Raw genomic sequence first — 56,607 nt, 5'->3', positions numbered from 1 at the left:
GCTTTCCGCTCCGTACGGCCGTGGTGCGCCCGCGGTACGGTGCTCGCCGCTGATCCGACAAGGGCTGGAGTGGTATGACACTGCGTCGTCGTACGGTGGAAGTGCTGGTCGCGGCAGGGCTGTTGGGGGGCGTCCTCGTGCCGCCCGCGACGGCGGCGGGCCAGGGGCACGGGCGCTCGGTGCCGCTGCGGGTGGCCACGTACAACATCCATGCGGGCGCCGGCATGGACAACGTCTTCGATCTCGACCGGCAGGCCGCCGAGCTGCGCTCGCTGGACGCCGATGTGATCGGACTCCAGGAGGTCGACGTCCACTGGGGTGATCGCAGTCAGTGGCGCGACCTGGCGGGCGAGCTGGCCGAGCGGCTGGGCATGGCGGTGTCGTTCGCCCCGGTCTACCGGCTCGATCCGGCGGCGCCGGGTGCGCCGATGCGGGAGTTCGGCGTCGCGGTGCTGTCCCGGTACCCGATCGTGAGCGCCGAGAACCACGACATCACCCGGCTCTCCACCCAGGTCCCGAACCCGGTACCGGCGCCCGCGCCCGGCTTCGGTGAGGTGGTGCTGCGGGTGAAGGGGCTGCCCGTGCACGTGTACGCGACGCACCTCGACTACCGCGGCGACCCGTCCGTCCGGATCGCCCAGGTGGCCGACACCCGCCGGATCATGGCCGAGGACCGGGCGGCGGGACGGAAGCCGGTGCGGCAGATCCTGCTCGGCGACCTCAACGCGGCACCGGCCGCACCGGAGTTGGCCCCGCTGTGGCAGGAGCTTGACGACGTGGAGCCCGGCGGTCCCACGTACCCGGCACAGGATCCGGTGCAGCGGATCGACTACGTGGCGGTGTCGAAGGACACGGTGCGGGTACGCGAAGCGGCGGTGGCCGAGACGCTTGCCTCGGACCACCGCCCCGTCGTCGCCGATCTGTCGCTGCGGCGCTGAGCCTCAGCTGTTCTCCTTCGGCCGGGTCAGGTCGTAGAAGGTGGCGCTGCCGGCCGTGACCTCCTTGAAGTTCTCCTCCACCCAGGAGGAGACCTGCGAGGAGGTGCCGTTGCCGCCGCCTCCCCCGCCCATGCCGCCCGCGATGAAGTTGCCGCTGTGCAGCGGGAGTTCGCAGACCAGGGTCACGGTCGCGGCGACCCGGCGCAGCGGACGCAGCGCGACACCGACGATGACGGCGCCCGCGATCAGGCCGGCGCCGGTTATGCAGACCTCGACGACGATCAGGGTGGTGAGCGCCGAGCCCACCTCGGTGGCGGGGATACCGACGAGGACGGTCGTCCCGTGCGGGTCCGCGACCGCCTCCACCCGGCCGGCGCGAGCCCCGGCAGGTCGACGGTGCGCGGGTCCTGTCCGACGGAGAGGTCCGCCGCCGCCAGTGCCTTGCTCTGGGCCGCGGTCATCGGCTGCCCGACATCCTCGGCCCCGGGCCAGGGGGTGCTGGTCTCCACGACCACGCGTGACGAGGTGACCGCGCCGTCCGCCACCACGGCCCCGAAGGCGCCGACGGGCAGCCCGCGCCCGTCCACGAAGGCCAGCGGGTCGAGGCTCCGCGGCACACCGCCGCCGGGCATCGGGCCCCCACCGGGCGGTTTCTCGGCCCGTACGGCGATGGCGGCCAACTGGTCGTCGAGCTTGCCGTACATGTAGCTGTGGTAGGCGATGGTGGTGACCGTCCCGATGACCGCGGCGACGACGGCGGTCAGCGTGACCGCCGAGACCACCAGCCGGGTCCGCAGCGTCCACGGCCCCCACCACCTGCGGGGACACCTACTCACCGGGCCTGATGAGGTACCCCGCCCCGCGCCGGGTGTGGATCATCGATGACCGTCCCGCGTCGATCTTCTTGCGCAGGTACGAGATGTACAGCTCGACGACGTTCGCCTGCCCGCCGAAGTCGTAGTTCCAGACCCGGTCGAGGATCTGCGCCTTGCTCAGCACCCGCCGCGGATTGCGCATCAGGAAGCGCAGCAGCTCGAACTCGGTCGCGGTGAGGTGGATGGACGTCCCGCCCCGGCTGACCTCGTGGCTGTCTTCGTCGAGCATCAGATCGCCGACGACGAGCGTCGACTCGCTGCGCACCGCCGCCGTGCCCGAGCGCCGGATCAGCCCGCGCAGCCGCGCCACGACCTCCTCCAGGCTGAACGGCTTGGTGACGTAGTCGTCGCCGCCCGCCGTGAGGCCGGCGATCCGGTCCTCCACCGCGTCGCGCGCGGTCAGGAACAGTACGGGGACCTCGGCGAGCTCCCGCCGCAGCCTGCCGAGCACGGCGAAGCCGTCCGTGTCGGGCAGCATCACGTCGAGGATCACCGCGTCGGGCCGGAAGTCGCGCGCCATCCGGACGGCTCCGGCACCGTCCCCGGCGCTGCGCACCTCCCAGCCCTCGTAACGCAGGGCCATGGACAGCAGCTCGGCAAGCGGAGCCTCGTCGTCCACCACCAGCACCCGGACCGGGGAGCGGTCCGCCCTGAGCAGTTCCGTGCGCCCCTGGGGCGAGGTCGTCGTCATGCCCCAAACCCTGTGGGGCTCCCCTGAAAGGGCTCTTACCCGAATCTGTGAATTCCCTGAGAAAGCGGCAGCACCGCCGCCGGACCGTCAGCCGATCCCGAACAAGGCGCTCGCGTTCCCGTGACAGACCGCCCGAAGCCAGTCGTCCCCCAGCTCCAGCCGTTCCAGCGCGTGCAGTTGGTGGGCGTACGGGTACGGGATGTTCGGGAAGTCCGTGCCCAGCAGAATCCGGTCCCCGAGCGCGGCGAGCCGCCCCCGCTCGGTGGGCGGGAACGGGCTGAAGTCCTCCGTGAAGTCCGTGAACGCCATCGTCGTGTCGAGCCGCACCCGCGGGTACGTCTCCGCCAGCGCCAGGAACTCCGCGTACTCCGGCATCCCCATGTGCGCCACGATCAACGGCAGCCGCGGATGCCGGGCCAGCAGCCTGCCGACCGGCTCCGGGCCGGTGTGCTTGCCGGGCGCCGGCCCCGAGCCGCAGTGCATCACCACCGGGATCCCGGCCTCCGCGAGCAGCCCCCAGACCGGATCGAGCAGCGGGTCGTTGGCGTCGTACGCGCCGACCTGGAGGTGCGACTTGAAGATCCGCGCCCCCGCATCGACGGCCTCGCGCACATACCGCTCCACGCCCTCCTCCGGGTAGAAGGTCGCGGTGTGCAGGCAGTCCGGCACCCGGCGGGCGAAGTCGGCCGCCCAGCCGTTCAGCCAGGCGGCCATCCCCGGCTTGTGCGGGTAGAGCATCGAGGTGAACCGGAGCACGCCGAACGAACGCAGCAGCGCGAGGCGTTCGTCCTCGTCGCGGCGGTACTCGATCGGCCACTCCATCCCGGTCAGCGGCCCTGCCGAGTCGAAGTACGCCCAGACCTTGGCCAGCACCCGCTCCGGCATGAAATGCGTATGGACATCGATGATCCCGGGCAGCTCCAGCCGCTCCAGGAACCGTACGACGTCGTCGGCGTCACCACTCATCCCGCGCCCCTCCCACCGTTCCCAACCGCCCGTAACGGTCCGTTCCTCACCGTCCGGACCCGACCGGACCGACGATCTCAGAACAGCCCGCCCTGCACGCCACCGCCCCCGATGTCCGCCACCGGCACCCCCACCCCGGACCGCGGGTCCGCCGCCACCAGCTCCCACCCGGTCATCAGCCGGGTGTCCAGCACCACGACCCCGTCCGCCGCCGTCGCCAGATGCAGATCGGGCCCGGCCGCCGCCACCAGCCGCCCCGCGACCGCGCCCCCGGCCACCAGCTCGGTGACGGCCCACGCCACCTCCACCGCGCCGTCGAGCCCGAACAGCCCGGCGTGGTCGACCGCCTCGAACGGCAGCCGCTCCAGTGAGTCCGGCCACCCGGCCCGCTCCAACGCCACGGCCCGCCCGTACAGCTCCGCCACCTCGGCCCGGCGCTCCGCCGCCCCCGGCAGCGCCCCGCGCACGGCCCGCTTCCTCGCGTACGGAATCCGGTCCGGCACTCCGAGCGCAGACCGCAGCAGCTCCTCGGTCCGCCGGCACGCCATCAACGGCCCCCGCCCCAGCCAGCTGAACACCACGGCCCCCTGCTCGCGCAGCCGCGCCGCCTCCCGCTGCTCGGCGGTGATCCCGACCTTCACCATCCCCGGCCCGAACCAGGCGAGATACACGCGGTACGTCCTCGGATCGTCGGCGATCGTGTCGGCGGCCACCGAATGCGCCCGGTCCAGCCGCGCGCACTCCGGGCACCGCGCCCCCGTGCTCCGCCCCGACACCACGGCCCCCACCGGACACGCGTTCCCGCGCGCCCCGACGCACCGCCGTTCCCCCTCGGCCCGGAACCCGAACTCCGCCCCGTACGCCTGCGCACTCCCCCGTACGGCCCCGCCCCGCCGCCAGCCCAGCACGGGCGGCCCCTGCGCGTCCGGCCACCGCAGCCCGGTGCACTGCCACGCCACAGCCATGAACGACCCCCGGAAAGACATTGAGCGACGTCAGGCGACGTTAATGGACGGCCGCGGCAACCCCGTCCCGGGACGGAAATCCGGAGGTCGCCACAGCGCCACGCCAAGTATTCTGATCAACTGCTTTTCAAACATGACCGGTTGGAGAATCCACGTGTCCGACTCCGGCGACACCCGCACCACCGGCGACCCGGCCGGAAGGACCGATCGCAGCCAGCGAACGGTGATCATCGCGGCTGTCATCACCGCCTCGGCCACCATCGTCGCCGCCGTGATCGCGACAACGGTGGCGGGCGGCCACTCCCCGAAGGCGCCCACCGCCATCACGGCGCCCCCGGCCCCGCAGGACACCTCGCCCACCCCGCGCCCCGTGCAGAGCCTTCCGTCCACACCACCGGCCCCGGCCCCTTCCCCCACGGCCGCCCGCATCATGGCCGCACCGGACTCGGCCGCCATAGGAGCCACCGTCACGATCACGGGCTCCGGTTTCGCGGCCGGGGAACAGGTGCGCATCACGTTCAACGGAACGTACGGCTCCACACTCGACCTACGCGACATCACGGCCGGACCGGACGGCGGCTTCGCCGCAGAGGTCACGGTCCCGCAGGACAGCGTCGATTCGGACCAGCAGCAGTCGTTCGAAGTCCGCGGCCTGGACAGCGACGAGCGCGCCGACACCCCGTTCCACATCACGGGCTAGGGTCTTTTGTACGAAATGTACCGTCTGGTCCGCGTAGGGGAGTACCGAAGTCACACCACACGTAACCTCTTACTGTGTCCTCCCGCCTGCATCGCGTCGCCGTCCTCGTACTCGAAGGCGCGAAGCCGCTCGATGTAGGAATTCCCGCGCAGGTCTTCGCGACCCGCGCGAGCATGCCGTACGAGGTGCGGGTGTGCGGGGCCACGCCCGGTCCCGTGGCCGGCGGCGAAGGCCTCGCGTACTACGTCGCCCACGGCCTCGACGCGCTCGCGTGGGCCGACATCGTCTTCGTCCCCGGCTACCGGTTCCCTGACCGCGAAGACCCGCCGCAGGCCGTCGTCGACGCACTGATCGCCGCCCACGACCGGGGCGCGCGGCTCGCCGCCATCTCGACGGGCGCCTTCGCGCTCGCCGCCACGGGCCTGCTCGACGGCAGGCGCGCCACGACCCACTGGCACTACACGCGGGCGCTCATGGCCAGGCATCCGCTCGTCCGGGTCGACGAGAACGTGCTGTTCGTCGACGAGGGCAGTGTGCTCACCTCGGCCGGCGCCGCCTCCGGCATCGACCTGTGCCTGCACATCCTGCGCGGCGACCTCGGAGTGGCCGCGTCCAACCACGCCGCCCGGCGTCTGGTCGCCGCCCCCTACCGCAGCGGCGGCCAGGCCCAGTACGTGCCGCGCAGCGTCCCCGAGCCACTCGGCGAGCGGTTCGCCGCCACCCGCGAGTGGGTGCTGCACCGGCTCGGCGAGCCCCTCACCCTGGACATACTGGCGCGGCAGGCCGAGGTCTCGCCGCGCACGTTCTCCCGGCGCTTCGTCGAGGAGACCGGCTACACGCCGATGCAGTGGGTGATGCGCGCCCGCATCGACCTGGCCCGCGAACTGCTGGAGCGCTCGCAGCGCAGCGTCGAACAGATCGCCGCCGACGCCGGGCTCGGCACCGGCGCGAACCTGCGCCTGCACTTCCAGCGCATCCTCGGCACCACACCGAGCGAGTACCGGCGCACCTTCACCCGGGGCGAGTGACCCGTCCGGCACACCGCGTGGCGGAATCCTTTTGAACCATGGCGATCCCGCCACTGTCAGCGGCGCGCGCCTCGGGCGAGCCTGGTGGCGAAGGAAAGGGACACCACTCATGACTCGCATCGCCATCAACGGATTCGGCCGCATCGGACGCAATGTGCTGCGCGCACTCCTGGAGCGCGACAGCGCCCTGGAGATCGTCGCCGTCAACGACCTGACGGAGCCCGCCACCCTCGCCCGGCTGCTCGCCTACGACAGCACGGCCGGCCGGCTCGGACGCCCGGTGTCCGTCGACGGGGACGTCCTCGTCGTGGACGGCCACCGGATCAAGGTGCTGGCCGAGCGCGAGCCGGCGCAGCTGCCTTGGGCCGAACTCGGCGTCGACATCGTCCTGGAGGCCACCGGCCGCTTCACCTCGGCCAAGGCCGCACGCGCCCACCTCGACGCGGGCGCGAAGAAGGTGCTCGTCAGCGCGCCGTCGGACGGCGCCGACGTCACGCTCGCGTTCGGGGTCAACACCGACGCCTACGACCCGGCCGTGCACACGATCGTCTCGAACGCCTCCTGCACCACCAATGCGCTCGCGCCGCTGGCCGCGGTCCTCGACGAACTCGCCGGTATCGAGCACGGGTTCATGACGACGGTGCACGCCTACACGCAGGAGCAGAACCTGCAGGACGGTCCGCACCGCGACGCCCGTCGCGCGCGGGCCGCCGGCGTCAACATCGTGCCGACCACGACCGGCGCCGCCAAGGCGATCGGCCTGGTCCTGCCGAACCTCGAAGGCAAGCTGTCGGGCGACTCGATCCGCGTACCGGTGCCGGTGGGCTCGATCGTGGAACTCAACACGACCGTCGCCCGCGACGTGACGCGCCACGACGTGCTGGCGGCGTACCGTGCCGCGGCCGAGGGACCGCTCGCCGGCGTCCTCGAATACTCGGACGACCCGCTCGTCTCCTCCGACATCACGGGCAACCCCGCCTCGTCGATCTTCGACTCGGCCCTCACCCGCGTCGAAGGCCGCCACATCAAGGTGGTCGCCTGGTACGACAACGAGTGGGGCTTCTCGAACCGCGTCATCGACACGCTGGAACTCCTCGCCACCCGCTGACCGGACGCCGGGGCGGCACGGCAACGAGCCGTGCCGCGCCGGCCGCCCGCTGCTGTACGGATAACACCGAAGGCCCTCAGGATTTCTCCTGAGGGCCTTCGACTTGCTGTGCACTCGGCAGGATTCGAACCTGCACCCTTCTGATCCGAGGATCGGGCAGGCATTGGGGGTTGCCTCCCGGCGTCCTCCCGGCTGATCGCTGATAGTCGTGATCAACGGTCTGTGTGTGCCGTCGTTGCCGTCGAGGCTGCCGTCAGCTCCACAGGTGACGCCGCAGCAACGAGCGGACTGCCCATCCTTCACAGCCGACACACACGACTCCTCGGCTGTCATCAGGAGACGAGGATGGAGATGCCGTCTCCGAGCAGCTTCAGCCCGAGGACGAAGAACAGGACGGCCATCACGGCGACATTGTGCTGAGCTGCCCACTCCTTCCAGCTGCCGAGCGTGATCTTGGCTCGCTCTCCCCCGAGGAGGAAGAGTGCCAACGGGGCCAGCAGGCCCAGAGTGGCGATCAGAACGAAGATTGCCAGTGATGCGATCTGCTGCCCGACCGGCAGTCCAGCAGAACCGATCGAGGCGCCCGCAGCGATGGCCAGGGGGGCGTTCTTGGCGTTGAGGGCGGCCAAGGCCAGTCCGAGTGCGAAGACCTTGACCGGTGTGAGACGGTCGATCGCGCCCATCCACTTCGGTAGTTGGGCTTGCGAGGGATCCTTCGGGCGCCGGTGCCATTGCCTGGCGCCAAAGAGGACGAGGAACAGGCCCAGGGCAAGCTTGAGGGCTCCCACCCAGGTGGCCGGATGATTGTGGGCAAAGGCACCTGCGGGGGAAGCGATCGCCAGCATCACCGCGCCCAGTGCCGAGAGTCCCAGGATCCAGCCGACGGTGAAGAGGACTCCGTTGAGACGTCCCCGAGGCGTGGCGAGTACGAGGATGATGGCGATGATCGGGAGCGGGCTGACCGCGACGGCGGCCGCGAAACCCAGCACATCACCGAGGACGTGGCCCATGGTTGCCTCCGGGTGGCGATCCAGTGGAGCAGGAGCGGCGGAAGCGGGTGACCTGGCCGCCTGGGCGGCGTAACGGCTTGGTGTGCGATGGGCTGCCACACTGGCTTCACGGCCGCGCGGACGTGGCAGCCCGACGGCGGTGACGACGACGTACTCGGTACGGGACACCGCATTCCATCTTCCTGCGCCTGGGCAGATCTGTCCTCGGGAGCTTCTCGGGACGCGAGGACCGCCGGCGTCGGCCTGCTACGCGGGGCAGGCGACCCCGCAATTGCCGGAGCTTCGAGCCACCGACCCAGGTGACCACAATGCCCCTGGCCCGAGATGCGAGGCAGCTCAGCCGCATGGAGGATCAAAGATGTGAGGGCGATCGCGCCTCATGTCCGGGCGCTGAGGACGCTCGCAACGATCCGTGGCAGGAGGACCTCGCAATGGCCGCAACGACAGGAGCAACCCCGTCGGCTCACCCTGAGCACCCCGGCAGGACGGACGGGGTCTCCAACGAGTTCACCGTTTTCACCAAGATCAAGCCGGGCGAGGCCGATGCATTGCGCGAGGATCTCACCTGGCTCGGCGACGCAGCGAATGACGAGAATGTCCATGCGGCGCTGCGCCAGATCGGCACGCTGCATGACGCACGGCACGTCATCTTCGACAACGACACCAGGTTCATGTTCGCCAGCGTCTTCGACGGCTCCTGGGACACCTACATCGACGACTTCGCCAAGACGGTGGTCGGGGAACGCTTCGACAAGGTCTTCAGGCACAGCGAAGGGTTCCCCGGCATCAAGGATCCAGGGGTCAAGGACTGGTTCCTCGCCCACCAGGAGCCCGCAAAGGTCTTCGTCAGCGCCTACCCCGAACTGACCGTCCAGCAGATCTACAAGGACCAGCGCGTGGACGAAGCGTTCCAGGAAGTGCTGGACACCACCGAGTTCCGGACGGCGCTGGAGAACCCGGCAAACGCAGAATTGGTGGCCACACCAGCCTTCCAGAAGCTGCTGGAGGAAGCCTCGGCATAGGAGCCGGGAGCCGGACACAACCGACCCGCCGACCCAACCCGATGCTGGACCGCGTCAGCCGGTCCAGGTCGGCCGCCGCAGGGCTGCCCAGGCAGAGACCGATGTGGAGGCACAAACGATCATGAACACTGCGGACAGCCAAGGCGCGGCCGGCGTGCGCATCGAGATCGACGACGTCCAGAGCGGGGCCCTACGTCCGCGGCCTGTGCCCTACGAGGGAAAGTACATCTTCCTGCGCGTCGATGACCGCCACGCCGGGCGCGCCCTGCTGCGGCGGCTGCTTCCGGTGACCTCGGGTGGTCTGCCCAGCGCGGACCGGAGCCAGGATGCCTGGGTGGCGGTGGCGTTCACCTATCAGGGGCTGCGGGCCCTGGGGGTGCCCCAGGAGTCGCTGGACAGCTTTCCGCAGGCCTTTCGTGAGGGCATGGCCGCTCGGGCGGAGCTGATCGGCGACGTGGGCGAGAGTGCGCCGGCCCACTGGGAGGCACCGTTCGGAACGGGCGATGTCCACATCGCGTTGAGCGCCCTCGCCTCCGATGCGGCACAGCTGAGCAAGAAGCTGGAGCAGGCGCGGGTCGCATTCAAGGCCACGCCCGGTGTCCAGGTGATCTGGCAGCAGGAGGTCCGCCAGCTCCCCACCGGGCGCACCACCTTCGGCTTCCGGGACGGCATCAGCCATCCGAACATCGAGGGCGTCGGGCTGCCCGGCTCCAACCCACAGGAAGCCCCCATCCAGGCCGGCGAGTTCATCCTCGGCTACCCCGACGAAACCGGCAGCCTGCCACCCATGCCCACCCCCGACGTGCTCGGCCGCAACGGGACCTACGCAGCCGTGCGTAAGGCCCACACCAACGTGGCGGCCTGGCGCCGGTTTCTGCGCGCGAACAGCTCCGACGCCGAGGAGGAGGCACTCCTGGCGGCCAAAATGGTGGGGCGGTGGCCCAGCGGGGCGCCGCTGGCACTGGCGCCGGAACACGACGACCCGGAGCTGGCCGCTGATCCTCACCGCGTCAACAACTTCCTGTACCGGGAGAACGACGATCGCGGCTATCGGTGCCCCGCCGGTGCCCACATCCGGCGCACCAACCCTCGCGACTCCACCATCATCGGCGACGCACGGATGCATCGCCTCATCCGCCGCGGCACCACCTACGGGCCGCCACTACCGGAGGGTGTGCTGGAGGACGACGGCGCCGACCGCGGACTGGTCGGAGTGTTCCTCGGCACCCATCTGGAAAGGCAGTTCGAGTTCATCAAGGCCCAGTGGATCAACGACGGCAACTTCATCGGCTACCCCGGCGAAAAGGACGCGGTGGCCGGGCATCACGGCGGGACCGGCACCCTCACCATCCCGGAGAAACCGATCCGGCGCCGTCTGCAAAACCTGCCCAGCTTCGTGATCACCCGGGGCGGCGAGTACTGCTTCGTACCGGGGCTGCGCGCCTTGCGCTGGCTCGCGGAGCTGGAGGACTGAGGGCAGTTCCCACCACAGTCTTCGAGGAGTGTTCGACACCATGGCAGCACAGTTCGTCCGCTACACACCTGACGTTGAAACCGACGATCCGAACTTCGACCGCAACCTGCAGACGGTGATCAGCAAGACCGAGAACTACATCGCCGACTCCGTCGAAGGCGGTGGCACCGGCCGGGCCCTGCGAGACGCCCATGCCAAGGGCTACGGGTTGGTCCGAGGAGAAGTGGAGATCCTGGACGGGCTACCCCCCGAGTACGCCCAAGGCATCTACGCGACCCCCGGAACCCACGACGTACTCATCCGCTTCTCCAACGGCTCACCCCACGCCGGAGCCGACGCACGACTGGGCGCCGCCACCGGACTGGCACTGAAGATCTTCGACATCCCCGGCCCGACCCTGCTGGAAGACGAACCGGACACAGGCACGTTCGACTACGCCAACATCAACGGACCGATCTTCTTCTGCAACACAGTCGAGCACTACCTGTTCATCCAGGAACTGTTCCTCAACGCGCCGGCCTACTTCTCCCAGGGCCGACCCGGCGCACATCGCTTCTTCACCGAGTTCGTGACCGGAAAGGGAACCCTGGACCAGGACAACTGGGCATGGGACGAGTTCCTGGCCTTCCTGCGCCTGTCAAAGACCCCTCCGGCAAACGTACTGCTGTCGAGCTACTGGACGATGGGCGCGGTCCGGCACGGCGACTACATCGCCAAGGTGCGCATCACCCCCGACCCGGACTGCGCCGCCGCGGTGGTCCGGCGCACCATCGATCCGACCTCGGCGGCGGAGGTCTTTCGACCGGCCCTGGAAGCCGAGCTGCAGGAGCGGCCCTACGCCTTCGACATCCAGGTCCAACTCTGCACCGACCTGGCGCGCATGCCGGTGGAGGACACGACCGTGGAGTGGCCCGAGCAGCTCTCACCGCCCGTCACCGTGGCGAAGCTGCGGCTGCCGCAGCAGGACATCTCCGGCCCGGAAAACCTGGAGAAGATGGACTCACTGTCCTTCACACCCTGGCGGGTCACCGCCGAGCACGCACCCCTCGGCAACATCATGCGGGCCCGCAAGGAGGTCTACCGGCACTCCTCCATCGCGCGCCACAAGCTCAACCAGCAGCCGCGCACAGAGCCCCGCAGCGCCGACGAGGTAGTCGGCCCAGCCCAATGAAGACGAGCGACATGGTGCGGAATCAGCCGAGGTACGGCCGCTCGTGATGTTCCAGAAAGCGCTGAAGCCGTAGCCGTTGTGTGCGGTGCATGGGCAGCTTGGCCAGCTCCTCCGCCGGAACGGATCGCAGCTCGGTGGATTCGTCGGAGACCGCGAACCGTCCACCGACCACTCGGGCGGTGAAACAGACATCGTTGAGTCTCGGGTACGCCTCGTGCAGGAAGACGGCGGAGTACACCAACACGTCGATGTGCTCGCGGGCTGGGCCAGCATGTCCACGAAGGTCGAACACGGGGATGTCCGCCCGTTGGTCGTGGAGGCCACAAGTTCCGGACTGACGGCGGGGGCAGGGCGTGCCTGCCGGAGCGCAGGCCATGGAGCGTGCACGTCTTCTCCTGGTATTTCCGCTGCCGGCATGGCCGTGGCCCGACGCGGTGTAAGCCCCAGATCGCCCATCGCTAAACGGACTTGGGATCGACTTCGACCTTGTCCGCAAGGGCGGCGTACGTCCAGCCGCCGACCGGCATGGCAGCACCCGACCTCGTCAGGGCCTCGTCTTCACCACAAAGAACGGGACCCCCATCGAGCCGCGCAACCCGAACCGGTCCTTCGAGGCCCTGTGCGCCCGCGCCGCCGTCCGTAAGGTCTGCTTCCACGATCTGCGCCACACTTGCGCATCCCTGCTCCACGAACAGGCGCTGACGCCCGAATGATCATGGAAGTCCTGGGCCACAGCTCGATCCCGTGACCATGGACATCTACACGTTCGTGCGGCTGGACTCCCAGCGCTCGGCTTTCGACCGCGTCGGAGATGCGCTGAGGGGTGACGGCAACGATCCGGATGATGACGACGGCGCGGCAGGTGTCCCCATAGCCGTCTGATCGGCCCGCACCGCCTTCTGAGGCGGTTGCCGTCAAACACTGCCGTCAAGGCAAAAGCCAGAGGCCCTGTGGATCACTCCACAGGGCCTCTGAACTGTTGTGCACTCGGCAGGATTCGAACCTGCAACCTTCTGATCCGTAGTCAGATGCTCTATCCGTTAAGCTACGAGTGCTTGTGCTTCCCGGTTTTTTCTCCCCGGTCGGCGTTGCGAGAACAACATTACATGACCTGCGCCGTGACGCGAAATCCTTTAGCTCCACCAGCCCTGACCTGCGAAAATGCCCTGCGCGACGGTGTCGCACAGATCCTCCCGGGGCTGTTCGGGACAGTGCGAGCGGAGCGTCCGGGTCCGGATACGACCGAAGCCCCGTGCCAGTGGCACGGGGCTTCGGTGATGAAGCGGAGGCGGAGGGATTTGAACCCTCGATGGGCTTTAAGACCCAAACCGCATTAGCAGTGCGGCGCCATAGACCGGACTAGGCGACGCCTCCAGCACACCCCGCGCGAGCGCGAGTGGTGCGTGCAGATGATGACACAGTCGAGCGGTGCGTCACCAATCGATGCCTACGGTACTAGGCAGTCGGCCGCGAGGGCAAAGCGTCTGCGGTTGCGCAACGCCGTGGCGTGCGGAGCGTTAGTGAAGAAGGGGGCATCGCCCTCCCGTCCTTCCGTCCGTTCCACCGGCACTTCCGCCGCAGTGCACGAGCACAGGAGCCCGCAATGTCGCGCCGCCTCGCCCTCACCGCCGTCCTCTCCCTCGCCGTGCTGTCCGCCGTCGCGCCGGCCGCGACCGCGGACAGCGGGACCCTGCCGCTGCCGCGGCCTCTGCCCCTGCCCGTACTCCAGGGCGAAGCCCCTGCCCGGCTGACGATCACCGTCTCGGGCGCGGGGAACGCCGCCGCCGACGGGACCGTCGAGCTTCGGTGCGCGCCGGCGGGCGGCAGCCACCCGGTGGCGGAGCAGGCCTGTGGCCGGCTGAACGAGCTGGCGGGCGAGGGGAAGGACCCGTTCGCCCCGGTACCCGGGGACGCGCTGTGCACCTTGCAGCACGGGGGTCCGGCCACCGCCCGGATCACCGGGACCTGGCAGGGGCGGCGCATCGACACGGCCCTCAGCCGGACCGACGGCTGCGAGATCTCCCGCTGGGACAACCTCGGACCGGTGCTCCCGAACGTCGGCTGACCGGGCCGGCCCGGACGGAGTCGTACACCGTATGCACAGAACCTTGGTGAGAGCTCCCCCTCATCCGCAGCCCCTCGCCCCTCCGCTGCCTTTAGACTCCTCCCGTGACAGCCCGCGGCCCGAGGGGCAAGATGGGGCCCGCTGTCGGCAAGGTGCGGTAACCAGGGAGGAAGCGTCGTCGTGAGCAGCAGGCCATCCCGAGGCGCTGCTCGCCTCGCAGCCATACTCGATGCACTCCCCGACGGGCTGCTGCTCGTCAACTGCAACGGCACGGTCGTCAACGCCAACACCATCGCGCTCGAAATGTTCGAGACGCCGGGCACCGCGCTGGTCGGGCGCGGGCTCCTGGACCTGCTGCCGGAGTTCGACTCCAAGCTGATCCCGGGGTCGATGCGCCGCACCGACACCGCCGACGACCGCGGCCGCACGAAGCCGACCCGGATGACCGCCCGGCGGACCGACGGCACCGAGTACCCGGTCGAGGTCACCAGCGCCAGCCTGGAGGACGGGCATGCCGCGTACAACGACTTCCAGAGCACTTACAGCGGCGGCTACACGGGCGACGAGCTGCTGATGCTCGTCGTGCGGGATCTGTCGGGCACCGTGGACACCGAGGCCGAACTGGCCCGTTCGCAGCGGCAGACGGAGATGATCCTGCGCGCCGCGGCCGAGGGCGTCGTCGGTACGGACACCGACGGCCGGGTCGTCCTGGTCAACCCCGCCGCCGCGCAGATCCTCGGCTTCCGCGCCAACGACCTGGGCGGCCAGGAGCTGCATCCGCTGATCCTGCACTCGCGGGCGGAGGGCGAGCCGTTCCCGTACGAGGAGTCGCCGCTCGCCGACACCCTCAGGTCCGGGCGCAAGCACCGGGTGCGCGGGCAGGTCCTGTGGTCCAAGAGCGGCGCGCAGGTGCCGGTCGACCTGACCACCGCGCCGGTCCGGGACGGTGATCAGCTGGTCGGCGCCGTCATGACGTTCACCGACCGCAGGCCGTACGAGGAGCTCGGCGAGCAGCACCGGGCCGAGCTCGCCGAACTGACCGGCAGCCACACCGCCGAGGTCGCCGAGCTGACGGAGCGGCACAGCACGGAGCTTGCCGACCGGACCGAGCGGTACGCGGCCGAGCTGGAGGCGCAGGCCGATCTGCTGGCGGCGCTGACCGCCCGGCACACCCAGCTCACCGCCGTACTCGGCGAATCGCTGCGCGGCCCGCTGGAGGAGCTGCGCGGCGAGCTCTCGACGCTCGCCGCCGACCCGGCCGGGCAGCTGTGGCCCGAGGCCAACCAGATCCTGCACCACCTGGCGGCGGGCTACGCCCGGATGACCACCCTCGTCGACAACGTCCTCGGCTACCAGCTCCTGGACGCCGGCGTCGAGAAGCTGGCCAAGACGAACGTGCTGCTCGACTCGGTCGTGACGGCCGGCATCGACGCGGCCGTCGAGCTGATCGGTCCCGGGCGCGCCCAGTTCGCCGTGCACGCGCCGCCGATCGAGGCCGAGGTGGACGCGGCCCGGCTGGTGACCGCGCTGGCCCATCTGGTCGCGGATGTCGCCGGGGTCGACTCGACCGGCAAGACCCGGGTGGTGCCGGGCGGCGGGTACGTCGACTCGACGGTCGTCGTCGCGGCGGCGCAGCGCGGTGAGGTCGTACGGATCGAGGTACGCGGACCGTTCGCCGGGGGAGACCCGGTGCACGAGCCGATCGTGCGCGGGATCGTGCGGGCGCACGGCGGTGTGCTCCAGACGCACGAGGTGCCTGGGATGAGCGGCCGCGCGTATGTGCTCGAAGTGCCGTTGGGTGCCGGTTCGGGGACGGTGACGGCGCCCGCGTCCGAGCCGGAGCCCGAGGCCGGTGCGCAGCCCGCTCCCGGTCCCGAGGCGGCACAGCAGCCGGGCGGCGGGCGGCGACGCGCGCGGCGGGCGTCCACGGAAGCGTTCCTGGAGAGCCCCGTGGGCGGTTCCGGGGCGGATTCCGGGGCCGACGGTGACACGGCGGCAGCCGAGCCGACGGGGCGGCGCCGGGCGCGTCGTGAGCCCGTGGCGCAGGACGCGCACGGCGCGGAGAGCGCGCGCACCGAGGGTTCGGGGCGCAGGCGGGGGCGGCCGAGCCCGGCCGAGACCGGTGCCCAGCACTCGCTGCCCGAGCTGCCCGGGGCGCCTGAGTCACCCGGGTCGCCGGAGACTCCGGAGCAGGGGCAGGGGGCCGGACAGGCGTTGGCGCTGCCCGCAGCCTCCGCGGCCTCGGTCCCAGCCGCGCCGTCCGCCCCGTCCGAAGGTTCCGTGGTGACGGCGGCCGAGGGTGCGCAGGGCGGCGGCAGCCGGCCTCAGCTCGGTCAGACCGTGCCGCCGCAGGGCGTACAGGCCGAGAATCAGGGGCAGGGACAGGGACAGGGACAGGGGCTGGGTCAGCTGGCTCTGCCTGCCTCCGCTTCGGGTTCGGACGCTGCTCCGGACTCGGCTGCCGTCCCCGCTTCGGCCGCGCCGTCGCGGGCGCCTCAGCCGGCCGGGCGGCGGGCCCGGCGGGCGCTGGCGGCCGCCCAGGAGCGGACCGCCCAGGCCGAGCCCGCAGGGCCCCGTACCGCGTTCGCGCTGCCGCCGGCGGATGCCGACCGGTCCCCGGCCACGGCCGCCGACGCGGACGCCTCGCTGCGGGAGCGCCATGACGCCGTACACATCGCGCCGGGCGACGACCACACCCCGCCCCAGCCGCATCCCGTACCGACCGGCCGTCGCCGGGCCCGCCCCTCCGAGGCCCCGCTCCAGGCCGAACAGGCCGATCAGGGTGACGGGGTGCCCGGCGAAGGCACGGAGCCGCCCGCAGCTGGGCAGACCACGCATGCCACGGGCACCACAGCCGTCACGGCTCCCGCGGAGGGCTCCGCTGAGGGCCCGCAGGGCGTCTCGCCCGTACCGGACGCGCGCAGGCAGCCGCTGCCCGCGGAGGCTCCGATGCCGGGCGGTTCGTCGGACTCGACGCAGGGGCGCGCGTTCAGCGTGCGGACCCTCGGGCAGGGCGTGCCCTTCGCCCAGCACATCGCACACCAGCAGAACCAGACGCTCGGCGGTGCCGGACGGCGCCGCAAGCTCGCCGCGCCGCCGGAGGGCGAACGCACCCCGCAGGCCGCCGCGCCGGCGCCGTCCCCGTCCGTCCCCGCACCGGGCTCGGGTCCGGGGCAGGGCCCGCTGCGCCCGGTCCCGGAGGCCGAGGGGCGCGCGTACGCGATAGGCGCCCCGGACGAGGGCGCCGAGGGGCCGGAGCCGCTGGACGGTCCGGGTGGCGCGGTCGAGGTCTCCAACCGCCCGTCGCCGCAGCCGGTCGACGACGAGCTGCCCCCGGAGCCGCTGGACAACCCGCGTCGGCTGCTCGTCTGGCCGGCGCCCGACGTCTCCACCCAGCAGGCGCTGAGCGACCGCGGCTACCGGCCGGTGATCGTGCACTCGCGCGAGGAGGTCGACGCCCAGATCGCGGCGTTCCCCGCCGCGCTCTTCGTCGATCCGCTGACCGGCCCCATCACCCGCAAGGCCCTCCAGTCGCTGCGTCAGGCGGCGGTGGCGGCCGAGGTTCCGGTGCTGGTGACGGCGGGCCTGGGACAGGCCTCGCGGGACGCGGCGTACGGTGCCGACCCCGCCGTGCTCCTCAAGGCGCTCGCCCCGCGCGACAGCGAACAGCATCCGCCCCGGGTGCTGTTGATCGAGGAGCACGAGGAGATCGCGCTGGCGCTGACGGAGACCCTGGAGCGCCGCGGCATGCAGGTGGCGCGGGCCTCCACCGACAGCGAGGCGGTGTCGCTCGCCACCCGGATGCGGCCCAACCTGGTGGTGATGGACCTGATGCAGGTGCGCCGCCGCCGGGCCGGCATCGTCGACTGGCTGCGCGCCAACGGCCAGTTGAACCGGACCCCGCTGGTCGTCTACACCTCCGCCGACATGACCGGTTCGGAGCTGCCGAAGCTCGGCTCGGGCGAGACCGTGCTCTTCCTGGCCGAGCGGTCCACGAGCGAAGAGGTCCAGGCACGCATCGTCGATCTGCTCGCGAAGATCGGTACGAACTGAGACGCGGGAAGTGAGACACGGCGAGGGCGGTACGGGAATCGTTCCCGTACCGCCCTCGGCGTTTCCGCGGCGCCCGGCTCAGAGGTGGGTGATGTCCAGCTCGCCCGCCGCGTACTGCCTGCGGATCACCTTCTTGTCGAACTTGCCGACGCTGGTCTTCGGCACCGCCGCGATGACCGTCCAGCGCTCCGGCAGCTGCCACTTGGCGATGCCGGACGTGGCGAGGAAGTCCTTCAGCACCTCGTAGCCGACGCTCGCGCCGTTCTTGAGGACCACGGTCGCCAGCGGGCGCTCGCCCCACCTCTCGTCCGGGACGGCGACGACCGCCGCCTCGGCCACATCGGGGTGCGCCATCAGAGCGTTCTCCAGTTCGACGCTGGAGATCCACTCACCGCCGGACTTGATGACGTCCTTGGCCCGGTCGGTGAGCGTGAGGAAGCCGTCCTCGCTGATCACTCCGACGTCACCGGTCTTCAGCCAGCCGTCCTCGCTGAACTTGTCCTCGGGGCGCAGCGGCTCACCGTCCGCACCTCCGTAGTAGGCCCCGGCGATCCAGGGGCCGCGCACCTCCAGCTCACCGGCCGACTCGTTGTCCCACGGCAGGTGCTCGCCGCCGGGACCGACCAGCCGTGCCTCCACCCCGGCCGGGAAGCGGCCCTGCGTTATGCGGTAGGGCCATTCCTCCTCCTCGGTCAGTCCGGCGGGCGGGTTGGCCATGGTGCCGAGCGGCGAGGTCTCCGTCATGCCCCAGGCGTGGCAGAGACGGACACCGAGCTTGTCGTACGCGGTCATGAGAGAGGGCGGACAGGCGGCGCCGCCGATGGTGACGCGGGCCATGGAGCTGAGGTCGCGCGGGTTGGCGGTGACCTCGGCGAGCAGGCCCTGCCAGATGGTGGGCACGGCGGCGGCGTGGGTCGGCCTCTCGCGCTCGATCATCTCGGCGAGCGGGGCGGGCTGCAGGAACCGGTCGGGCATGAGGACGTTGATGCCGGACATGAACGTCGCGTGCGGCAGTCCCCAGGCGTTCACATGGAACTGGGGGACGACCACCAGCGTGGTGTCCTTGTCGGTCAGGCCCATCGACTCGGCCATGTTGACCTGCATGGAGTGCAGGTAGACGGAGCGGTGGGAGTAGACGACGCCCTTGGGGTCGCCGGTGGTGCCGGAGGTGTAGCACATGGCGGCGGCCTGGCGTTCGTCCAGCTCGGGCCAGTCGTAGTGGATGGGGCGGCCGGCGATCAGCTCCTCGTACTCGTGCACCCGGGGCGTCGCCCCGTCGAGGAGCGAACGGTCGCCCGGACCGGTGACGATCACGTGCTCGACCGAGGTCAGCTGGGGGAGGAGCGGCGCGAGCAGCGGCAGCAGGGAGCCGTGGACGATGAGGACCCTGTCGTCGGCGTGCCCGACAATCCAGACCAGCTGTTCGGCCGGGAGCCGGAGGTTGAGCGTGTGGAGGACCGCGCCCATCGAGGGGATGGCGAGATACGCCTCCATGTGCTCGGCGTTGTTCCACATGAGGGTGGCCACCCGCTGGTCGCCCTCGATGCCGAGTTCGTCGCGCAGCGCGCCGGCGAGCTGCGTGGCCCGTCGGCCGATCTCGGCGAAGCTGCGCCGCTGCGGCTCGGGTTCGCCGGTCCAGGTCGTGACCTGCGACTTCCCGTGAATGGTCATCCCGTGGTTCAGGATGCGGGTGACAGTCAGCGGTACGTCCTGCATGGTGCTCAGCACGGCGTCCTCCCGGTGGGCGCTACGCGGCAGTAAGGTTGGCCTGATTCTGCCCACATACCGCGCGGTATGTCACTAGTCCCGAGAGTACGAATCGGTGTCGTTCGGCAAAATCCGGCGTGGCCGCCGGTGCACCGCCCCCGGGGTCACCGCACCGGAGCCAGTTCCGGATCCTGCCTGAGCTTGCCGAGCGCCCGCGACACCGCGCTCTTCACGGTGCCGACGGAGACCCCGAGCACCTCGGCCGTCTGGGCTTCGCTCAGGTCCTCGTAGTAGCGCAGGACCACCATCGCCCGCTGCCGGTCCGGCAGCTTCAGCACCGCACGCCACATGGCGTCGCGCAGCGTCTGCTGCTCGGCCGGGTCGGGGGCCGGGGCGGCCTCCTGCTCGGGCAGCTCGTCGCAGGCGAACTCGTCGACCTTGCGCTTGCGCCACTGCGAGGTCCGGGTGTTCAGCAGGGCCCGGCGGACGTAGCCGTCGAGCGCCCGGTGGTCCTCGATCCGCTCCCAGGCCACGTACGTCTTGGTGAGCGCGGTCTGCAGCAGGTCCTCGGCGTCGCTCGGGTTGGCGGTGAGCGAGCGCGCGGCCCGCAGCAGCACGGGCCCCCTCGCGCGGACGAAGGAGGAGAACGATGGGTACGGCGCGTTCGGGGTGTTCAAGATGTGCGGGGTGTACGGAGTCCGCGAGGGGTACGCGGGGCGTGCGGTGCGCGCTCCGTGCTGGCTGGGTGCGCCGTGTCCGGTGATGTGCGGGGTGTGCGACATGTGTCCCGGGTACGGCGCGTGTCCCGTGGCGGTGGCTCCCCCGGAGCTGCCCGTGCAGACTGGCGTGGTCATGGCTCCACGCTAGAAGCGGGCACCGTACCGGGGGATCGGCCCCAGGTCCCGAAAGCGCGTCCGCCTCAGGGTGGAGGGGTAGGGCCACCCCCACCTCCTGTAGGTGGAGTCGTCGTCCCCAGGGATCAGGGGCGCGCCCTGAGTCGGCCCCTGACGCCCGCCCGGCCGCGGGCTCCCGCCCCGGGCCGGGCGCGCTCAGTCGTCCGTGCCGAGGATCAGCCCCGAGGTGGGAACGCCGGTGCCTGCCGTGACCAGGGTCCTGGCCGCCCCGGAGACCTGGTTCACCGACGAGCCGCGGATCTGCCGGACCGCCTCCGCGATGCCGTTCATGCCGTGCAGATACGCCTCCCCCAGCTGGCCCCCGTGAGTGTTCAGGGGCAGCGCGTCCGCCTCGACGAAGCCGGCCGCCTCGCCCGGCGCGCAGAAGCCGAACTCCTCCAGCTGCATCAGGACGAAGGGGGTGAAGTGGTCGTAGAGGATGCCCACGTCGATGTCGGACGGGGAGAGACCGGAGCTGCGCCAGAGCTGCCGGGCGACCACTCCCATCTCCGGCAGGCCGGTCAGACCGTCGCGGTAGAAGCTCGTCATCTGCTCCTGCGCCCGCCCGGCGCCCTGTGCCGCGGCCACGATCACGGCGGGCGGCCGCCGCAGGTCCCGGGCCCGCTCGGCGCTGGTGACGACGATCGCCTGCCCGCCGTCGGTCTCCTGGCAGCAGTCGAGCAGCCGCAGCGGTTCGACGATCCACCGCGACGCCGCGTGGTCGGCCAGAGTGATCGGCTTCCCGTAGAAGTACGCCGCCGGGTTCCGGGCGGCATGGCGGCGGTCGGTCACCGCGACATGGCCGAAGGCGTCCGGCGTCAGCCCGTAGGCGTGCAGATAGCGCTGGGCGGCCATGGCGACCCAGGAGGCCGGGGTGAGCAGCCCGAAGGGCAGGTTCCAGCCGAGCGCCGTGCCTTCTGCGGTGGGCTCCCGCTGCTGCACGCCGGAGCCGAATCTGCGCCCCGAGCGCTCGTTGAACGCGCGGTAGCAGACCACCACGTCGGCCACCCCGGTCGCCACCGCCATCGCCGCCTGCTGGACGGTGGCGCAGGCCGCCCCGCCGCCGTAGTGGATGCGGGAGAAGAACGACAGCTCACCGATCCCGGCCGCCTGGGCGACGGTGATCTCGGGGCTGGTGTCCATGGTGAAGGTGACCAGCCCGTCCACGTCGTCGGGGCTCAGCCCGGCGTCGTCGAGGGCGGCCCGCACCGCCTCGACGGCCAGCTTCAGCTCGCTGCGCCCGGAGTCCTTGGAGAACTCGGTCGCGCCGATCCCCACGACCGCCGCCCTGCCGCCGAGCGAATCGGCCCCGCGCACGCTCATGCCGCCCCCCGCGGTACTCCGACGGTCACCGTGCCGGTGACGTGTCTGCCGAGACCGTTGGAGCCGATGATCTTCACCTCGGCCGTTCCGTCGTCAGCCACCGAGGTGACCGTGCCGCTCAGGACCATGGTGTCCCCGGGGTAGTTGGGCGCGCCCAGCCGGATCGCGACCTTGCGGAGCACGGCCGACGGGCCGAGGCGGTCGGTGACGTACCTGCCGACAAGGCCGTTGGTCGTCAGGATGTTCATGAAGATGTCCGGGGAGCCCTTCTCCCGGGCGAGCTCCGCGTCATGGTGCACGTCCTGGTAGTCGCGGGAGGCGATCGCGCCCGCGACGATCAGGGTGCGGGTCACCGCGATCTCCAGCGGCGCCAGTTCGTCACCGGCCTTCACCTTCACTCCGTGCCCTCCTTCACCAGCGAATCGCCGAGTTCCTGAAGCACTTCGCCGCCGCATCCCAGGTAGGCGTCGAGCTGCCGGCCCCAGAGGAAGTGGCGGTGCACGGGGTGGTCGAGGTCCGCGCCGGTGCCGCCGTGCAGGTGCTGCCCGGCGTGCACCACCCGCTTTCCGGCCTCCGAGGCCCACCAGGCGGCGGTCAGCGCCTGTGGCCCGTACGGCAGACCCGTGTCGTACCGCCAGGCCGCCTCGTACGCGGTGACCCGGATCGCCTCGGTGTCCATATGGGCGTCGGCGGCGCGCAGCAGCACCCCCTGCTTGGTGGAGAGCGGGCGCCCGAACTGCTCCCGGGTGTTGACGTGCACGACGGCGCGGGCCAGCGAACCGGCGCACACCCCGGCCTGCAGTCCCGCGAACGCCGTCCGGGCCGCCGCCAGCACCGCCTCGTACGCCCCGGCGCCGCCGAGCCGCTCCCCGCGCGCCCCGTCCAGGACGAGCCGCGCCGCCGACCACGGCGCTGTGGTCTCCACCGGCTCGGTCAGCACACCGGGATCACCCGTCCGGACGATCCACAGCCGGTGCTCCCGGTCCGGTACGAGAACGAGGTCGGCATCCCGCAGCCACGGCACGTACGGCACGCTGCCGCTCAGCCGTCCGGCGCCATCGGTGCCGGTACCGTCCGCCCGTGTCCCGCCGCGTGCCGGGAACGCCCCGGTGGCGACGGCCGTGCCGTCCCTCAGCGCGGGCAGCAGCCGCTCCCGCTGTTCGTCCGTGCCGTGCCGGGCGACGGACAGCAGCCCGTACACACAGCTCGCCGCGAACGGCACCTGCGCCGTCGTGCGCCCCTGCTCCTCCAGCAGGAGCACCAGGCCGAGCAGCCCGGTCTCCTCGACGGCCGCGGTCAGCCCGGCGGCACAGAGCTCCTTCCACAGCTCGGCGTCGGTCGCCGGGCCGGCCACGGCCAGCCGCTCGGGCGTCGCCAGATCACCGAAGATCCGCGCCGCGAGACCCTGTGCCGCCGACTGCTCCTCGGTGGGTGCGAAATCCATCTCAGCCCTCGCCTCCCCGGAAGACCGGAAGCTCCAACTCTGGGTCCGTACGCAGGAATTCCAGCCGCACCGGCATTCCCTGCCGCACCTTGTCGTACGGCACGCCGACGACATTGCTGACCATCCGTACCCCCTCGACCAGCTCGATCAGCGCCACCGCGTACGGTCCGCCCGCCCCGTCGGCGGCGAACGCGGGGAAGGGTGGGTGGTGCATCACCACGTGGCTGAAGACGGTGCCCTCGCCGCTCGCCTCGACCGTGTCCCACTCCTGGCAGCCGCACGCGTTGCAGCCGGGCAGCCAGGGGAAGCGCAGCGTGGCGCACTCGCCGCACCGCTGGATCAGCAGCCGGTGCTCGGCGACGCCCTGCCAGAACCCGGCGTTGTCCCGGTTGATCACCGGCCTCGGGCGCCGGCTCTTCTCGTCGCCGCGCGCCGCCCGTTTCGCCCTCGCCGGGGTGTACTTGAGAATCCGGAAGCGGTGCGTACCGGCTGGTTCGCCGTTCACCCCGACGTCCATGCGCGTGGTGACGAAGTACCCCGTCCCGAGCTTGGTGGTCTTGCGCTCCGAGACCGATTCGATGACCGCGTCGAAGGTGATCCGGTCCCCGGGCCGCAGCGGCCGCAGGTATTCCTGCTCGCAGTCGGTGGCGACCACCGAGGTGTACCCCGCGCCGTCGAGCAGCCCGAAGAGTTCCTCGTACGCCGCGGAGCGGTCGGTGTGCCCCGAGAGGCCGCCCATCGTCCACGCCTGGAGCATCGTCGGCGGAGCGACCGCGTCCGGTCCCGCGTACGCCGGGTTCGTGTCCCCCATCGCCTCGCACCAGTGCCTGATCATCGCCTCGTTGACCGGGTCCTTGCCGGTGCCCGCGGTCGCGGCCGCCCGCCCCTCGAACTCCTTGAGCCGCCCGTGGAGCTCGTCCGGCCCCTCGCGCGTCCCCTTGTCCGGCCCCTTGTCCGGCCCCTTGTCCGGCCCCTTGGGTGCTCCCGTCCCGGCCGTCACCGCCTGCCCCGCTTCATGCCGAGCCGCATCGTCGCGACGATCTCCCGCTGCACCTCGCTCACCCCGCCCCCGAAGGTGTTGATCTGCGCCGCCCGGTTCATCCGCTCCAGCTCCCCGTCCCCGAAGGCGCCGGGCGAACCGCCCCGCACCATGCCCGTCTCCCCGGTGATCTCCTGACACATCCGGTACACCTCGACGGCGCTCTCGGTCCCCGCGAACTTCACGCCGCTCGCCTCGCCCGGGGCCGGCGAACCCGCCCCGACCTCCCCCACCAGACGCCAGTTGAGCAGCCGCGTCGCCGCCAGCCGGGCATACGCCTCGGCCAGCCGGGCACGCACCCACGGCTCGTCTGCCGGGCGCCCGCCCGTCACGGGGTCGGGGGTGCGTGCGTGCGTGAGGGCCGCCTCGTAGAAGTCCTCGGCCTGCATCCCGATCGCTGCGAGGGCCACCCGTTCATGGTTCAGCTGATTGGTGATCAGACCCCAGCCGCCGTTCTCCGGGCCCACCAGGTTGGTGGCCGGCACCCTTATCCCGTCGTAGTAGGTGGCTGTCGTGGTGAGCCCGCCCACGGTCTCGATCGGCGTCCAGGAGAACCCTGGGGAGTCGGTCGGCACGAGGATGATCGAGATGCCCTGATGCTTGGGCGCGTCGGGATCCGTACGGCAGGCGAGCCAGATCCAGTCCGCGTTCTGGGCGTTGCTGGTGAAGATCTTCTGCCCGTCGATCACCCAGTGGCCGCCGTCGGGGCCGACGTCGTCCGCGCGGTCCCGCACCGCCCTGGTGCGCATCGAGGCGAGGTCCGTACCGGCCTCGGGCTCGCTGTAGCCGATGGCGAAGACGAGGTCGCCGCTGAGAATCCTGGGCAGGAAGTACGCCTTCTGCTCATCGGTCCCGTACTTCATCAGCGTCGGGCCGACGGTGTTGAGGGTGACCATCGAGACGGGTGCCCCGGCCCGGTACGCCTCGTCGAAGAAGACGAACTGCTCGTCGGCGCCGCGCCCCTGGCCGCCGTACTCGACGGGCCAGCCGAGTCCGAGCATCCCGTCGGCGCCGATCCTGCGCAGCACCCGCCGCTGTTCGGCCGGGTCCTCGGCCCCCGGGACCGTACCCGCGTCCCTCCCGGGCATCACCTCGCGGAAGTACGTGCGGAGTTCGGCGCGCAGCTGTTGCTGGCGTTCCGTCTGGGCGAGGTGCACGGCGGGCTGCCTCCCGGACACGGGGCTTACGGATCAGGGTTTCTGACTGTCCGTCAGATCCACGTCCGCTGTCAAGGTCGACGACGCTCCTCGGACGTGCGCCCGCCCCGGTGGTGCGCTTCCTCCGGAAACGCGAAACGGCCCGCGCGAGGGCGCCGAAGCACCCTCGCGCAGACCGTGTTGCATGTGCGGCCGACCTTGGCCCGAACCCCCGACCGGCCATGACCGGCCACGGGTCACCAGAGGTTGGTGAAATTCACCGCGACGTTGTCGTTGTCCTGGTCGACCACGGTGAACCCCGAGCCGTTCACCTGCGCGGAGTTGCTCGAGTTCGACGCTCCGGAGCCGACGGCCTGCTGCTGGGACGTGGACGAGTTGCCGGAGTTGTTGCCGCCGACACCGCTGCCTACGACCGTCGCAACGGCCGCGTTGGATCCGTCGTTCGCGAACGAGCCGCTGTCGGCCTGGGCCACGCCGCTGAAGAGCGCGGCGGCGAGAGGCAGGGCGGCGACAGCGGCGAGGGCACGAGCGGTACGGATGCTTGCCATTTCAATTCCTCCAGAAACCGGAAGCACGGCTTGTTCCGAGGCAGTTGGCCGACCGCCCCGGTCTTGGTCACGACGTCGCGAGACCAGAGTTGCCCACCGGCCCCCCGGCGAACCGCCTGCGCGAGCCGATTCCCCCGCAGGCGTGAGGAAGCTCCGATAAACCTTTGTGCGCCCCAAAAGCCCCAGGCCATCCCCGCCTGCGCCCCGCCGGGGATCACCGGGAAACGACAGGGCGGCCCGGCCCCGTACCCCCCAAGAGGAGAAGCGTTCCTGCGGCCGGCCCGCCGACGCCACACTCCCTTCCCTTTTTCGAACACCTGAACGAAAATAGAGCCATGGCCATCACCGACCGGCGGACCGCCACCCTGGCCCTCGCCCACGCGCTCTCCGCCGCCGAGCGCGGGCTCCCCGTCATCCCGCTGACCGCCCGCAAGCTCCCCGCGCTGCCCTCTCCGCACCGGAACGACGACCGCCGGTCCACCTGCCGGGGCGCGTGCGGCCTCCCCGGGCACGGTGTCCACGACGCCACCACGGACCCGGCCGCCGTACGGGCCCTCTTCGCCGCCGCCCCCTGGGCCACCGGCTACGGCATCGCCTGCGGCCGGCCCCCGCACCACCTCATCGGCATCGACCTGGACGTCGACACCCCGGGCGGCGAGGACTCCGCCGTATCGCTCCGGCGACTGGCCCTGCACCACCTGTTCACCATCCCGCCGACCGTCACGGTCCTCACCCCGAGCGGCGGGCGGCACCTCTGGCTGACCGGCCCGCCCGGCATCCCCGTACCGAACTCCGCGAGCCGTCTGGCCCCCGGCATCGACATCCGGGGCACCGGCGGCTACCTGGTGGGCCCCGGCTCGGTCACTCCGCACGGCCGCTACCGACTGGCCCCGGGCACCGCCGGCCTGCCTCCGGCCCCCTGCCCCCGCGCGCTGCTGCGCCTGCTCATGCCCCCGGCGCGCCGCCGGACCGGGGCGGAGTCCCCGGACCGGGGCCGGGGACTGGTCCGCTTCGTCCTCGCGGCACGCGAGGGCCAGCGCAACACACGGCTCTTCTGGGCGGCCTGCCGCGCCTATGAACACGGCTACGGCGACGCCCTGGCGGACGCCCTCACCCACGCCGCCGTCCGCACCGGCCTCACCGAGCGCGAGGCCCGCGCCACCATCGAATCGGCGGCCCGCCTCACCACGACCGCTCCCGGAGCGACAGACGGCTAGGGCGCCATGCTGAGTTCCCAGAACCGGAAGACGGTGGACGTGTCCAGACAGTTCTGCAGGCCCCGGACGTTCTCGTTGGCGACCGCGTACTGCTTTCCCTGCCAGAGCGGCAGGAGCGGCAGCTGACGCGCCACGATGTCCTGGAGCTTGATGAACGCCGACCGGGTGTTCGAGCGGTCGGTCATGGACGAGGTCTCCGGGATGATCTTCTTGGTGATCTCACTGTTCTCGTAATTGTTCGACAGGACGTTTCCGTCGCCGAAGAACGGCTGGGTGAAGTTGTCGGGGTCGGGATAGTCAGGAACCCAGCCCTTGACGTAGACGCCGAACTTGCCCTCGGCGATGCCCTTTTCGTACTGGTCGAACGGAACGGACTTCATTCCGGCCTCGAACAGTCCGCTCTTGTTCAACTGATCGGCAATGGTCCGGAGTTCGTCGTCGGTGGCCGGTCCGTAACGGCTCGGCGTGGACCAGAGGGTGAGTTTCACCTTCTCCGTGATCCCGGATTCCCTCAGCACGTCCTTCGCCTTCTGCGGCTGCGGACGGTCGCCGTAGGTGTTGAAGAAGGAGTTGCCGTGCCCGGTGATACCGACCGGGACGATCGAGTAGAGCGGCGTCGCCGTGGACTGGTAGACCTGGCTGACCAGGGCGTACCGGTCGACGAGATAGGCGATGGCCTTGCGTACGGCGAGCTTGCCGACCACCGGGTCGGAGACGTTGAAGACCATGTGCTGGACTTCCGCGCTGCTTCCCTGGACGACGTCGATGCCGTCCTTCTCCGCGCTGGGCGAAGTGTCCAGGGCGGCGACCGTCTTGGCGGTGAGACCGCGGTACGCGATATCGACCTCGTCCTCCTCCAGCGCGGTCTTGAGCGCGTTCTGGTCGCCCTGGAAGAGCTTCATCGTCACGCCGGAGTTCTTCACCTCGGCGGTTCCGTGATAGCCGGAATAGACCGAGAATTCGGCCTTCGTCTTGTCTATGGAGTCCAGCTTGTAAGGACCGGAACCGACCGTCTCGCCGCCTTCGAGCAGCTTGTCCTCGGGATAGACCCGGCGGTCGACGATGGAGCCGGCACCCGATGCGATCTTGCTCGGGAACGTGGCGTCGGGCACCTTGAGGCGGAATACGACGGTCTTGTCGTCCGGGGTCCTGATCGACGAGATGCCGGAGAGCAGCGGCGCCGGTCCCGCCGGATCGTTGATCTTGATCGCCCGGTCGAAGGAGTACTTGACGTCCGCCGAGGTGAGGCTGTGGCCGTTGCTGAACTTCAGACCGTCGCGCAGGGTGCAGGTGTAGGTCCTGCTGCCGTCCGAGAAGGCACACTCGTCGGCGGCCTCGGGCACCGGTATGGAGCTTCCGGGCGGGAAACTCAGCAGCGACTGGAAGACGTTGTTGAACAGCAGCCAGGACCCGGGGTCGTACCCCGCGGCCGGATCGGTCGCCAGGATGTCGTCGGACATGCCGACGACCATCGTGTCCTTGCTCTCGAAGGGCCAGATCTGGTCCTCCGAGCCACAACCCGCCAGTAGCAGCACCACCGCCACTCCTCCTGAGATCAGAGTGGCCGACCGCCTCGTACGAACCTTCACAGAACGCGCCTCATACTCTCGGCCGGGAACGTGGGGCTCCCCGGACAACCGGATCAGGTCAGGAACTACTGCGAACGTCGCGACCGTCCAGCACTGTCAGCCCGGCCGTGCGCGGTGGTGCGGACCGAAAGCCTGCCTGGACATGGTGTTCACCAGGGTTGTTCGTGGTGACCGACTGCCGAATGGCAGCTGATGAACGATGAAAGGCAGACCATGATCGGCCTCGTGGTGCTTTGACAATCTAGTAGTACGCAGCGCTGTGTGGTGGCACATCATGCGACAAAAATCTTCACCCGCAGCCGGTGCCACAAACGTAAATGGCTGGTATCCAACCGTCCGCCCCACCACTCGCCCCGGCCACCGCGGCTACGCCCCTGATCAGCGAACTCCCTGCGGACAAACGCCGCTTGACCCACCCGGCCCGACGGCCCCGGCTACGGCTGGAAGTACTCCGACATCAGGCCGCTGACCCATTCCGGCTGCTTGATGTCCACAGGGCTGAACTCCACCATCACCGGCTTCAGGTCGATGACCGGGGTACCCGAGACGGCGTCGAGGCCCACCACCGCCAGTTCGCGGCCGTCGACGGATTCGACGGCGCAGCACGTCACCCCGATGCGGTTCGGCCGGCGGGGTCCGCGGCCGGCGAACACTCCGACGGGCGGAAGGTCGGAACGGCCGCGGTAGGGGCGGGGTTCGCGGTAGTCGTCGCGCTCCGGGAACTGGTCGAAGACGAAGAGGACCTCCACGTGGGAGAACCTTTCCAGGCCCTGGAGTGCCGCCTCGCCGAAGCGCTCGTCGATGGTGATCGTGCTGCGCACTGCACCCCAGTTGTCCGTGTGCTGGACATCCGTCCGGTCGTTACGGACCGTACCTATAGGTGTGATCTCGAAGCTCGCCATGGCTGGAGGCTATCCCCGCCGCGCGTGCTCCAGCAGGGGCCTGCCGAGCAAGGAACGGGACGGTTCAGCCACGGCTCGGACGGGGGTTCCCCTGGCGACGGCCGCGCAGAGCCGCCAGTAGCGCCCCCAGGGCGAACGACTGGACCAGAGCGCTGATGACGACCCCTCCGACCAGGTACCAGTAGGACGCCTCCAATCCCCAGACCGACTCGACCGCCCCTGCCGCCAGCAAGGAAGCGGGGGCGGTGAGAAGGAACGTCCATATCCCGACGATTCCGGGATCCTCGGACAGCGCGGCAGCCACTTCGAACACGACGCTCGCGCCGACGAGCCCCAGATAGACAGCGGAAGCAGCATTGGCGAAGGTCAGACGCAGCAGGGTGCGAGCACTCATCGATTCCCCCCAGAAGATGTGGTGCTGCCCATGCTCCTGGCCGGACCATGACACTGGCGTGAGTAGCCGTACTCAGTTCGCCCCTGCCCCGGCACTCCGGCCTCCGCAGCCAGTCAGCCCGCGGAAGCCCTGGTCGGCTCAGTCGCCGGAGTAGCCCCAGAAGTAGATCTCCCGCGGCTCCCCCCGGTCGTCATGGAGCACGGCGCACCGCCCGTGCCAACGCCAGTGGTCGAACTCCTCGAACCTCGGCACGTGCGCCCGGGTGAGTTTCCGCGCGCCCAGGACCCGCAGCGCCTCCTCCTCGGTCACCTGCTTGACCGTGCCGTGGTCCGGCTGCTCGTCGGGCCCGATGATCCGGAAGATGTCGAGGATCGAGTGCGTCCCGTCGTGCTGCACGAGCTCGTGCTCCCACAGTTCCTCCTCGGTCTCGGGCCAGGGCAGCCGCTCCCCCTCGGGCCACCAGTCGGCGCCCGGACCCCAGTAGTACTGCCGTTCCTCGAAGACCTTCCGTCGCAACCCCTCGAACGCCCCGACGAGATCTTCCTGATACGGCACGGAGTAGTCCCACCCCGAAGCACCCATCCGCCGTCCCCTCCTCACACAGCTCTGCCAGAACGGCCGGACGCTAACAGCGGCCACTGACACCACCGGGTGGACCGTCGTCCACGACGAAGGGGCGCCCCGTTCCCGGGACGCCCCTTCTCATCGGCGTGTTCGCCGAACTGCTGCGGTGGGTGTGGGATTTGAACCCACGGTGACTCGCGCCACGACGGTTTTCAAGACCGTTCCCTTAGGCCGCTCGGGCAACCCACCCCTGCTCCGCCAGCCTGTGACGGAGCGCCTACAGCGTACCGGTAGTCGGCCGTCGTCCGGATGCGCGGGAGGGCCCCGCGGGTGCGGGGCCCTCCTGGTGTCGGGCGCTGTGGACGACCGGCCGGGTCAGCTGTCGCCGCTGCGCTCCCCGAGGGTGACCTCGGCCGTCGCCGTCCGGCCGTCGCGCTCGTAGGTCAGCGTCACGTGGTCGCCGGGCTTGTGGGTCCAGATCTCGCCGATCAGGGTCGGGCCGCTGTCGATCGCGGTGTCGTTGAACTTCGTGATGACATCGCCCGCCTTGAGGCCCGCCCGGTCCGCGGGGCCGTCCTTCGACACCGCCTCCGTGCCGCCCGCCCCCTGGTTGGAGATGACCGCGCCGCTGCTCTTCTCGTCCATGGTGACCGTGGCGCCGATCACCGGGTAGACCGGCTTGCCGGTCTTGATCAGCTGCTGGGCGACGTTGGTCGCCTGGTTGATCGGGATCGCGAAGCCGAGGCCGATGGAGCCCGCCTGGGTCTGGCCGACGCTGCTGCCGGTCGACTGGATCGCCGAGTTGATGCCGATGACCGCGCCACGGGCGTCCAGCAACGGGCCACCGGAGTTGCCCGGGTTGATCGAGGCGTCGGTCTGCAGGGCGCTCATGTACGAGTTGCTGCCGCCGGAGCCGTCACCGGAGGCGACCGGGCGGTTCTTGGCGCTGATGATGCCCGTGGTGACCGTGTTGGACAGGCCGAACGGGGCACCGATCGCGATCGTGGAGTCGCCGACCGCGACCTGGTCCGAATTGCCGAGGGAGAGCGGGGCGAGCCCGGACGGCGGGTTCTTCAGCTTCAGCACGGCGACGTCGTAGCCCTGCGCCCGGCCGACCACCTCGGCACCGTACTTCTTGCCGTTGGAGAACGTCGCCGTGAGCTGGCCGCTGTCCGCCGCGGAGGCCACCACGTGGTTGTTCGTGAGGATGTGGCCCTCCTTGTCGTACACGAAGCCGGTGCCCGTACCTCCCTCGCCGTCGCCGCCCTGCGCGTCGATGGTGACCACGCTGGGCAGCGCCTTGGCTGCCACGCCCGCGACCGTGCCGGGATCGCGCTTGAGGTCCTGCGGATCGGCGGAGGCCGAGACCGTGGTCGAGCCGGAGCCGTTGCGGTCGGCCGCCCAGTAGCCGAAGGCGCCGCCGATGCCGCCGGCGATCAGCGCCGCGGCTGCCACCGCCGCCACCAGTCCGCTCATGCCGCGCTTGCGCGGGCCTTCGGGGGCGTACGGCTGGGGCTGCGCGCCCCAGACCGGGCCGCCGCCGCCCGCACCGTGGGAGGCGTACGCGGGCACGGCGGGCGGGGCCGGGGGCGGCCAGTCGGCTTCGGCGGCCGACTGCGCCTGCGGCGGATAAGGGGTGGTGTGGGGCTGGGGCGCGTGGGGAGGTGCGGTGGGCGACTCGGCCGCCGGGGCGGGGGTGGACTCGGGCTGGCTCCCGGGCGCCCCCTGAGGAGCACCGGCCGGCACTGGAGGTACGGACGGAACGGACGGAACGGCCTCGCCCGCAGTGCCCTCGTTGCCCTCGTTCTCTGTGCTCACAGCTCTTTACTCCTCGGGTTCCACATCAATTTCGGCAAGAGATCCGCTGTGTACGTGACCGGTAACAGCTTTTCCCAACGCACGTCAGGCCACTGTAAGCAGGACCTGTGCATCCGCACACCAATCTTTACATCGGTCAAAACGGTCCCCCGGTGCAAGACGCACCGCAGGGTGCGCCTCGGCCGCGCCCCGGAGGTGCGCGCTCGCGCCGTGCAACGTGCGCCCCAGCGGTCGCCCGACGGTGACACGATGACGCCGTGACTCACGCACGGCAGCAATCCACGCACCACCCCATCCAGGTCATCGCGCACCGGGGCGCGTCCGACGACGCCCCCGAGCACACCCTGGCCGCGTACCGGAAGGCGATCGAGGACGGCGCCGACGCCCTGGAGTGCGACGTGCGCCTGACCGCCGACGGTCACCTCGTGTGCGTGCACGACCGCCGGGTGAACCGCACGTCCAACGGGCGCGGCGCCGTCTCCGCCCTGGAGCTAGCCGACCTCGCCGCCCTCGACTTCGGCTCCTGGAAGGACCGCGAGGAGTCGGAGTCCCCGGACTGGGATCCGGTGCCCGGGGAGCTCACCTCCGTACTCACCCTGGAACGGCTGCTCGAACTCGTCGTCGAGACCCGGGCCGCCGGCCGTCCGCTCCAGCTGGCCATCGAGACCAAGCACCCCACACGCTGGGCGGGCCAGGTCGAGGAGCGGCTGCTGCAACTGCTGAAGCACTTCGAACTCGACGCGCCCCCGGCCGACGGCCCGTCCCCGGTGCGCGTCATGAGTTTCTCGGCGCGCTCGCTGCACCGCGTCCAGGCCACGGCCCCCACGCTGCCCACCGTGTACCTGATGCAGTTCGTCTCGCCGCGGCTGCGCGACGGACGGCTGCCGGCCGGGGCCCGTATCGCCGGTCCGGGCATGCGGATCGTACGCAACCACCCCGGATACATCGACCGGCTGCACCGCGCGGGGCACCGCGTGCACGTCTGGACGGTGAACGAGCCGGCGGACGTCGAACTCTGCGTCGGTCTCGGCATCGAGGCAATCATCACGAACCGCCCGAAACAGGTTCTGTCACAACTGGGACGTTCTTAACATCAGTTACACGGAGTGCACCGGCGCATTCGAAACGTATTCGATCGTTACGAGTGCGTCACCGGCAGTCCATCGGCCGGTTTCCGGTCCAGCCCAGGGGGGCATCCACTCCGTGGCGTGGGGCAAAGGAGGTCTCGGGGGTGGCGTTGGTGGTGGCACAGAAAGTGCCCACGTCGTCGAGCATGGCCGTACCCCATGGCCCTGCGGGCGTGGGCCAGGCGCGGCACCGGATGCGCGAGCAGTTGCGCAGTCACGGGGTGTCGGATTCGGTCGTCGACGATGCAGTACTGATTCTTTCCGAACTGCTCAGCAATGCCTGCCGGCATGGCAGGCCACTGGGCCGGCACACGGATGTGGGTGACGGCGACGTCCGCGCCGCGTGGCGCGTCGACAGAACGGGTGGGCTGACCGTCGAAGTGACGGACGGCGGCGGTCCCACCCGTCCGGTTCCGGCCACCCCTTCGGTGACGGCGCGAGGCGGCCGCGGGCTCAACATCATCAGCGCGCTGGCCGACGAGTGGGGCGTACGCGACAGCTCGTCCGGTGAAGTGACTGTCTGGGTCCTGGTCAACGAGGTGCACGGGCAGCAGTCCGGGGTGCCGGGTGCGGCAGGGCCTGGCATGCCGGGAACCGGCGTTTCGGGGGCCGGCGTTTCGGGGCTCGACGCGCTGGGTTTCGCGGACGCCTTCGACGACGTGAGCTGACGTTCCGGCACGGATGCCGGTTACCGGCGTACGCGTGGGCGCGTGGCATGTGTGTCCCGAACGCGACGGGGACGGCTAGGCTCGCGGGCCAGACCGCACTGTCGCAATCGGGAGAAAGCCCACCATGGCCAAGAAGCGCCCTCAGACCAAGGCCGGGAAGCAGCAACTCAAGGACGGCGAGATCCCGGTGGTCGGGGCTCGCGAGCCCTGCCCGTGCGGTTCGGGCCGCCGCTACAAGGCGTGTCACGGCCGCGCCGCCGCCCAGGCCGTGACCGAGCTCGTCCACCGTCCCTTCGAGGGTCTGGCCGGGGAGTGCGACTGGGTCGCCCTGCGCGAACTGGTGCCGGCCGCCACGGTGGCGCTGACGCTGAAGGACGGACTGCCCGAGGGCGTGCCCTCGGTGGAGCTCGCGACCGTGCTGCCGATGGCCTGGCCGGCGCTCCGCCGCGACAACGGTTCGGTGCTGCTCGCCCTGCAGAACGACACCCCGTCCGGCGACCTCAGCCGTGACCTCGCGGACACCCTGCTGCGGGCGCTCGCCGCCGAGCCCGGTTCGCCCGTGGCGGCGCAGCGCGTGCCGGCCGACGGTCCCCGGCTGCAGGATGTGCTCGACCCGGATGCGGCGTTCGAGCCCGCCGTCCACCCCGGCTTCGAATTCTGGGTGCCGGACGCGGAGAACGCCACGCCCGAGGTGTCCGCCTCCCTGGAGCGCGCGAACGAGGCGGCGATCCCGACGACGCGGCTCGCCGGTGTGGATGCCGCCTACTGGTGCGAGACCCCGGAGAAGAACCACCTTCGCTGGGTCATGCCGCACGCCGAGGAGCGGCTGCTCGACGCACTCGCCCGGCTGCACGCCGCCGGCACCTCCTCGCTGGGCGAGGGCACCAGGCTGGTCGGGTCCTTCCGGGCGCACGGGCTGATGGTCCCGGTCTGGGACCTGCCGAGCGCGATGGATGCCGAGGAATGCGAGAAGCCCGCGGCGGAGTTCGCGGAGCGACTGACCGAGGCGCTCGCCTCGGACGCGCCGCTCACCGCGGAGGAGAGGCGGGCCCGCGGCGGTCTCACCAACCGCCAAGTGACGCTCAGCTGACAGTGACGAACCCCGGGCCCCACCGGGGTCGTCAGGTGACTCGCGTCACAACTCGCCGTACTCGCAGGTAAATCCCTGTCCGAATACGCGAGATCGAATTTGCGAACGGCAGATCTCTTGTTACCGTTCTAGAAGCCCGGTCGCTGGTGCATCCCCCGTCGCCAGCGATCGGGCGTCCTCATTTCCGGATGCGGCGCACAGCGCGCGACACGGCGCACGAGCCCGCGCGCAAACCTCTCGTCGATACGCCCGGCTAGATCGGACACGACGGATCGCGCCCCCAGAACTCCTCTGTTCCACCCCGGGCCCTCACCTTGCCCGTTTGACGCCCCGAGCCGCGTACGGACCGATCGGTCTCGGACAGATGCCTGGTCGGGCGCCGGATGCCGGGTTCCGGATGCCGGGTTCCGGATGCCGGGTTCCGGACATCAGCGGGTGGACGATCCGAGTTACTCGAATAAACATTCGAGTAACTCGTCCACAGTGTTCCGGAAAGGCCATCGGAAAGCCTTCCGCCGCCGCACTTTGCAGCGACGGAAGCAGAGGACTTTGCATTTGCGCGGCATGAGCCGAGATCGGAACCGGAGCCGTATGCGACATGCGGAAACCGATCACCGGATATTGACGAGCCTCATTGGTCGGCTTCAGATGGGTATCTGACGGTCCGCCGGATATCCCGGCGGAATACCGGGCACACGCGATTCACCCCGGTACCCGCCGGCACCCGTCAGTACGCGAGCCGGCTGCCGCCGTCCGGTGCGCCGCTGCTCGCCTCGACCAGCGCGTCCAGCACCGCCCCCACATCCGGCAGCCACGGCGCGTCCGGCGCCGGGGCCCGCTCCCAGCGCACCTGCCCCGCCCCCACCTCGGACGGCGGGAGGACGAGATAGCCGCCCTCGCCATGGAAACGCAGCGAACTGGGCACCCAGTCCTGGGCGTGCAGCAGCTCACCGAGCCGTTCGAGGCTGTACGGGGCGACCAGCAACGACCACCGTGTCGGCGTCGCCACCACGGGGCCGAGCCGCACATGCATCCCGTCAAGCTCCACCAGCGCGCGGGCGGCGGCCACGGCCGGCAGGCTCAGCGCGCACGGGGCGCGCCCGCCGGCGGCCAGGAGGATCGGGGCGGTGGGCCGGTTGGTCCACCACCAGCGCACCATGCGCTCGTCGGTGGTCGCCGCGAGGAGACCGGGATCGAAGGGGTGTGCGCCGGGCACGGCGCACTCAGGATCGGGACAGGCGCAGCCGCGGCCACGGCCTCCGCGGGCACCGGCCGCCTGCAGTCCCACTCCGGGAAGCACGGGCCACTGCCATGCGGTGGCACAGGTCAGGGCCGCGTCGAGCTGGGCGGACCTTCCCCTGCGCCGGAGCCGGAGCCTGCGTCGCCTTCCGAGGATCTCGCGCATGAGCGCTCGTTCCTTTCCGTTGAACGCCGAGGGTCCACGTCACACCACGTGCGAGTTGCTGTACGTGTACATCACTTCACCGTGCGTACATGCTCTTCGAATCTGCGGTACGGGTGGGTCGTCGGTACCGAGCATGGGCCGTGCCGAGTCGAGCAGGTGCGAGACAGGTCCGGACCGATGGGGTCCGGACGAGCGCGGCGAGTGGCAGCGCGCATGTCGCGCCTGCCGTACCAAGGTGCAAACCCCGCCACTCGGGGGTGGGTGCGTGGCCGTCACTGGAGAGGACGTCCGGGCCCGCTGCCGGGTTCCGGGGCGATCAGAACTGCCCCTGGCCTTCATCGATTACGTACCCAGCATGCCCGAAATGACGCTCCTCCGGGACTTCACCCTGAGAACGCCCCCTGTTCGAGCACACCCAGTCGACCGTAAATAGTTACCCAAGGGTGCGTTTTTTGGCCAACTTGGCGGCCACTCTGACACCATAAATCCCGTGGTGACAATGCTGGACATCGCCTCACTTGTGCGTGTACATGTGGTGCACGTGTACATGCGGATGCCCTGATAGCGACGCAGAATGACATGGGGGTTTGCGATGCTATTCGACGAAACGCACTGGTCGGAAAGTCGGCAGCCATGAGCGCCCCACACCTCCCGAAAGTGGCTGGAATCGACCCCACAGTTCCGGTTTCAGCGCACACTGCCGGGTCTCTGTCCGAAGTGCCCTCCGCCCCCGGGGCCTTCATCCAGGATCGGCTCGCCGGCTGGATCTCCGACCTCACCACGTTGCACGAACTCACCGAGCGGCTGGCCAGAACCAGCACGCTCGACGATGCGCTCCACGAACTCCTGGATGCCGGGGCAGCCCTGGTCGGCGCCCGCCGCGGCCTGGTCGTCTTCGAACCGTCCGACCGCCGCGGCCCCGTGTCCACCATCGGCCTCGGGCTCGCCCATGCCGAGCTCGGGCAGATCGAGACGATTCCGCGCACCGCCACCTCCTACGGCCGGATCCTGGAAGGCCTCCCGGATACCGAAGGAGCACTGACCACCCCCGATCTGCTGGGCGACCCCGGCCTGGACCCCCGCCGCCGCGAAGTCGCCGCCCGGCTCGGATACGCCGCCAGCTACGCCGTACCGATCACTGCCGAGGCGACCGGCAGACTCGGTGCCGCCGTCTGGCTGTACGACGAACCCGCCGAACCGCTGGAGCGCCAGCGCCATCTCGTCGGCCTCTACGCCGGACACGCCGGCGAACACCTGGCCAGGCTGCTGGAGCTGGAGCGGGCCAGGGCCGATGTCTCGACCGTCATGGAGGAGCTGCTGCCCAGCCGGCTGCCCCAGGTCCCCGGCGTGCAGCTGGCCGCCCGCCACCGCAGGGCGGCGCAGGGCGGCGGCGACTGGTACGACGCGCTGGCCCTGCCGGAGGACGCGCTCGGTCTCGCGGTGGGCTCGGTGAACGGCTCCGGGCCGAGTGCCCTGGCCGCCATGGGACGACTGCGGGCGGGTCTGCGGGCGTACGCGGTGATGGAGGGCGAGGACCCGGTCGCCGTGCTCTCGGACCTGGAACTGCTGTTGCGGCTCACCGAACCGGCCCGTACGGCGACGGCGCTGTTCGCGTACTGCGAACCGGCCGAGCGCAGGATCCTGCTGGCCGGCGCGGGCCACGCCCCGCCTCTCCTGATCGGCGACCGGCGCACCGAATTCATCGAGACCTCGGTCTCCGCGCCGCTGGGCATGCTCGCCTGCTGGGAGGCGCCCAGCGTGGAGATCGTCCCGGCGCCGGGCGAGACCGTACTGCTCTACACCGACGGGCTGCTGCACCGCACCGGCGTCTCGACGGACCGGGCGTTCGCACGGCTGCACTCGGCGGCCGCGTCCGTACCGAAGGCGATGCGCCACGACGCCGGAGCCGTCGCCGACCATGTGCTGCGCACCGTGCTGCCGGACGGGCTCGACCGCAGCGACCGCGCTCCCGATCCCGGTGACAGTGCCGAGGACGTGGTCGTACTGGCCGCGCGTTTCGACTGAGCGACCCCAGGTCTCGCGGGGTTCCCCGCCCCGTCCGCCTGCCCCGGTCCAACCATGTAACAGGTCCTCCGGCCCTGTGCCCCCTTCCGTACGCCCGTACGATGGACGGGGTCCAGTGTCGTATCAAGGAGAGACAAATCGTGGCTGAGGAGCTCACCCCGGAGAACCCGGAGACCGAGGAAGAAGAGACGGTCAAGCAGCGGAAGAACGGCCTGTACCCGGGCGTCTCCGATGAACTCGCCGCGAACATGAAGTCCGGTTGGGCCGATACCGAACTGCACGGCCTCGAACCGATCCCCCAGGCCGTACACACGGCCGCCCGCCGCGCCGCGCTCTCCGCGCGCTTCCCCGGTGAGCGACTGGTCATTCCCGCGGGCAACCTGAAGACCCGCTCCAATGACACCGAGTACGCCTTCCGCGCCTCCACCGAGTACGCGTACCTCACCGGCGACCAGACCCAGGACGGCGTCCTCGTGCTGGAGCCGACGGAGGACGGTCACGAGGCGACCATCCATCTGCTGCCGCGCTCCGACCGTGAGAACGGCGAGTTCTGGCTCGACGGCCAGGGCGAGCTGTGGGTCGGCCGCCGCCACTCCCTCGCCGAGGCCGAGCAGCTGCTGGGCGTCCCGGCGAAGGACGTGCGCAAGCTCCCCGCCGCACTGACCGAGGCCACCGGTCCGGTCCGGGGCGTCCGCGGCCACGACGCCGGCATCGAGGCCGCGCTTACCGACAAGGTCACCGCGGAGCGCGACGAGGAACTGCGCGTCTTCCTGTCCGAGGCCCGGCTGGTCAAGGACGCCTTCGAGATCTCCGAGCTGGAGAAGGCCTGCGACGCCACCGCGCGCGGCTTCGAGGACGTCGTCAAGGTCCTCGACAAGGCCGAGGCGACGAGCGAACGCTACATCGAGGGCACCTTCTTCCTGCGTGCCCGCATCGAGGGCAACGACATCGGCTACGGCTCGATCTGCGCGGCCGGCCCGCACGCCACCACCCTGCACTGGGTGCGCAACGACGGACCGGTGCGCTCCGGCGAGCTGCTGCTGCTCGACGCCGGCGTGGAGACCAACGACCTCTACACCGCCGACGTCACCCGCACCCTTCCGATCAACGGCACGTTCACGCCGCTGCAGCGGAAGATCTACGACGCCGTGTACGAGGCGCAGGAGGCGGGCATCGCCGCCGTCAAGCCCGGCGCCGCCTACCGCGACTTCCACGACGCCGCACAGCGGGTGCTCACCGAGAAGCTCGTCGAGTGGGGCCTGCTTGGCGACCTGACCGTGGACAAGGTCCTGGAGCTGGGGCTCCAGCGCCGCTGGACGCTGCACGGCACCGGTCACATGCTCGGCATGGACGTCCACGACTGCGCCGCCGCGCGCACCGAGGCGTACGTCGACGGAACGCTGGAGCCGGGCGTCTGCCTCACGGTCGAACCCGGTCTGTACTTCCAGTCCGACGACCTGACCGTGCCGGAGGAGTACCGGGGCATCGGCGTCCGGATCGAGGACGACATCCTCGTCACCGAGGACGGCAACCGGAACCTCTCCGACAAGCTGCCGCGCCGGTCCGACGAGGTCGAGGAGTGGATGGCCCGGCTCAGGGGCTGATCCATCCGGCCCGGCCTTCCGGGCCGGAAGGCCGCGGAACCCGGCGAAGGACGCCCTGCTCAGGACACCATGAGCAGGGCGTCCTTCCGCCATTTCAAGACCTTGTCGAAGCTGACGACGGCACCGCGGCCGGGGCGGTTGCCGAAGTGCACGTGGTCGGCGAGCTGCTCGATCAGGCACAGCCCCCGGCCGTCCTCGGCTCCGAGCGGCGGGTACTGCCGGGGTTCGTAGTTCTGCGCCGTCGTACGAAGGGGGCCCCGGGCTGGGAAGCCGGGCCCCGAATCGGCCACCTCGATACGGCACTTCTCGCCGTCCAGGTAGGCGGTGACCCGGTATTGCGCCGAGGCGGCGCCGGGCAGCTCGTCCCACACGTCCCACGGATCCCGGGTGCCGAACCGGTCACCCTGGCCCTCCGGGTCCTCATGGACGCCGTGGTCACCGCCGTGCTCGACGGCGTTCGCGCAGGCCTCGCTGAGTGCGAGCGACAGGTCGAAGGAGATGTCCGGGTCCACGCCCGCGGTCTCCATGGTGCCCAGCAGGAAGCGGCGGGCGAGCGGAACGCTCGCAGCCTCGCGCCGCAGATGGAGGGACCACCAGATGCTCATGCTCCAGCCTCCTGGCTGCGGCTCGACATACCGATACCTATTGCCGCGCAGCGTCGTTCGTAAGCGCAGACCGGATGTGAGACCGCTCATTCGGCGGATACCAGCTCCACGTGCGCCCGTGTATGCCCGCCGTACACCGCGCGAGTCCGATCCGGCCGGCATGCTCCACCCGGCATGTTCCACGTGGAACGTTCCGCTTGGCACGTTCCACCGGTACGTGCCCACCGGCTCGTTCCAATCGGACGGAAGCCGACCTTCCGGACCTGCCGTACGGAACCCGGGGACCCGGTGCGATGATGACCCCGCCATGTCTATGCCGGTCGCACGCGCCGGAGCCGGTCTGCGGCTCCTGAGGACCGCGGTGTTCGCCGCGGTCTGTGTCGCGCTGTCCGCGGCCGGTCACACGCTGGCCTCCTGTGCGCCCGTCCCCTGGTGGACCCTGCTCGCGGGGTTCCTGGGGATGTCCGCGGTGGCGGCACCGCTCGCCGGACGCGAGCGTTCACTGCCGTCCATCGCCGCCGCGCTGGCGGGTGGACAGATCGCCCTGCACGCCCTGTTCGGCATGGGCACGCACAACACCCCGGCGAACACCGCAGCGGGGGACGACTCGTTGATCCGGTTCGCGGCGAGCCTCGTGTGCGGGGCCGGTCCGGCGCAGCTGAGCGCCGCCGAGGCGCACCGAATCGTCACCACCGCGGGCATCGACCCGGCGGCGGTGGCGGGCGGCGGCCATCAGCACCTGGCCGCCTCGTCCGGTGCGGATCCGGCCGCGCTCGCCACCCTGCTGCCCGACCTGCCCATGCTGCTCGGCCACTTGCTGGCCGCGGTGGCCACGGGCTGGCTGCTGCGCCGCGGCGAGATCGCCCTGTTCAGGCTGGTCCGGCTGTCCGCGCACGGCGCCCAGGAGATCGCGGCCGGGGCCCGGCTGCGCGCGCTGCGCGCCGCGCTCGCCCTGGTCGACGCCCTGCGCGCCGGGCTTCCCGGCGGCCCGACGACCGGGCCGCGCATCCTCCGTACGGCGGTCGACGCCCCGGCCCCCTCCACCGGGGACCCGTTGCAGCACCAGGTGATCAGGCGCGGTCCGCCACTCGCGTACGCACTCGCAGCCTGACGCGACACCTCCACCCGGCACACGGACCGCTCGGTTCCGTACCCGGTCGGCGCATGCCCGCCGTTCGGAGGGGAGAGGTGTCGTGATGCCGGCGCGCACCCGCGCGCCGCACCACCTTCCTTCGTGCTTCCGTGGAGTGATAACTGCCATGAACGTTTCCCGCATCGCCCTCGCCGGCGGCGTCGCCGCGTCCACCGTCCTGATTCTCGCCGGGACCGCCTCCGCGCACGTCAGCGTGCAGCCGCAGGGCGAAGCCGCCAAGGGCGGTTACGCCACCGTCAACTTCAAGGTCCCCAACGAGCGCGACGACGCCGCGACGACCAAGGTCGAGGTCAACTTCCCGACCGACCACCCGCTGGCCTCCGTCCAGCCGCAGGCCGTCCCCGGCTGGGACATCGAGGTCACCAGGAGCAAGCTGGCCAAGCCGATGGAGATGCACGGCCAGAAGATCAACGAGGCCGTCTCCAAGGTCACCTGGACCGCCACGGGCGACAAGGACGAGCGCGGCATCCGCCCCGGCCGGTTCCAGCAGTTCCCGCTCTCCATCGGCCAGCTCCCCGAGGACGCCGACCAGCTGGTGTTCAAGGCCATCCAGACGTACGACAACAAGGAAGTCGTTCGCTGGATCGAGGAGCAGAAGAAGGGCGCCGAGGAGCCCGAGAGCCCGGCGCCGGTCCTCGCCCTGACCGCACCCGCCACCGGCGAGCACGGTGCGGCCGCCGGCGCCAAGAGCGCCGACGCCGGTGCTCAGGCGGCGGACAAGGAGACGACGGCCGCTTCGGACGCGTCCGGCAGCGACACCACGGCCCGTGTCCTCGGCATCGTCGGCATCGTCATCGGCGTGGCGGGAGTGGCCTTCGGAGTCCTCGCCGGCCGCCGCCGCGCCGCCTGATCCACCGCACCACCCGTAACACCGACCCTCAGGAACCAGTGCTCCATGACTAAGAAAACGGTGCTGGCCGCGGCGTTCGTCGCCGCGGCCGCGCTCACCCTGTCCGCCTGCGGCAGCAACGACGACAACGCCAAGAAGCCCATCGCCGACGTATCGGTCGAGGCCAAGACCAAGGCCGCGACCGTCCTGGACCAGCCGTTCACCAAGCCGAACCTCGTCCTCACCGACACCCACGGCAAGAAGTACGACCTCCGTGAGCAGACCAAGGGCAAGCCGACACTGATCTACTTCGGCTACACCAACTGCCCCGATGTCTGCCCGCTCATCATGAGCAACATCGCCATCGCCAAGAAGGCGCTGCCCAAGGCCGACCAGGACAAGCTCCAGGTCGTCTTCGTGACCACCGACCCCGAGCGGGACACCCCGTCCTCGCTCGGCACCTGGCTCAAGTCCCAGGACGCCTCCTTCGTCGGCCTCACCGGCGACTTCCCGGCCATCCAGGCGGGCGCACGCCAGATCGGCATCGGCATCGACGCACCGAAGAAGGAGAAGGGCACGGTCGTCTCGATGCACGGGTCCCAGGTCATCGCGTTCTCGCCGAAGACCGACAAGGGCTATCTCGTCTACAGCGAGGACACCTCGCCCGACGACTACACCAAGGACCTCCCCAAGATCGTCAAGGGGGAGACCCCGTGAACCGCCGCACTGCCCTCGTCTCCGTCGCCGCCCTCACCGCGGGGCTGACGCTGGCGGGTTGCTCGTCCTCGGACGGCAAGCCGGAGCTGAAGGTGACCGGCGCGTTCATGCCGCAGCCCGTCAGCGACATGGCGGCCGGATTCCTCGTCGTGAAGAACAGCGGCGGGGCGTCCGACCGGCTCACCTCGGTCACCAGCTCGCTCTCCGACGACATCACGATCCACGAGACGAAGAACCAGACCATGCGCATGGTGACGTCCTTCGACGTGCCCGCGGGCGGTGAGCTGGATCTGCAGCGCGGCGGAAACCACATCATGTTCATGAAACTCAAGCAGCGGCCCGAGCAGGGCGACAAGGTGTCCGTGGAGCTGCACTTCGAGAAGGCCGACCCGATAAAGGTCACCCTTCCCGTGAAGGAGACCACCTACAACCCGAAGAAGCCATGAGGGACTGACTCGTCATGACAGCCACCGCCCCGCACTTCGGACCGACCCCGTCCACCCCCGCGATGCGCCGGCCACTGGCCGCGGCCGCGCTCCTCGCCGCCCTCGTCGGCATGGTGTTCGCCCTGTTGCTGGGAGGCGCGGGTCCCGCGTCCGCGCATGCCGCACTGACCGGGAGCGATCCGAAGGACGGGGCGGTGGTCGCCACCGCCCCCAAGGAGGTCACGCTCACCTTCTCCGAGCAGGTCGCCGTCGACGAGGACTCCATCCGGATCCTGGACCCCGACGGCAAACGCGCCGACACCGCTGCCGTCCCGCGCGATCTGGGGGGCGGTTCCCTCGCGAAGTACGGCGTCTCGCTGCACGCCGGACTGCCCGACGGCACGTACACCGTCGCCTGGCAGGCCGTGTCCGCGGACAGCCACCCCGTGTCCGGCGCCTTCACCTTCTCCGTCGGAGCCCCCTCCAAGACCACCGTGGCGCTCCCGACGAACCAGGCCGGGGGCGGCCTCGTCGGCACCCTCTACGGCATCGCGCGCTACGCCGCGTACGCCGGCTTCATCCTGCTGGCCGGCGGCTCCGCCTTCGTGCTGGCCTGCTGGCAACGCGGTGCGGGGGCCCGGCCGTTGCAGCGCCTGGTCGTACGCGGCTGGATGACCCTCACCGTCGCCACCCTGGCGATGCTGCTCCTGCGCAACCCGTACACCGGGTCCGGGAAGCTCGCGGACGCCTTCGACCTCGACGGCCTGAAGGCCGTGCTCGACACCAAGCCCGGCGCCGCACTCGTCTCCCGGCTGCTGCTGCTCGGCGCCTCCGCGCTCTTCATCGCCGTGCTCTTCGGCGCCTACGCCAAGCGCGAGGACGAGCGCGAGAAGAGGGACCTCACCTTCGGTCTGGCCATCGGCGGCACGGTGATCGCTGCCGGGATCGCCGGTACGTGGGCGCTCGCCGAGCACGCCTCGACCGGGCTCCAGCCCGGCATCGCCATGCCGGTCGATGTGCTCCACCTGCTGGCCGTCGCAGCCTGGCTCGGCGGTCTCACGACCCTGCTGGTCGCGCTCTACCGGACCCCCGACATCGGTGCGGCGGCCGTACGACGCTTCTCCCGCATCGCGTTCGGCAGCGTCATCGTGCTCACGGCGACCGGGATCTACCAGTCCTGGCGCCAGGTCGGTACCTGGTCCGCGCTCACCGACACCGCATACGGGCAGCTGCTGCTCGTGAAGGTGGGGCTCGTCGCCCTCCTCGTCGGGATCGCCTGGATCTCGCGGCGGTGGACGGCCCGCCTGATCACGGGCGGGGGCGGCCCGGCGGCGGAGGCGACGGAGGCCGAGAAGTCCGCTCCGGCCCAGGCGTCCGAAAGCACGGCCCCGGACGCCTCCGGAACCGCGGACGCTTCCGGGGCCACGGGCGCTTCTGGGACCACGAGCGCTTCTGGGGCCACGGCCGAGGACCCCGCGCGGGCGGCTCAGCTCGCCCGGCAGCAGGCCGCCGTGGCCACCGCCGAGAAGAAGCGGATCCGCGACGCCGACCCCGACCGGTCGGGGCTGCGCCGGTCGGTGCTGGCCGAAGTGGGCGTCGCCGTGGCGCTGCTGACGGTGACGACCGTGCTGACCTCGACCGAGCCGGCGCGTACCGAGGAAGAGGCGGCCCGCGCATCGACTTCGGCGGCCGCCCCGGCGGCCGCGGGCCCGGTCGAGATGAAGCTGCCCTTCGACACGGGCGGCGCCAATGGCAAGGGAACGGCGCGGATGGAGATCACTCCGGCCGGTACCGGCGCCAATGAGCTCCACCTCTGGATCGACGACAGCGACGGGAAGCCCATGGACGTCCCCGAGGTGAAGGTCGCCCTCACCCTGAAGTCCAAGGACATCGGCCCGCTCCCCGTCGTCCCCGCCCGGCTGACCGAGGGCCACTGGACCGCCGGCGACGTCCAGATCCCGATGGCGGGCAACTGGAATGTCGCCGTGACCGTCCGTACGTCGGACATCGATCAGACGTCCATCGACAAGAACGTGAAGATCGGCTGAGCAGGATCGTGAGCGTAGACAACAGCAGGAAAGCATCCCGCGGCGTGAACGGCGGCGCCGGTGACGACGGAGCCCGTGACGGCGGCGCCCGCGGCGAGATTGCCCGTACCGACGGTGGCATCTCCCGGCGTCGGCTGATCGGCAGCGCGGGCGCGGCCGGTGCGGCCGGGCTGGTGCTGGGCGCGGCAGGCGGTGCCACCGGCTATGCCGCGACCCGCCCCGACGAACCCACCGCACTGACCGCGGTCGGCTCCACCCAGGTGATGTTTCACGGGAAACATCAACCGGGGATCACCACTCCGCTTCAGGCGAGCGGCCATCTCGTCGCCTTCGACCTGGTGCCCGGTGCCGGCCGGAAGGAGGCCGCCGCCCTGATGCGCCGGTGGTCGGCGACGGCCGAACGCCTGATGGCCGGCGAGCCCGCCGGGAACGGCGCGGCGGACGGACCGGACCACGACACCGGGATCGCGCTGGACGCCGGACCGTCCTCGCTGACCGTCACCTTCGGCTTCGGCCGGACCTTCTTCGAACGCACGGGCCTGACCGACCGCCGCCCGCCGGGGCTCGACCCGCTGCCGCCCTTCTCCTCCGACCACATCGACACCGCGCGCTCCAACGGTGACCTCTGGGTCCAGATCGGCGCGGACGACGCCCTGGTCGCCTTCCACGCACTGCGGGCCGTGCAGAAGGAGGCCGCCCCGGCCGCCAGGGTCCGCTGGCAGATGAACGGCTTCAACCGCGCCCCCGGTGCCACGGCCCGGCCGATGACCGCCCGCAATCTGATGGGCCAGGTCGACGGCACCAACAACCCGAAACCGGCCGACAGCGACTTCGACCGCCGCATCTTCGTCCCGGCCGCCCGGGACGGAAGCGATGCGAAGTACGACTGGCTCGCGGGCGGCTCGTACGTGGTCGTGCGCCGGATCAGGATGCTGCTCGACGACTGGGAGAAACTCCCGGTGGAGCGGCAGGAGCAGGTCATAGGGCGCCGGAAGAAGGACGGCGCCCCGCTGAGCGGCGGCACCGAGACCAGCGCCATGGACCTCGACCGGGCGGGCCCCGACGGCAAGCTCCTGATCCCGGAGAACGCCCATGCCCGGATCTCCACACCCGAGAAGAACAGCGGCGCGGCCATGCTGCGGCGCCCCTTCTCGTACCACGACGGCATCTCGGCGGACGGCACTCCGGACGCCGGTCTGCTCTTCATCTGCTGGCAGGCGGATCCGCTGCGCGGGTTCGTCCCGGTGCAGCGGAAGCTGGACCGGGGCGACGCCCTGTCGCCGTTCATCCGGCACGAGGCGAGCGGCCTGTTCGCGGTGCCGGGCGGTGCGGCGGACGGCGAGTACGTGGGGCAGCGACTGCTGGAGTCCTGAGCCACCGGGGCGCATTAGGGTGACGGTATGTCCGCCACGCGCTACGCATATCTCGGCCCCGAAGGCACCTTCACCGAGGTTGCCCTCCGTACGCTCCCGGAAGCCGCCACCCGCGAACTCGTCCCCATGGTCTCCGTACCGGCGGCCCTGGACGCGGTACGCAGCGGGGCCGCCGCGGCGGCGCTCGTACCGATCGAGAACTCCGTCGAGGGCGGCATCACCGCGACGCTCGACGAGCTGACCACCGGCGAACCGCTGATGATCTACCGCGAGGTGCTGCTCTCCATCACCTTCGCCCTGCTGGTGCGGCCAGGTACCAAGCTGTCCGACATCAAGTCGGTCACCGCGCACCCGGCCGCCCAGCCGCAGGTGCGCAACTGGATGGCCGCCCATCTCCCGGACGCCGTGTGGGAGTCGGCGGCGTCCAACGCGGACGGTGCCCGGCTGGTACAGGAAGGCCGGTACGACGCCGCCTTCGCCGGTGAGTTCGCGGCGGCGACCTACGGTCTGGAACCGCTGGTGACCGAGATCCACGACGCGGAGAACGCGCAGACCCGCTTCGTCCTGGTGGGCCGCCCGGCCCGGCCGGCGGCGCCGACGGGCGCGGACAAGACATCGGTGGTCATCTGGCTGGGCGAGGACCACCCCGGTGCGCTGCTCGAACTGCTCCAGGAGTTCGCGGTGCGCGGGGTGAACCTGATGCTGATCCAGTCGCGGCCGACGGGGGCGGGCATCGGGAACTACTGCTTCGCGGTGGACGCCGAGGGGCACATCGCGGACCGCCGGGTCGGGGAGGCGCTGATGGGGCTGAAGCGGATCTGCCCGAAGGTGCGGTTCCTGGGTTCGTACCCGCGGGCCGGTGTGGCGGTGCAGGACGTACGGCCGTTGCGGGCGGGGACCTCGGACACGGAATTCACGGAGGCCTCCGACTGGCTGGCAAGAAACCTCGACGGCCGGGGCTGACGGCCGGGGCCGACGGCCGACGCTGAGGGCCGGAGCTGACGAACGGGCTGACGGACGAGACCGGGGAGACCGGGCCCACCGCACGCTCCCAGGCCTCGGCGCGCCTCCACCCCCGGTGCTATCTGCCGATTTTCGGCATCCACAAAGTTATCCACAGGGACGGTTCTCGACCTGGGGACAAGTCGACACCTCAATGCGGCATGGTCGACATATTGCCCCGATCGCCCCAGATGCATCCACAGGCCGCCGAACCATCAGGGTCACCCCGTGTCAGCCCCTGTCGCCTCAATTCCGTTGATCAACTCATCAGAAGGGGGAATTCCCACCCGAACGAGCGTCTGAAGTGGGTTTGAACGGGGAATCCGCGAGCCATCACACAGCTTCCGGAATGCCAACCTCCGGCATCCACAGACCTTCCTCACAGCCTGTGGATAACTTTCGGAAGGCCGGGAACCTGTGGACAAGCAACGATCAACTGCCCTTCCAGGCAAGGGGGATACGTCAAGACGAGTGAAGCCTTCTGCCCCATTTAGGGGAGTAGGCTCTTTTTATTGACGGCCGAGATCGACTTCAGCCGCACAATCTCCCCCAGCATTACCAATTCAGGCAATTAGGGCAAAGTGACACGCTCGGCAATATCGGTTCGAGCAGGGCAAGTACAGGCCGGTAGCCTGGAGGGGTGATTGACCTTCGCCTGCTCCGTGAGGACCCCGACCGTGTTCGCGCCTCCCAGCGCGCCCGTGGAGAGGACGTCGAACTCGTCGACGCCCTTCTCTCCGCCGACGAGCGGCGCAGGTCGTCCGGTGTCCGCTTCGACGAACTCCGCTCCGAGCAGAAAGCGCTCGGCAAACTCATCCCCAAGGCCTCGCCCGACGAGCGCGCCGAGCTGCTCAAGAAGGCCGAGCAGCTGAAGGCCGACGTCAAGGCCGCCGACGCGGCACAGGACGAGGCCGATGCCGAGGCCAAGAGCCTGATGCTCAAGATCGGCAACATCGTCCACGAGGACGTGCCGGTCGGCGGCGAAGAAGACTTCGTCGTACTGGAGACGCACGGCACGGTCCGCAACTTCGGAGCCGAGGGCTTCGAGCCCAAGGACCACCTGGAGCTCGGCGAGAAGCTCGGCGCCATCGACATGGAGCGTGGCGCCAAGGTCTCCGGTTCGCGCTTCTACTACCTGACGGGCGTCGGCGCGCTGCTGGAACTCGCCCTCGTCAACGCCGCGATCGCGCAGGCCACCGAGGCCGGTTTCGTACCGATGCTGACGCCGGCGCTGGTCCGTCCGCGCGCCATGGAAGGCACCGGATTCCTCGGCCAGGCCGCGGAGAACGTGTACCACCTGGAGAAGGACGACTACTACCTGGTCGGCACCTCCGAGGTCCCGCTCGCCGCGTACCACATGGACGAGATCATCGACGCCGAGAAGCTGCCGCTGCGCTACGCGGGCTTCTCGCCGTGCTATCGCCGCGAGGCCGGTACGTACGGCAAGGACACCCGGGGCATCTTCCGGGTGCACCAGTTCGACAAGGTCGAGATGTTCTCGTACGTCGACCCGGAGGACGCCGAGGCGGAGCACCGCAGGCTCCTCGACTGGGAGAAGCAGTGGCTCACCGCTCTTGAGCTGCCCTTCCAGGTGATCGACGTCGCCACCGGCGACCTGGGCGCCTCGGCCTCCCGGAAGTTCGACTGCGAGGCGTGGATCCCGACGCAGGGCAAGTACCGCGAGCTGACGTCAGCGTCGAACTGCAACGGCTTCCAGGCCCGCCGCCTGTCCGTCCGGATGCGCGACACCCGCGACGGCAAGAAGGTCCTCCAGCCGCTCGCCACGCTGAACGGCACGCTCTGCGCCGTACCGCGCACGATCGTGGCGATCCTGGAGAACCACCAGCTGGCCGACGGCTCGGTCCGGGTGCCCGAGGTGCTCCGGCCGTATCTGGGCGGGCGCGAGATCCTGGAGCCGGTCGCCAAGTGACCTTCCCGTACAAGCTCGTCGCGACCGATCTCGACGGCACGCTGCTGCGTGACGACGACACGGTCTCCGGGCGCACCCGTGAGGCACTGGCCGCGGTCGCCGCGGCCGGTGCCGCGCACATCATCGTCACCGGCCGCGCGGTCCCCTGGACGCGTCACATCCTGGACGACCTCGGCTACGAGGGTCTCGCCGTCTGCGGCCAGGGCGCGCAGGTCTACCACGCGGGCGAACGCAAGCTGCTGACCTCGCTGACGCTGGACCGGCAGCTCGCCGGGCTCGCGCTGTCCAAGGTCGAGGCCGAGGTCGGTCCGCTGGCACTGGCGGCGAGCCGTGACGGGCTCGACGGCGAAGTCATGGTCGGTCCCGGCTACCGGGTACAGGAAGGGCCGCTTCCGGCGGTCTTCGTGAAGGACCCCGCCGAGCTGTGGTCCGCGCCCCTTAACAAGGTCTACATACAACATCCCGAGCTGGACGACGACGAGCTGGCGAAGGCCGCACGCGCGGCCGTCGGCAACCTCGTGGACGTGGTCATGGCCGGTCCGGGAGTGGTGGAGATCCTGCCGCTGGGGCTGAGCAAGGCGACCGGGCTCTCGCTGGCCGCGCGCCGGCTGGGCGTGAAGGCCGCGGACACCCTGGCCTTCGGCGACATGCCGAACGACATCCCGATGTTCGCGTGGGCGCGGCGTGGCGTGGCGATGGCCAACGCGCACGAGGACCTGAAGGCCGTGGCCCAGGAGATCACCGCGTCCAACGAGGACGACGGCATCGCCGTCGTCCTGGAACGCCTGCTCCAGTCGTAGGTGTGCGGGCGCAGGCTTCGCGTACGGGTGCGGGTACGGGCTCAGGGTCGCGCGCGAGTGCGCGGCCCTGCTGCGGCGGAGGATGCGCGGATCGAACGCGCGCGGGGTTCGCAGCCCCGACGACGGCTTAGCAAGCCGCTGCCTTACCACTCGGCCAATCCTCCGGGTGGGCGGCCGCGCGATGCGCAGACAAGGCCGCCCCGGGCGTTCTGCTCCCAGCGGCGCGGCGGAGTCGTCGGCGACTACTCCGGCGCCGGCTCGGGTCCGCCCTGCGGGGAACTCGACGGACTCGGACTCTCGGTCATCGTCGCGCTCCTCTCCCGGCCTGTGACGTGCTTGTCGGCGTAGTGCTCTCTGACCGCGTGTGCCGTTCATGTGGCATGTGCCGTTCGTGGCGGCGTGTGCGGTACCAACCACTGTGCCGGGTACGGCCCTTCGACACCACCCGTTTTCCGGGTAGGGAAGGGCCGCGAACTCCTGCCGGATCAACGCTGCTTGTTGCTGCGGCGGCTCAGATCCTTCAGGTTGCGGGCGAGTTCGTCCATCCTGCCGTCGATACGGACGATGTCCTCGGACATGTGGCCCAGCCGCACGCTCATGGCGCCGACGACTTGATGGGTGACGTCCAGCCGCCGGTCGAGGCTGTCGAGCCGGTGCGACATCCGGTTGAGGACGGGCCCGAGTTCCTGGAGCGCGGTACCGACTCCGGCCAGGCAGCTCTCCACCCGGGTGACGCGGTGTTCGAGCGAGGCGTAGCCCGCCCGCAGGTCCTGCTCGGCGTCGAGCAGATACGTACGGACGCATCGGGCGATGTCGCTGTCGCGAAGAAGCATCGCGACGTTGAGGACGGTCCTGCGGGTGTAGACCCTGAGCTGGGTCGCCGCCTGTGGATAACTTTCCGGCACCTCCCCGCCCCATAGCGACAACATGTCGCCATGGAAGGAGCGCAGGTCAGCGCCGCGCAGAACACGCATCCCGTTCTGCATCAGCTCGACCTGGTGCCGATCGGTGAGCCTCTTCACAGCGGCTGTGGATACTTCGAAGTACCGAGCCACCTCCTCTGCGCGAAGGTGAATTCCGTCCGGGAGCATGACAAGGCCCTTTACCTTGTCGAGTACATCGACGCGCTCCATCTGCTCCACGCGCAGCGCGCGCGATTCGAGCAGGGCGACTTCTGTGGGCATGGGCAGGCCTTCCGATCAAGGAACGACGATTCGCGAAACCGTCGACGGGCAGCCCTGTCCCGGGCCTGAGGGGCGGAGGACGCTCACGGTTGCCACTCACTCAATGACCGATCCGACGGGCACTGCCTCGCCGGCATCGGCAATCCCTGTTCTCACGTAAGCCACGACGCCACGGATTCCAGTTGCCTCCACGCAGCCTGCCCAACGAACCGATAACCGTACAGTTACGCGTACGACTGTCCGAAATGCGTCAACCCCCGCCCGGAAGGCGGGGGTTGACGGGTGGGGCGAGTCACTCCTCGCCGGCCAGCTTCAGCGTGCGCAGTTTCTGGCCCGCGTACCAGGTCGCGACGACCGTGACCGCCGCCAGCAGGACCGTCGCGGTCGTCAGCCCGACGTCGGAGGTGATCGCGCCCGAACCGCCGACCTTCTCAGCGACAGCCAGGGACCACTGCTGGACGCTGAGCGTGCGCGCCCCCGGCACCAGGGAACCGAACAGGGCCTCCCACACCAGCGCGTAGACGAGGCCGAAGACGACCGCGTGCCGGCTGACGGTGCCCAGCAGCAGGAACAGCGCGCTGTACGCGATCGAGGCGACCAGCGCCGCGATGGTGTAGGCCACCGCGATCTGCTGGCCGTTGCCGTTGAGGATCAGGCCCGCGATCATCGTCGGCAGCGCGGAGAAGACCATGGTCACGGCGATGGCCACGATCAACTTGGTGAAGATGATCGTCGGCCGCTTCACCGGCTTGGACAGCAGGTAGACGATGGATCCGTCGTCGATCTCGGGGCCGATGGCCCCGGTTCCGGCGATCACGCCGATCAGCGGCACCATCGTGGCGATGGCGAAGCCGCCCAGCACGTCCGAGGCCACCTGGTCGTCGGACCCGGCGAACGTCCGTACCGCCACGGCGATGGCCACCAGCAGCACCGGCAGGACGAACAGGATGGCGGCCCGGCGCCGGCCGAGCAGGGCCCGGTAGGTGAGCCGGGCGACTGTGGGGTCGTACATGACGATTCACAGCTCCTTTCAGGCCACTACTCAGGCCGCTACGAGATAGGAAAAGACCGATTCGAGGGACTCGTCGGACGGCGAAACGGTCAGCAGACGGATCCCGTGCTCCCGCGCGACCTTCGGCAGCAGCTCGGTGAAGCGTCCGAAGTCGACCGCCTGGATCCGCAGGGCCCGTTCGCCCAGGTCCACCTCGATACCGGCCGTAGACGGGTCGGCGATCAGCGCGGCGGCGAGGGCGCGGTCGTCGCTGGAACGTACGAGATAGCGGTGCGGGCGGTCCGTCATCAGCCGGCGGATCTTGCGGAAGTCGCCGGACGCCGCGTGCCGTCCGGCCACGATCACCTCGATGTGGGAGGCGAGTTGCTCGACCTCTTCGAGGATGTGGGAGGAGAAGAGCACCGTACGGCCCTCTGCCCCCGTCCGTCGCAGCAGTTCCATCAGCTGCATCCGCTGGCGCGGGTCCATGCCGTTGAACGGCTCGTCGAGCAGCAGCACCGAAGGCTCGTGGACCAGGGCGGACGCCATCTTCACGCGCTGGCGCATGCCCTTGCTGTACGTCGAGATCTTGCGGTCCTGCGCGTACTCCATCTCGACCGTGGCCAGCGCTTTTTGCGCCTCCGCGTCGCCGAGCCCCTGGAGCTCCGCGTTGGCGACGACGAACTCGCGGCCGGTCAGGAAGTCGTACATGGCCTCCCGCTCCGGCACGATGCCGATCTCCTTGTACACGGCTTCGTTCCGCCAGATCGGCCTGCCGTCCAGCATGACCGTGCCGGTCGACGGAGCAAGAAATCCGGCCATCATGTTGATCAGCGTGGACTTTCCCGCGCCGTTCGGCCCGAGCAGCCCGGTGACGCCCGGTCCCACCGTCATGCTCACGTCGTTGACGGCGACCACATTGCCGAACCAGCGCGAGGTGTGGTCGATCTCGATGGTGGTCACAGCCCGACCCTCCGGTAGCGGCGCATCAGTACGGCGTACGAGCCGGCGACGAGCGCGAGAACAACGATCAGATAGACCACGCCGACCCCGGCGTCCGGGGCCGACCCGCCGGGGAAGGCCGAGCTTGCTCCGAGGAACGCGGTCTGCACGCCGCCGATCAGCGTGATGGGGGAGAAGAGCCCCAGCCACTCGACGGCCCCGGTGGAGCCCGTCTGCCAGGCAATGGCCTGGACCGTGGAGACCGCACCGTAGGTGATGGTCAGCACGGCGATCACCGCGGCGACGCCGAAGCCGCGGCGCGGTGTCAGCGCGGCCATCACCAGGCCCAGCGCGGCGAAGAGCACGGAGAGCAGCCCCACCGAAACCAGCCCCTGCCCGAATCCCTTGGTCTGGTCGGCGAAGTCGAACTTCCCGAGCAGCGCGCCCGCATAGAGGATGACGAGCGGCGCGCCGGTGAGGATGAAGAGCGCGGAAGCCATGGCGGCCAGCTTGGCCACGACGTAGTCGACCCGTTCGATCGGCCGCGAGAAGTACAGCGGCACGCTCTTGAAGCGCAGGTCCCTGGAGACCGACTGGGGCGCCTGTGCGGCGAGGAAGAGGCCGATCACGGCCTGGAGATAGATCGCGAACGCGGTGTACTTGACCGGCAGGGCGGTCGCCGTCGGGTTGGCGATGGCGACGGCGTCGATGATCGCCGCGATCAGGCACATCACGCCGAAGAGCAGCATCGGCAGCACCTTGGACTTGGCGGAACGGCCGAGTCCGAACGCACCGCGCAGCGACTGCGAGTAGAGCGAGCGCCGCGCATAGCCGCGGCCCAGCCGTGGGCCGTCGTAGGAGCGGTACCCGATGTTGTGGATGCGGGAGGTATCGCTCCCGGCCACGGTCCCGGTCTCAGTGCTCATCGCGACCGCTCCCCTTCTGCTGTGCGGCGGGCTGGTGAACGGCTCCGGCGGTCGCGAGTGCGGACGCGGACGCAGGCGTCCCTTCGGCACGGAAGACCTCGGCGATGTGGTGGCGCCGCTGCTCCATCCGCACGAGGCCGAGTCCGAGCCCGGCGACGCTGTCGCGCACGATGTCGTACGTCTCCTCGCCGACCGCCTCGACCAGCAGGATGTGGCCCGCACCGGGCAGTCCCTGCGCGTCGAGACCGTCCTGGCCGATGAACTTCACGCCGGCCCGGGTCAGGACCTGACGCAACGCGTCGGTGCCGTCCGGGTGGGCGTCGCTGTCGGTGACCTCGACCGCGAGGGTCGCGGTGGTCTGGGTGAAGTCGCTGGTGGAGCTGGAGCGCAGGAGCTTGCCGCCGTCGATGACGACGACGTGGTCGCAGGTGCGTTCCAGCTCGCCCAGGAGGTGCGAGGTGACCAGGACCGAGATGCCGAAGTCCGTGTGGACGCGGCGGATCAGTCCGAGCATCTCGTCGCGACCGACCGGGTCGAGGCCGTTGGTCGGCTCGTCGAGCAGGACCAGCTGCGGGTCGTGGACCAGCGCCTGCGCCAGCTTCACCCGCTGCTTCATGCCGGTCGAGTAGCCGCCGATGGGGCGGTAGCGCTCCTCGTACAGGCCCACGTGCCGGAGCATGTCGGCAGTGCGCTCACGGGCCGCCGTCGGCGGCAGTCCGGACATCCGTGCCATGTGGACGACGAACTCGGTGGCCGAGACGTCCGGTGGCAGGCAGTCGTGCTCGGGCATGTAGCCGACCCGTTCCCGGATGGCGGCGCCACTGGTGGCGACGTCGAGCCCGAGCACCGAGGCCCGGCCTTCGGTGGCGGGGGACAGACCCAGCAGGATCTTGATCAATGTGGACTTGCCGGCTCCGTTGGAACCCACCAGGCCGGTCACACCGGGGCCGATGTCCAAGGAGAGCCGGTCAAGCGCGGTCACCCGGGGGAACCGCATGCTGAGGCTTTCGGTCGTAATCACATCTGAGACACGGGGTTTAGCTAGAGTCGGCTCATGCCGATCGCTCCGGAGCATCTTCACCTCGCATATGACGGGCCTTTC

The 56,607-nt window shown here is 70.2% G+C and carries 50 protein-coding genes, 4 tRNA genes and 2 pseudogenes; 26 read left to right on the top strand and 30 right to left on the bottom strand.

Features of this window, described 5'->3' with window-relative positions; translation table 11 throughout:
- The first annotated feature begins 74 nt into the window (after window positions 1-74).
- Window positions 75-938, top strand: a complete 864-nt coding sequence (locus ACIRJP_RS20670) for an endonuclease/exonuclease/phosphatase family protein (RefSeq protein WP_404175979.1) — start codon at window positions 75-77, stop codon at window positions 936-938.
- Window positions 939-1,088: 150 nt separating this feature from the next.
- On the opposite strand, the pseudogene ACIRJP_RS20665 reads toward ACIRJP_RS20670, so the two are convergent.
- From ACIRJP_RS20665 to ACIRJP_RS20650, 4 genes and pseudogenes are all read right to left on the bottom strand, one after another.
- Window positions 1,089-1,774: pseudogene (locus ACIRJP_RS20665) on the bottom strand (two-component sensor histidine kinase); the annotation flags it as partial.
- Entirely contained in the window at window positions 1,767-2,504 is a 738-nt protein-coding gene (locus tag ACIRJP_RS20660; protein WP_404175975.1) for a response regulator transcription factor, read from the bottom strand. The pseudogene ACIRJP_RS20665 and the gene ACIRJP_RS20660, both read right to left, overlap by 8 nt.
- A gap of 87 nt (window positions 2,505-2,591) precedes the next feature.
- On the bottom strand, window positions 2,592-3,470 hold the full coding sequence (locus ACIRJP_RS20655; RefSeq protein ID WP_404175972.1) for an amidohydrolase family protein: 879 nt from the start codon (window positions 3,468-3,470) through the stop codon (window positions 2,592-2,594).
- A gap of 77 nt (window positions 3,471-3,547) precedes the next feature.
- Complete coding sequence (locus ACIRJP_RS20650; RefSeq protein WP_404175969.1) at window positions 3,548-4,435, bottom strand: DUF2797 domain-containing protein; 888 nt, start codon at window positions 4,433-4,435, stop codon at window positions 3,548-3,550.
- A 154-nt stretch (window positions 4,436-4,589) separates the two neighbouring features.
- Here ACIRJP_RS20650 and ACIRJP_RS20645 point away from each other — a divergent pair, with 154 nt between their 5' ends.
- From ACIRJP_RS20645 to gap, 3 genes are all read left to right on the top strand, one after another.
- Window positions 4,590-5,135 (top strand): hypothetical protein, encoded by a 546-nt coding sequence (locus ACIRJP_RS20645; protein ID WP_404175966.1) that lies wholly within the window; start codon window positions 4,590-4,592, stop codon window positions 5,133-5,135.
- Between the two features lie 74 nt (window positions 5,136-5,209).
- Window positions 5,210-6,163 carry a GlxA family transcriptional regulator gene (locus ACIRJP_RS20640; RefSeq protein ID WP_404175963.1) on the top strand — a complete coding sequence of 318 codons (954 nt, stop codon included), beginning with the start codon at window positions 5,210-5,212 and terminating at the stop codon, window positions 6,161-6,163.
- A 109-nt stretch (window positions 6,164-6,272) separates the two neighbouring features.
- Entirely contained in the window at window positions 6,273-7,271 is a 999-nt protein-coding gene (gene gap, locus ACIRJP_RS20635) for a type I glyceraldehyde-3-phosphate dehydrogenase (protein ID WP_404175960.1), read from the top strand.
- Window positions 7,272-7,603: 332 nt separating this feature from the next.
- On the opposite strand, the gene ACIRJP_RS20630 is transcribed toward gap, so the two are convergent.
- Window positions 7,604-8,281 (bottom strand): GAP family protein, encoded by a 678-nt coding sequence (locus ACIRJP_RS20630; RefSeq protein ID WP_404175957.1) that lies wholly within the window; start codon window positions 8,279-8,281, stop codon window positions 7,604-7,606.
- Window positions 8,282-8,712: 431 nt separating this feature from the next.
- Here ACIRJP_RS20630 and ACIRJP_RS20625 point away from each other — a divergent pair, with 431 nt between their 5' ends.
- The 3 genes from ACIRJP_RS20625 to ACIRJP_RS20615 all read left to right on the top strand — a co-directional run bounded on the left by ACIRJP_RS20625 (window position 8,713) and on the right by ACIRJP_RS20615 (window position 11,948).
- Window positions 8,713-9,303 (top strand): hypothetical protein, encoded by a 591-nt coding sequence (locus ACIRJP_RS20625; RefSeq protein WP_404175954.1) that lies wholly within the window; start codon window positions 8,713-8,715, stop codon window positions 9,301-9,303.
- Between the two features lie 121 nt (window positions 9,304-9,424).
- On the top strand, window positions 9,425-10,777 hold the full coding sequence (locus ACIRJP_RS20620; RefSeq protein WP_404175951.1) for a Dyp-type peroxidase: 1,353 nt from the start codon (window positions 9,425-9,427) through the stop codon (window positions 10,775-10,777).
- Window positions 10,778-10,817: 40 nt separating this feature from the next.
- Entirely contained in the window at window positions 10,818-11,948 is a 1,131-nt protein-coding gene (locus ACIRJP_RS20615) for a catalase family protein (RefSeq protein WP_404175948.1), read from the top strand.
- A 22-nt stretch (window positions 11,949-11,970) separates the two neighbouring features.
- On the opposite strand, the pseudogene ACIRJP_RS20610 reads toward ACIRJP_RS20615, so the two are convergent.
- Window positions 11,971-12,141: pseudogene (locus tag ACIRJP_RS20610) on the bottom strand (DNA mismatch repair protein MutT); the annotation flags it as partial.
- A 280-nt stretch (window positions 12,142-12,421) separates the two neighbouring features.
- Between ACIRJP_RS20610 and ACIRJP_RS20605 the strand changes: the two are divergent.
- Both ACIRJP_RS20605 and ACIRJP_RS20600 read left to right on the top strand, forming a co-directional pair.
- Window positions 12,422-12,661: a tyrosine-type recombinase/integrase gene (locus ACIRJP_RS20605; RefSeq protein ID WP_404176279.1), complete on the top strand. Its 240-nt coding sequence runs from the start codon at window positions 12,422-12,424 to the stop codon at window positions 12,659-12,661.
- Window positions 12,662-12,698: 37 nt separating this feature from the next.
- Window positions 12,699-12,830: a hypothetical protein gene (locus tag ACIRJP_RS20600; RefSeq protein WP_404175945.1), complete on the top strand. Its 132-nt coding sequence runs from the start codon at window positions 12,699-12,701 to the stop codon at window positions 12,828-12,830.
- A 100-nt stretch (window positions 12,831-12,930) separates the two neighbouring features.
- Here the strand turns inward: ACIRJP_RS20600 and ACIRJP_RS20595 are convergent.
- Together ACIRJP_RS20595 and ACIRJP_RS20590 are read right to left on the bottom strand one after the other, a co-directional pair.
- Window positions 12,931-13,003 (bottom strand) — tRNA-Arg (locus ACIRJP_RS20595).
- A gap of 228 nt (window positions 13,004-13,231) precedes the next feature.
- Window positions 13,232-13,322 (bottom strand) — tRNA-Ser (locus ACIRJP_RS20590).
- A gap of 229 nt (window positions 13,323-13,551) precedes the next feature.
- Here ACIRJP_RS20590 and ACIRJP_RS20585 point away from each other — a divergent pair.
- Window positions 13,552-14,013, top strand: a complete 462-nt coding sequence (locus ACIRJP_RS20585; RefSeq protein WP_404175942.1) for an SSI family serine proteinase inhibitor — start codon at window positions 13,552-13,554, stop codon at window positions 14,011-14,013.
- A gap of 180 nt (window positions 14,014-14,193) precedes the next feature.
- Window positions 14,194-18,066 carry a PAS domain-containing protein gene (locus ACIRJP_RS20580; protein WP_404175939.1) on the top strand — a complete coding sequence of 1,291 codons (3,873 nt, stop codon included), beginning with the start codon at window positions 14,194-14,196 and terminating at the stop codon, window positions 18,064-18,066.
- Between the two features lie 78 nt (window positions 18,067-18,144).
- On the opposite strand, the gene ACIRJP_RS20575 is transcribed toward ACIRJP_RS20580, so the two are convergent.
- From ACIRJP_RS20575 to ACIRJP_RS20540, 8 genes are all read right to left on the bottom strand, one after another.
- Window positions 18,145-19,794 (bottom strand): long-chain fatty acid--CoA ligase, encoded by a 1,650-nt coding sequence (locus ACIRJP_RS20575; protein WP_404175936.1) that lies wholly within the window; start codon window positions 19,792-19,794, stop codon window positions 18,145-18,147.
- 143 nt (window positions 19,795-19,937) lie between these two features.
- On the bottom strand, window positions 19,938-20,627 hold the full coding sequence (locus tag ACIRJP_RS20570; RefSeq protein WP_404175933.1) for a SigE family RNA polymerase sigma factor: 690 nt from the start codon (window positions 20,625-20,627) through the stop codon (window positions 19,938-19,940).
- 195 nt (window positions 20,628-20,822) lie between these two features.
- Window positions 20,823-21,989, bottom strand: a complete 1,167-nt coding sequence (locus ACIRJP_RS20565; RefSeq protein WP_404175930.1) for a lipid-transfer protein — start codon at window positions 21,987-21,989, stop codon at window positions 20,823-20,825.
- Window positions 21,986-22,381, bottom strand: coding sequence for a MaoC family dehydratase (locus tag ACIRJP_RS20560; protein ID WP_376310173.1), 396 nt, complete (start codon window positions 22,379-22,381; stop codon window positions 21,986-21,988). The genes ACIRJP_RS20565 and ACIRJP_RS20560 overlap by 4 nt, the downstream gene beginning before the upstream one ends.
- Window positions 22,382-22,383: 2 nt before the next feature.
- On the bottom strand, window positions 22,384-23,433 hold the full coding sequence (locus ACIRJP_RS20555; protein WP_404175927.1) for an acyl-CoA dehydrogenase family protein: 1,050 nt from the start codon (window positions 23,431-23,433) through the stop codon (window positions 22,384-22,386).
- 1 nt (window position 23,434) lies between these two features.
- Entirely contained in the window at window positions 23,435-24,433 is a 999-nt protein-coding gene (locus ACIRJP_RS20550; RefSeq protein WP_404175924.1) for a bifunctional MaoC family dehydratase N-terminal/OB-fold nucleic acid binding domain-containing protein, read from the bottom strand.
- Window positions 24,430-25,629, bottom strand: coding sequence for an acyl-CoA dehydrogenase family protein (locus tag ACIRJP_RS20545; protein WP_404176275.1), 1,200 nt, complete (start codon window positions 25,627-25,629; stop codon window positions 24,430-24,432). Before ACIRJP_RS20545 ends, ACIRJP_RS20550 begins: the two co-directional genes overlap by 4 nt.
- A gap of 236 nt (window positions 25,630-25,865) precedes the next feature.
- Complete coding sequence (locus tag ACIRJP_RS20540; RefSeq protein WP_351260222.1) at window positions 25,866-26,177, bottom strand: hypothetical protein; 312 nt, start codon at window positions 26,175-26,177, stop codon at window positions 25,866-25,868.
- 335 nt (window positions 26,178-26,512) lie between these two features.
- On the opposite strand from ACIRJP_RS20540, the gene ACIRJP_RS20535 reads away from it, so the two are divergent.
- Window positions 26,513-27,394 carry a bifunctional DNA primase/polymerase gene (locus ACIRJP_RS20535; protein WP_404175921.1) on the top strand — a complete coding sequence of 294 codons (882 nt, stop codon included), beginning with the start codon at window positions 26,513-26,515 and terminating at the stop codon, window positions 27,392-27,394.
- Here ACIRJP_RS20535 and ACIRJP_RS20530 read toward each other — a convergent pair.
- The 6 genes from ACIRJP_RS20530 to ACIRJP_RS20505 all read right to left on the bottom strand — a co-directional run bounded on the left by ACIRJP_RS20530 (window position 27,391) and on the right by ACIRJP_RS20505 (window position 32,661).
- Window positions 27,391-28,983 (bottom strand): ABC transporter substrate-binding protein, encoded by a 1,593-nt coding sequence (locus ACIRJP_RS20530; RefSeq protein WP_404175918.1) that lies wholly within the window; start codon window positions 28,981-28,983, stop codon window positions 27,391-27,393. The genes ACIRJP_RS20535 and ACIRJP_RS20530 overlap by 4 nt on opposite strands.
- A gap of 434 nt (window positions 28,984-29,417) precedes the next feature.
- A complete protein-coding gene (locus ACIRJP_RS20525) occupies window positions 29,418-29,885 on the bottom strand; it encodes an SAM-dependent methyltransferase (protein WP_404175916.1) in 468 nt (155 codons plus the stop codon).
- Window positions 29,886-29,949: 64 nt separating this feature from the next.
- A complete protein-coding gene (locus ACIRJP_RS20520; RefSeq protein WP_404175913.1) occupies window positions 29,950-30,279 on the bottom strand; it encodes an SCO4225 family membrane protein in 330 nt (109 codons plus the stop codon).
- A gap of 138 nt (window positions 30,280-30,417) precedes the next feature.
- Window positions 30,418-30,861: a hypothetical protein gene (locus tag ACIRJP_RS20515; RefSeq protein ID WP_404175910.1), complete on the bottom strand. Its 444-nt coding sequence runs from the start codon at window positions 30,859-30,861 to the stop codon at window positions 30,418-30,420.
- Between the two features lie 146 nt (window positions 30,862-31,007).
- A tRNA-Ser gene (locus ACIRJP_RS20510) sits at window positions 31,008-31,092 on the bottom strand.
- A 126-nt stretch (window positions 31,093-31,218) separates the two neighbouring features.
- Window positions 31,219-32,661: a trypsin-like peptidase domain-containing protein gene (locus ACIRJP_RS20505; RefSeq protein WP_404175907.1), complete on the bottom strand. Its 1,443-nt coding sequence runs from the start codon at window positions 32,659-32,661 to the stop codon at window positions 31,219-31,221.
- A gap of 257 nt (window positions 32,662-32,918) precedes the next feature.
- On the opposite strand from ACIRJP_RS20505, the gene ACIRJP_RS20500 reads away from it, so the two are divergent.
- From ACIRJP_RS20500 to ACIRJP_RS20490, 3 genes are all read left to right on the top strand, one after another.
- A complete protein-coding gene (locus ACIRJP_RS20500; protein ID WP_404175904.1) occupies window positions 32,919-33,752 on the top strand; it encodes a glycerophosphodiester phosphodiesterase in 834 nt (277 codons plus the stop codon).
- 53 nt (window positions 33,753-33,805) lie between these two features.
- Window positions 33,806-34,456 (top strand): ATP-binding protein, encoded by a 651-nt coding sequence (locus tag ACIRJP_RS20495; RefSeq protein ID WP_404175902.1) that lies wholly within the window; start codon window positions 33,806-33,808, stop codon window positions 34,454-34,456.
- 124 nt (window positions 34,457-34,580) lie between these two features.
- On the top strand, window positions 34,581-35,546 hold the full coding sequence (locus tag ACIRJP_RS20490; RefSeq protein ID WP_404175899.1) for a DUF5926 family protein: 966 nt from the start codon (window positions 34,581-34,583) through the stop codon (window positions 35,544-35,546).
- A 727-nt stretch (window positions 35,547-36,273) separates the two neighbouring features.
- Here ACIRJP_RS20490 and ACIRJP_RS20485 read toward each other — a convergent pair.
- Entirely contained in the window at window positions 36,274-36,951 is a 678-nt protein-coding gene (locus ACIRJP_RS20485) for a bifunctional DNA primase/polymerase (protein WP_404175896.1), read from the bottom strand.
- A 633-nt stretch (window positions 36,952-37,584) separates the two neighbouring features.
- Between ACIRJP_RS20485 and ACIRJP_RS20480 the strand changes: the two genes are divergently transcribed.
- Together ACIRJP_RS20480 and ACIRJP_RS20475 are read left to right on the top strand one after the other, a co-directional pair.
- A complete protein-coding gene (locus ACIRJP_RS20480; RefSeq protein WP_404175893.1) occupies window positions 37,585-38,976 on the top strand; it encodes a PP2C family protein-serine/threonine phosphatase in 1,392 nt (463 codons plus the stop codon).
- Window positions 38,977-39,116: 140 nt separating this feature from the next.
- Window positions 39,117-40,580 carry an aminopeptidase P family protein gene (locus ACIRJP_RS20475; protein ID WP_404175890.1) on the top strand — a complete coding sequence of 488 codons (1,464 nt, stop codon included), beginning with the start codon at window positions 39,117-39,119 and terminating at the stop codon, window positions 40,578-40,580.
- Between the two features lie 59 nt (window positions 40,581-40,639).
- Here ACIRJP_RS20475 and ACIRJP_RS20470 read toward each other — a convergent pair whose 3' ends face one another.
- On the bottom strand, window positions 40,640-41,185 hold the full coding sequence (locus ACIRJP_RS20470; protein WP_404175887.1) for an ATP-binding protein: 546 nt from the start codon (window positions 41,183-41,185) through the stop codon (window positions 40,640-40,642).
- Between the two features lie 307 nt (window positions 41,186-41,492).
- Between ACIRJP_RS20470 and ACIRJP_RS20465 the strand changes: the two genes are divergently transcribed.
- The 9 genes from ACIRJP_RS20465 to ACIRJP_RS20425 all read left to right on the top strand — a co-directional run bounded on the left by ACIRJP_RS20465 (window position 41,493) and on the right by ACIRJP_RS20425 (window position 51,462).
- Window positions 41,493-42,296 carry a hypothetical protein gene (locus ACIRJP_RS20465; protein ID WP_404175884.1) on the top strand — a complete coding sequence of 268 codons (804 nt, stop codon included), beginning with the start codon at window positions 41,493-41,495 and terminating at the stop codon, window positions 42,294-42,296.
- A 148-nt stretch (window positions 42,297-42,444) separates the two neighbouring features.
- Window positions 42,445-43,188: a YcnI family protein gene (locus tag ACIRJP_RS20460; protein WP_404175882.1), complete on the top strand. Its 744-nt coding sequence runs from the start codon at window positions 42,445-42,447 to the stop codon at window positions 43,186-43,188.
- Window positions 43,189-43,233: 45 nt separating this feature from the next.
- The gene (locus tag ACIRJP_RS20455; RefSeq protein WP_404175879.1) at window positions 43,234-43,884 is read left to right on the top strand and encodes an SCO family protein; all 651 of its coding nucleotides are present in this window, start codon (window positions 43,234-43,236) and stop codon (window positions 43,882-43,884) included.
- The gene (locus tag ACIRJP_RS20450; protein ID WP_404175876.1) at window positions 43,881-44,330 is read left to right on the top strand and encodes a copper chaperone PCu(A)C; all 450 of its coding nucleotides are present in this window, start codon (window positions 43,881-43,883) and stop codon (window positions 44,328-44,330) included. The genes ACIRJP_RS20455 and ACIRJP_RS20450 overlap by 4 nt, the downstream gene beginning before the upstream one ends.
- A 14-nt stretch (window positions 44,331-44,344) precedes the next feature.
- On the top strand, window positions 44,345-46,357 hold the full coding sequence (locus ACIRJP_RS20445; RefSeq protein WP_404175873.1) for a copper resistance CopC/CopD family protein: 2,013 nt from the start codon (window positions 44,345-44,347) through the stop codon (window positions 46,355-46,357).
- 98 nt (window positions 46,358-46,455) lie between these two features.
- On the top strand, window positions 46,456-47,730 hold the full coding sequence (gene efeB / locus ACIRJP_RS20440; RefSeq protein WP_404176272.1) for an iron uptake transporter deferrochelatase/peroxidase subunit: 1,275 nt from the start codon (window positions 46,456-46,458) through the stop codon (window positions 47,728-47,730).
- 27 nt (window positions 47,731-47,757) lie between these two features.
- Window positions 47,758-48,693, top strand: a complete 936-nt coding sequence (gene pheA, locus ACIRJP_RS20435) for a prephenate dehydratase (RefSeq protein ID WP_404175870.1) — start codon at window positions 47,758-47,760, stop codon at window positions 48,691-48,693.
- A gap of 679 nt (window positions 48,694-49,372) precedes the next feature.
- Window positions 49,373-50,662 carry a serine--tRNA ligase gene (gene serS, locus ACIRJP_RS20430; RefSeq protein ID WP_404175867.1) on the top strand — a complete coding sequence of 430 codons (1,290 nt, stop codon included), beginning with the start codon at window positions 49,373-49,375 and terminating at the stop codon, window positions 50,660-50,662.
- Window positions 50,659-51,462, top strand: a complete 804-nt coding sequence (locus ACIRJP_RS20425) for an HAD family hydrolase (protein ID WP_266731258.1) — start codon at window positions 50,659-50,661, stop codon at window positions 51,460-51,462. The genes serS and ACIRJP_RS20425 overlap by 4 nt, the downstream gene beginning before the upstream one ends.
- Before the next feature lie 76 nt (window positions 51,463-51,538).
- On the opposite strand, the gene ACIRJP_RS20420 is transcribed toward ACIRJP_RS20425, so the two are convergent.
- From ACIRJP_RS20420 to ACIRJP_RS20395, 6 genes are all read right to left on the bottom strand, one after another.
- Window positions 51,539-51,626 (bottom strand) — tRNA-Ser (locus ACIRJP_RS20420).
- 321 nt (window positions 51,627-51,947) lie between these two features.
- Complete coding sequence (locus ACIRJP_RS20415) at window positions 51,948-52,646, bottom strand: hypothetical protein (RefSeq protein WP_404175864.1); 699 nt, start codon at window positions 52,644-52,646, stop codon at window positions 51,948-51,950.
- A 292-nt stretch (window positions 52,647-52,938) separates the two neighbouring features.
- Entirely contained in the window at window positions 52,939-53,658 is a 720-nt protein-coding gene (locus ACIRJP_RS20410) for an ABC transporter permease (RefSeq protein ID WP_404175861.1), read from the bottom strand.
- 30 nt (window positions 53,659-53,688) lie between these two features.
- The gene (locus ACIRJP_RS20405; protein ID WP_404175858.1) at window positions 53,689-54,600 is read right to left on the bottom strand and encodes an ABC transporter ATP-binding protein; all 912 of its coding nucleotides are present in this window, start codon (window positions 54,598-54,600) and stop codon (window positions 53,689-53,691) included.
- Window positions 54,597-55,505, bottom strand: coding sequence for an ABC transporter permease (locus ACIRJP_RS20400; RefSeq protein WP_404175855.1), 909 nt, complete (start codon window positions 55,503-55,505; stop codon window positions 54,597-54,599). Before ACIRJP_RS20400 ends, ACIRJP_RS20405 begins: the two co-directional genes overlap by 4 nt.
- Entirely contained in the window at window positions 55,495-56,502 is a 1,008-nt protein-coding gene (locus ACIRJP_RS20395) for an ABC transporter ATP-binding protein (protein WP_404175852.1), read from the bottom strand. Before ACIRJP_RS20395 ends, ACIRJP_RS20400 begins: the two co-directional genes overlap by 11 nt.
- Between the last annotated feature and the right edge of the window lie 105 nt (window positions 56,503-56,607).

Source organism: Streptomyces sp. NPDC102437 (assembly GCF_044765565.1).
In the GTDB taxonomy this organism is placed as follows: domain Bacteria; phylum Actinomycetota; class Actinomycetes; order Streptomycetales; family Streptomycetaceae; genus Streptomyces.
This window is presented reverse-complemented; position numbering and strand designations above follow the sequence as displayed.

What these genes read in the sequence shown, in the direction of transcription:
- ACIRJP_RS20670 (WP_404175979.1), top strand. Translation starts at nt 75, where the DNA reads ATGACACTGCGTCGTCGTACGGTGGAAGTGCTGGTCGCGGCAGGGCTG.
- ACIRJP_RS20660 (WP_404175975.1), bottom strand. Translation starts at nt 2,504, where the DNA reads ATGACGACGACCTCGCCCCAGGGGCGCACGGAACTGCTCAGGGCGGAC.
- ACIRJP_RS20655 (WP_404175972.1), bottom strand. Translation starts at nt 3,470, where the DNA reads ATGAGTGGTGACGCCGACGACGTCGTACGGTTCCTGGAGCGGCTGGAG.
- ACIRJP_RS20650 (WP_404175969.1), bottom strand. Translation starts at nt 4,435, where the DNA reads ATGGCTGTGGCGTGGCAGTGCACCGGGCTGCGGTGGCCGGACGCGCAG.
- gap (WP_404175960.1), top strand. Translation starts at nt 6,273, where the DNA reads ATGACTCGCATCGCCATCAACGGATTCGGCCGCATCGGACGCAATGTG.
- ACIRJP_RS20630 (WP_404175957.1), bottom strand. Translation starts at nt 8,281, where the DNA reads ATGGGCCACGTCCTCGGTGATGTGCTGGGTTTCGCGGCCGCCGTCGCG.
- ACIRJP_RS20625 (WP_404175954.1), top strand. Translation starts at nt 8,713, where the DNA reads ATGGCCGCAACGACAGGAGCAACCCCGTCGGCTCACCCTGAGCACCCC.
- ACIRJP_RS20620 (WP_404175951.1), top strand. Translation starts at nt 9,425, where the DNA reads ATGAACACTGCGGACAGCCAAGGCGCGGCCGGCGTGCGCATCGAGATC.
- ACIRJP_RS20615 (WP_404175948.1), top strand. Translation starts at nt 10,818, where the DNA reads ATGGCAGCACAGTTCGTCCGCTACACACCTGACGTTGAAACCGACGAT.
- ACIRJP_RS20600 (WP_404175945.1), top strand. Translation starts at nt 12,699, where the DNA reads ATGGACATCTACACGTTCGTGCGGCTGGACTCCCAGCGCTCGGCTTTC.
- ACIRJP_RS20585 (WP_404175942.1), top strand. Translation starts at nt 13,552, where the DNA reads ATGTCGCGCCGCCTCGCCCTCACCGCCGTCCTCTCCCTCGCCGTGCTG.
- ACIRJP_RS20570 (WP_404175933.1), bottom strand. Translation starts at nt 20,627, where the DNA reads ATGACCACGCCAGTCTGCACGGGCAGCTCCGGGGGAGCCACCGCCACG.
- ACIRJP_RS20565 (WP_404175930.1), bottom strand. Translation starts at nt 21,989, where the DNA reads ATGAGCGTGCGCGGGGCCGATTCGCTCGGCGGCAGGGCGGCGGTCGTG.
- ACIRJP_RS20555 (WP_404175927.1), bottom strand. Translation starts at nt 23,433, where the DNA reads ATGGATTTCGCACCCACCGAGGAGCAGTCGGCGGCACAGGGTCTCGCG.
- ACIRJP_RS20540 (WP_351260222.1), bottom strand. Translation starts at nt 26,177, where the DNA reads ATGGCAAGCATCCGTACCGCTCGTGCCCTCGCCGCTGTCGCCGCCCTG.
- ACIRJP_RS20535 (WP_404175921.1), top strand. Translation starts at nt 26,513, where the DNA reads ATGGCCATCACCGACCGGCGGACCGCCACCCTGGCCCTCGCCCACGCG.
- ACIRJP_RS20525 (WP_404175916.1), bottom strand. Translation starts at nt 29,885, where the DNA reads ATGGCGAGCTTCGAGATCACACCTATAGGTACGGTCCGTAACGACCGG.
- ACIRJP_RS20520 (WP_404175913.1), bottom strand. Translation starts at nt 30,279, where the DNA reads ATGAGTGCTCGCACCCTGCTGCGTCTGACCTTCGCCAATGCTGCTTCC.
- ACIRJP_RS20515 (WP_404175910.1), bottom strand. Translation starts at nt 30,861, where the DNA reads ATGGGTGCTTCGGGGTGGGACTACTCCGTGCCGTATCAGGAAGATCTC.
- ACIRJP_RS20490 (WP_404175899.1), top strand. Translation starts at nt 34,581, where the DNA reads ATGGCCAAGAAGCGCCCTCAGACCAAGGCCGGGAAGCAGCAACTCAAG.
- ACIRJP_RS20485 (WP_404175896.1), bottom strand. Translation starts at nt 36,951, where the DNA reads ATGCGCGAGATCCTCGGAAGGCGACGCAGGCTCCGGCTCCGGCGCAGG.
- ACIRJP_RS20480 (WP_404175893.1), top strand. Translation starts at nt 37,585, where the DNA reads ATGAGCGCCCCACACCTCCCGAAAGTGGCTGGAATCGACCCCACAGTT.
- ACIRJP_RS20470 (WP_404175887.1), bottom strand. Translation starts at nt 41,185, where the DNA reads ATGAGCATCTGGTGGTCCCTCCATCTGCGGCGCGAGGCTGCGAGCGTT.
- ACIRJP_RS20465 (WP_404175884.1), top strand. Translation starts at nt 41,493, where the DNA reads ATGTCTATGCCGGTCGCACGCGCCGGAGCCGGTCTGCGGCTCCTGAGG.
- ACIRJP_RS20460 (WP_404175882.1), top strand. Translation starts at nt 42,445, where the DNA reads ATGAACGTTTCCCGCATCGCCCTCGCCGGCGGCGTCGCCGCGTCCACC.
- ACIRJP_RS20455 (WP_404175879.1), top strand. Translation starts at nt 43,234, where the DNA reads ATGACTAAGAAAACGGTGCTGGCCGCGGCGTTCGTCGCCGCGGCCGCG.
- ACIRJP_RS20445 (WP_404175873.1), top strand. Translation starts at nt 44,345, where the DNA reads ATGACAGCCACCGCCCCGCACTTCGGACCGACCCCGTCCACCCCCGCG.
- pheA (WP_404175870.1), top strand. Translation starts at nt 47,758, where the DNA reads ATGTCCGCCACGCGCTACGCATATCTCGGCCCCGAAGGCACCTTCACC.
- ACIRJP_RS20415 (WP_404175864.1), bottom strand. Translation starts at nt 52,646, where the DNA reads ATGCCCACAGAAGTCGCCCTGCTCGAATCGCGCGCGCTGCGCGTGGAG.
- ACIRJP_RS20410 (WP_404175861.1), bottom strand. Translation starts at nt 53,658, where the DNA reads ATGTACGACCCCACAGTCGCCCGGCTCACCTACCGGGCCCTGCTCGGC.
- ACIRJP_RS20400 (WP_404175855.1), bottom strand. Translation starts at nt 55,505, where the DNA reads ATGAGCACTGAGACCGGGACCGTGGCCGGGAGCGATACCTCCCGCATC.
- ACIRJP_RS20395 (WP_404175852.1), bottom strand. Translation starts at nt 56,502, where the DNA reads ATGCGGTTCCCCCGGGTGACCGCGCTTGACCGGCTCTCCTTGGACATC.